Raw genomic sequence first — 56,775 nt, 5'->3', positions numbered from 1 at the left:
GTTGGAGTGGGCCAGCAGGATGCCGGTGAAGGGGATCGCCCCCAGCCCCTCGGTGCTGTTGTAGTTGCCTTCCTGGGTGGCGGTCAGCAATGGGTGCAGCACCTTGATGGGGGCCTTGAACATCTCGACGAATTCCATCAGGCCCTGGTTGGCCCGGCACAGTGCCCCGGAGTAGCTGTAGGCATCGGCATCGTTCTGCGGGAATTCTTCCAGCTTGCGGATATCCACCTTGCCGACCAGTGCCGAAATGTCCTGGTTGTTCTCGTCCCCGGGCTCGGTCTTGGCCACGGCGATCTGGTTGAGAATCGACGGGTACAGCTTCACCACGCGGAACTGGCTGATGTCACCGCCAAACTCCGACAGGCGCTTGGTGGCCCAGGGCGACATGATGGTGTTGAGATAGCGCCGGGGAATGCCGAAGTCTTCTTCGAGAATCGCGCCATCTTCCGTGGCGTTGAACAGCCCCAGTGGCGATTCGAAGACCGGGGAACCCTTGATGGCGTAGAAGGGCACTTTTTCGATCAGTTGCTTGAGCTTCTCGGCCAGGGACGATTTACCACCGCCCACCGGACCCAGGAGGTAGAGGATCTGCTTCTTCTCTTCCAGGCCCTGAGCGGCATGTCGGAAGTAGGAGACGATCTGGTCGATGCATTCTTCCATGCCATGGAAGTCTTCAAAGGCCGGATAACGCCGGATCACCTTGTTTGAAAAGATTCGTGACAGCCTCGAGTTGGTCGAAGTGTCCAGCAGTTCCGGCTCGCCGATGGCCAATAGCAGGCGTTCGGCGGCGGATGCGTAAGCGCTTCGGTCCTTCTTGCACAGCTCCAGGTATTCCTGCAGTGAGAACTCTTCCTGGCGTGTGGATTCGAAGCGCTGTTGGAAGTGGCTAAAAATACTCATGACGTCACCTCGCTCGATACGTTGAGCCGGCGTCGGATCAGTCAGTCAAGTGCTGGCGAGCAACTGAAAATCCAGTTGCCGTTTACCCCCCAGAACACTTCCAAAGCTATCGACCTTGAAAGCTAGTACCGATGACCCACTCGCCGGTGTACCGGCTCTCCCCTGATTTGGATGGCCTGAGGCTAAGGATAGTTCGGAATCCGGGAGGTCAAGGCGAGATGGGGAATTAGTTGCGCACTACCGTTCGTCCGGTGGCGCGTCAGCCCACGTAGTACGCGGGCTGGAGCTGAGGAAAAAAATTATTCGGCGCCGCCTTGGGCGGTTTCCGTCGGGTAGGTGCTGCGCCACAGTTCGAAGCCGCCGTCGAGGCTGTAGACATCGGAAAAACCCTGGCTCACCAGATACGCGGCGGCGCTCTGGCTGGAGTTTCCGTGATAGCAGACCACCACCAGCGGGGCGTCCAGGTCGGCGTTGCGAATGAAGTCGGAAATGGAGTGATTATCCAGATGCTGCGAGCCGCTGATATGGCTCAGGGCATAGGTTTGCGGGTCGCGGATGTCCACCACCACGGCACCTTGCTCGCGCAGCGCCTGGGCCTGTTCTGGGGGAATGCGTTTGAATTCGCTCATGGCGGGCTCCTGGAGCTTGATAGTCAGCGCCGACTAGCGCTTTGCCGAGACAGGCAAGGGGTTGGGGGAAGGGTGTGCGGCGTGTCCCTGAGCATCGCAATCACAGGTCAGGCGCACGCCGCTGTCGACATTCAGCAGGGTCATGGCGCCGCCCCAGACGCAGCCGCTGTCGAGGGCGAAAATGCCGGGTTGGTTGCTATGGCCTTCCAGGGCCGCCCAGTGGCCGAAGATGATCTTCAGGTCCCGGGTCTTGCGCTCCTTGTGACTGAACCAGGGGGCATAGCCCGCCGGGGCGGTATCCAGTCCTTCCTTGCTCTTGAGATCGAGCTTGCCCTCGCTGGTGCAGAAGCGCATGCGGGTGAAATAGTTGGTGATGACCCGCAGGCGGGTCACGCCTTTGAGGTCACTGTCCCATTTCGCCGGGTCGTTGCCGTACATGCCGTCCAGAAAGGGTTCGAAGAGATTGTCGTCGCGCAGCGCCTCTTCCACCTCGGCGGCGCATTTGAGGGCCTTTTTCAGCGACCACTGAGGGGCGATGCCGGCATGCACCAGGGCCACATGGCGGGCTTCGTCGTAGTGCATAAGTTTTTGCTGGCGCAACCACTGCAGCAGTTCTTCGCGGTCGGGGGCCTCGAGGATCTCGCGCAAGGTGTCGGACTTTTTCAAGCGCTCGATGTTGCGCCAGGCGGCCAGCAGGTGCAGGTCATGATTGCCCAGCACGCAGACCAGCGAATCGCGGATCGAGTACAGGTAGCGCAGGGTTTCCAGCGACTGCGGGCCACGGTTGACCAGGTCGCCCACCAGCCACAGGCGATCCCGGGCCGGGTCGAAGGCGACTTGTTCAAGCAGGCACTGCAGTGGCTCCAGGCAGCCTTGCAGGTCGCCGACAGCGTAAGTTGCCATCAGTGCAGGGCTCCGGGGACCGCCAGGCGGAAGGGCGCGATGATGGCGTCGAACTGTTTGCCGTCTTCGGCGAGCATCTGGTAGCTGCCCTGCATGTTGCCGACCCGGGTGGTCATCACGGTGCCGCTACTGTAGGTGTGGCTCTTGCCGGCGGCGATCAGCGGTTGCTGGCCAACCACGCCGGCGCCGCGCACTTCTTCCACGTGGCCGTCGCCGTCGGTGATCACCCAGTGCCGGGACAGCAGCTTGGCCGGGAGCGAGCCATTGTTATGAACGGTGATGGTGTAGGCGAATGCGAAGCGGTTCTGCTCGGGTTGCGATTGGTCTGCCAGAAAGCGGGTGACGACGCTGACATCGACCTGATAACGAGGATCGGACATGCAAGAGGCCTTTAAAGCAAAGCGGGGCGCGGGACAAAGCTGATGGAGGTCAGTCTAGGTCAAGTACCGGGTAGTAAACCAGACATCCTGTCCGGCGTCCTACCCGATCTCGGGCAGAGGTAACGCTCAGTCGGCAGCAGGCTTGGGCTGGTCGGCCAGCTGATCGGCCAGGCGCACGAAGGCGGCCAGGTCCAATTGCTCGGGGCGCAGGCTGCCGTCGACGCCGGCGGCTTCGATCTCGGCGCTGCTGAGGAGGGCCTTGAGGGTATTGCGCAGGGTCTTGCGGCGCTGGTTGAAGGCTTCGCGCACGATGCGTTCCAGCAGTCGGTGATCCTTGGCCGGGTGTGGCAGTACCGCATGAGGCACCAGGCGCACGATGGCCGAGTCGACTTTCGGTGGCGGGTTGAAGGCGCCGGGACCGACATTGAACAGGTGTTCCACGCGGCAGTGATACTGGACCATGATCGACAGGCGGCCCCAGTCACCGCCACCGGGTCCGGCTGCCAGACGCTCGACCACTTCCTTTTGCAGCATGAAGTGCATGTCGCGGATCAGTCCGGCGTTCTGCAGCAGGTGGAAGATCAGCGGAGTGGAGATGTTGTAGGGCAGGTTGCCGACCACCCGCAGGCTGCTTGGCGCCGCGCCCAGGGTGTTGAAGTCGAACTTCAGGGCATCGCCCTGATGCAGGTTGAAGTTGCTCTTGCCGGCGAACTGCTGGTTGAGGATCGGGATCAGGTCCTTGTCCAGCTCCACCACATCCAGCTGCGCGCCGCTGCCCAGCAGGCCTTCGGTCAGGGCGCCCTGGCCCGGGCCGATTTCCAGCATGCGGTCTTCGGGTTTGGCGTGGATGGCCCGCAGGATGCGGTCGATGACGCCGGCGTCGTGCAGGAAGTTCTGACCGAAGCGCTTGCGCGCCCGGTGTTGGTATTGCTCGCTCATAAACGGTTCTCGGCCATCTGGTAGGCGGTTTCCAGGGCGACCTGCAGGCTGCCGGTGTCGATCTTGCCGCTGCCGGCCAGGTCCAGGGCGGTGCCGTGGTCGACGGAGGTGCGGATGATCGGCAGGCCGAGCGTCACATTGACGGCCGCGCCGAAGCCTTTGTATTTCAGCACGGGCAAGCCCTGGTCGTGGTACATCGCCAGCACTGCGTCGCAGTGCTCCAGATATTTGGGGGTAAACAGAGTGTCGGCTGGCAATGGACCGCGCAGGTCCATGCCTTCATTGCGCAGGCGCTCTAGGGTGGGTTCGATGATGTCGATTTCTTCGCGGCCCAGGTGTCCGCCTTCACCGGCATGAGGGTTGAGCCCACACACCAGGATGCGTGGCTGGGGGATGCCGAACTTATGCTGCAGGTCGGCATGCAGGATCCGTGTGACCCGCTCCAGGCGCTCGACGGTGATGGCGTCGGCAATCTCCCGCAAGGGCAGGTGGGTGGTCACCAGGGCCACGCGCAGGCCACGGGTGGCCAGCATCATCACCACTTGTTCGGTGTGGGTCAGGTCCGCGAGAAATTCGGTATGCCCGGAAAAGGCGATTCCGGAGTCGTTGATCACGCCCTTGTGCACGGGGGCTGTGATCATGCCGGCAAAGTGCCCATCCAGGCAGCCCTGGCCAGCGCGGGTCAGGGTTTCCAGGACGAAGGCGGCATTGGCCTGGTCCAGCTGGCCGCTGACCACCGGTTTGCCCAGGGGGGTGTCCCAGACATACAGGCTGTTTGCGGGGGCGGGTTGATTCGGCAGTTGCTCCAGGGTCACCGGCAGCAGATTGACTGCCACACCCAGTTGCGCGGCCCGCTCAAGGAGCAGGTCGCGGCTGGTAATGGCAATCAGGGGGTAAGGCTGGGGTTGCGAGGCGAGCAGCAGGCATAGGTCAGGACCTATACCCGCCGGTTCGCCGGGTGTCAAAGCGAAACGTCTGGGTTTCACTGTGCCGCCTGTTCAGCGCCAGGCAGTTTGATTTCGACGTAGGCCTCGTCACGGATCTGTCGCAACCAGGTCTGCAGCTCTTCGTCGTACTTGCGGTTGCGCAGGACGGTCATGGCTTGTTGCTCACGGGCCTGGCTGGTGCTGTCGGTGGCGCGACGGCCAAGGACTTCCAGTACGTGCCAGCCATAAGGACTCTTGAACGGCTTGGACAGCTGACCTTGTGGGGTCTTGGCCATCACTTCGCGGAATTCCGGTACCAGGGCGTTCGGGTCGATCCAGTTCAGATCACCGCCGTTGAGTGCCGAGCCTGGGTCTTCGGAGTAGCTTTTCGCCAGTTCGGCGAAGTCTTCGCCGGCTTCGATGCGCTCATAGAGCTTCTGCGCTAGGCGCTTGGTCTCTTCTTCGCTGCGAATTTCGCTTGGCTTGATCAGGATGTGGCGTACATGCACTTCGTCACGCACCTGATTGCCGCCACCGCGCTTGTCCAGCAGCTTGAGGATGATGAAACCGCCTGGGGTGCGTGCTGGCTGGGTGATGTCGCCAACGGCCATTGCGCTCAGTTCGCGGTCGAACGGTGGAGGCAGTTGAGCGGCTTTACGCCAGCCCATGTCGCCGCCTTCCAGGGCGTTATCACTGCCGGAGCGGGCAATCGCCAGTTGGGCGAAGTCCGCACCTTGCTTGAGTTGCTGGTACACGTCCATGGCCTGGCGGGCGGCACTCTGAATCGCTTCGGAGTTGGCGCTTTCCGGGGTCGGGATCAGGATATTGGCCAGGTGCAGTTCTTCGGAGAGCTGCATCTTGCCCAGGTCCGAGGCCAGGAAGTTCTTCACCTCCTGCTCCGACACCTGAATGCGTTCGGCCACACGGCGTTGACGCACGCGGCTGATGATCATCTCGCGGCGAACCTGATCACGCGCGTCTTCATAAGACAGGCCATCGTGAGCCAGGGCGGCGCGGAACTGCTCGATGCTCATGCTGTTGCGCTGGGCAATGGTGCCGATGGCCTGGTTCAGCTCTTCATCGGTGATGCGGATGCCGGAACGCTCGCCAATCTGCAGTTGCAGGTTTTCAACGATCAGGCGCTCCAGAACTTGCTGTTCCAGAACGCTGGTAGGTGGCACGCCACCGCCACGCTTGGCGATGGTTTGCTGGACTTCGTGAACCCGCTGGTCCAACTGGCTCTGCATGACCACGTCGTTATCGACGATGGCCACGACCTTGTCGATGGACTGCACCGCGGCGCTGGCCGCGGTACTCAGGAACAGCGCGCCCAGCATCAGCGGGCGCAGACAATCAGAAAGCTTGGTCTTCACGTTCACGATAACCTTGGATGCCTTTGTCGAGGAAGCTCTCTACTTTGGTGCCCATGACGCCACCGAGACCCTTCAGAACAATTTGGAGGAAGATGCCGCGGTCGCCTTTCTCGTTTTCCGGAGCGTTCTGACTGAACTCGTCATACTTGACCCAGTAACGGCTGATCAGGCGCAGTTTCCAGCAGCAGTTGTCGTATTCGAAACCACCGAAGGCCTCGAGCGTGCGGTTACGGTTGTAGTCGTACTGCCAACGGCTGATGGCGTTCCATTGCGGCACGATCGGCCAGATCACCGAGAAGTCATGCTGCTGGATCTTGTAGTAGTCCTTCACGTAGCCAGGCTGGCCCGCAGTGCCGTAGTCGCCACCCATTTTCCAGGTGCCGCTGTTCTGGTCATAGCGGATCTGGTCGTTGCGGTAGCGATAGCCGGCGTTGATGACCTTGTTCGGGTTGTCTTCAGGCTGGTAGTGGAGCATCGCACTGCCGGAACGCGGGCTGTGGCTGTCCGGGTCCCAGTTGTAGTCGGCAGTGGTACGCCAGTCGCGGTTGTAGCGGTACTCGTATTCAAGCGCGTAAGGCGAGACGTTGGACTTGGCGTCGTCGCGGGTGCGGTAGTCGATACCCGGGAGCTGGACGGTGCGGTCCTTGAAGTACAGAGCCTGGCCGACGCTGATGCGTTGACGCTGGAAACCGTTGTCCTCGATCCAGCGGCTGGTTACGCCCAGGGACAACTTGTTCTCGTCGCCGACGCGGTCGGAGCCCGAGAAGCGGTTGTCGCGGAACAGCGAGGCGTAGTTGAAGGTGTATTCGCCGGTATCGAACACCGGGATGTCCTTCTGGTCTTCCTCGGGTACATAGAGGTAGAACGCGCGGGGTTCCAGGGTCTGGCGGTAGTTTTTACCAAACCATTGAGTGTCGCGGTCGAAGTACAGGCCACCGTCGAGGCTGGCGATTGGAACGCCACGATTCTGCGAGCTCTTGTATGACTCGCCAAGCGCTGCCGCTCGGTTGCGGTTAATCACCAGGTCATTTTTACCTTGGGCGTCCAAGTCAAGATTGTACTGGGTGTACATGTACTTGAGGGACGGTGTCAGGTAGCCATAACTCCAGTTCAGCGGCAGGCTGACACCGGGTTTGAGGTTCAGGCGGTCGCCGTTGGAACGTGCCAGACCAGCAACGTTGGTATCAAGGCGTGGGGTGCCCACTGTGCCGTTCGAGTTGAACGGGCCACCGTCTTTGTCCGTGTAGTTACCATTGAGCAGATCCCGCTCAAACCGCACCAACTCGGTTTCATAGGTGAAATCCAAACCTTGCGGATGGTACGGCAGAGCACCGTTGAAAGTGATCTGCGGCAGTTTGTTGTACGGCGTAATGTTGGATACGCTGGCCAGCTCGTACGCCTGTACGTTGAGGCGAGCGGTGTAGTCGTCGCCACGATAGGTCACGACGCCTTGCTGGTTAACATAGTCGGTGGACTTCACGCCAATCTGATCAGTCTGCAGATCCTGGAAGTAATAGGGATCGCTGATCTTGGTGTAGTCGACCTCGGTCATCAGACGCGAATCAAGCCCGCCCTTGTGCTGCCAGTTGAGCATGTAGCGGGTTTTTTCGTAGTCGGTCTGCTTGCTGCGATCAGTATCGTCGTCGTTGAGGTAAGCCGCGCCGAACTGACCTTCGCTGCTCTTGGTCAGGTAGCGGAATTCGCCTTCCATCAGCAGGCCGCGCTTGGCCATGTAGCGTGGGTACAACGTGGCGTCGTAGTTAGGTGCCAGGTTGAAGTAGTACGGCGTGACCAGCATGAAGCCGGTGTCGCTGCCAGTACTGATGCTCGGTGGCAGGAAGCCGGACTGGCGACGGTCGTCGATCGGGAAGTAGATATACGGGGTGTAGAGCACCGGAATATCTTTGACCCGCAAGGTCACGTTGGTCGCGGTACCGAAGCCGGTGGCCGGGTTCAAGGTGATGTTGTTGCCCTTGAGCTGCCAGGCGTTGCTGTTCGGTTCGCAGGTGGTGTACGTACCATCCTTGAGGCGGATGATGGCGTTTTCCGCACGCTTGGCGTACAGCGCACTGCCCCGTACCCGCGACTTGTGCATCACGTATTCGGCGTTGTCGACCTTGGCTTCACCGGTGTCGAGTTGCACGTCGGCGTGGTCGCCGACCATCAGCGTGCCGTTGTCGCGAATCCGTACGTTGCCGCTCAGTTCGCCACGGTTCTCGGCCTGGTACAGGTTGGCCTCGTCGGCCTCGACCTGCATGCTGCCCTGGCGCATGACCACGTCACCGGCCAGGGTCGCCACTTGTGCTTCCTGCTGATAACGCGAGGCCTTGGCGCCGATAAAGGTCGGGGCGTCACTTTTATTCGTCTTGTCATTCATGCCAGGACGAATCGGTTCGATATAGGAACCAGAGCAGTAAGGACCAGTCTCGGCCAATTGAGCGGCGGTGAGCTTCTCACGCGGCACCCAGTCGAGGTGGCTGTAGTCCGCACTGCGGGATTTCAGTCCACGGCCTTTGGCTTCGGTCACCAGCGTCGGCTTGTCGCCGCTGGCTGCTTCGCCCGCAGCGCCGGCATCAGCCGCTGTAGCAACGCTGGAGCTGACCGAGTTGGCGTCGTGAACCGGCCGTGGAGGCAGTTGGGCTGCGCTGGTTTTCGGCGCACAGGCCCAGCCACCCGAAGCAGAGACTGAGCAGTCATACTGTTCCGCAGCGACCACGAAGGAAGTGGCTAGAGGTTGCAGGGCCAGCAAACCGCCGGTAACCAGCAACGGGAATTTTTTACGAAACGCGGGGGATTTCAATGCCATCTTATTAGTCCGGGCTTCCTGCGTGCCATCTGCCCGCGGTGTGGGCCGCACGCCTCTCGATGGTCTGAAAAAGATGCTGGATAATAAAGCATGACCCGCTTGACGGCTAGCGCCGTCGGAGACCCTTGTAATGCCTGACCAAGATGTACGCTTGCAACACCTGAAAGTTTGGCTCGATGAGCAGTTGGCGATTGTTTACGCAGAGCAAGGCTGGGGCGAAGTGCCCCCGACGACATTGACCGCGGCCAGTAGCGACGCGAGTTTCCGCCGTTATTTCCGTTGGCAGGGTGCTGACCGCAGCTTTGTGGTCATGGATGCGCCGCCCCCTCAGGAAAATTGCAAACCCTTCGTGGATATCGCCCATTTGCTGGCGACTTCAGGCATCAACGTGCCGAAAATTTATGCACAGGATCTGGCGCGCGGCTTCCTGCTGCTCAATGACCTGGGCAACAAGACCTATCTCGACGTGATCGACGAGCACAACGCCGACGCGCTGTTTGACGACGCATTGCAGGCGTTGCTGGCGTTTCAGCAACTGCCGATGGAGGCGCCGCTGCCCAGCTACGATGTGGCTCTGCTGCGTCGTGAACTCGAGCTGTTTCCCGAGTGGTACGTCGGGCGCGAGCTGGGGATCACCTTCAGCGCGCAGCAACGTGAACAGTGGCAGCGGGTCAGCGATCTGTTGATCGACAGCGCGCTGGCGCAGCCCAAGGTGCTGGTGCACCGGGACTACATGCCGCGCAACCTGATGCTCAGTGAACCGAACCCGGGGGTTCTGGATTTTCAGGATGCGGTCTACGGTCCCGTGACCTATGACGTCACGTGCCTGTTCAAGGATGCTTTCCTCAGTTGGCCGGAGCCACGGGTCCATAGCTGGCTCAGCGACTATTGGAATCGCGCCCGGGCGCTGGGAATTCCCGTGCAGGACGATTTTGCAGCCTTTCTGCGTGCCAGCGACCTGATGGGCGTGCAGCGTCACCTCAAGGTGATCGGGATCTTCTCGCGGATCTGCCATCGCGACGGCAAGCCGCGTTACCTCACGGATGTGCCGCGCTTCATTGCTTATATAGAAGCGGTACTGGCCCGCCGTCCCGAGCTGGCCGAACTTGGGCAATTGCTGTGCAGCCTGCGCCAGTCCGCGGGGAGTGAGGCATGAAGGCGATGATTCTGGCGGCCGGCAAAGGCGAGCGCATGCGCCCCCTGACCCTGACCACCCCCAAGCCATTGTTGCCGGTGGCTGGCGTCCCACTGATCGAATACCACCTGCGGGCCCTGGCTCGGGCGGGCTTTCGCGACATCGTCATCAATCACGCCTGGCTCGGCCAGCAGATCGAGGATGCGTTGGGCGATGGCCAACGCTGGGGCCTGAACATCCGCTACTCGGCTGAAAGCGAGCCGCTGGAAACCGCAGGCGGAATCTTCCAGGCCCTGCCATTGCTGGGTGACCAACCGTTCCTGGTGGTCAATGGCGATATCTGGACCGATTACGACTTCGCCACATTACGCCGCCCGCTGACCGGGCTTGCTCACCTGATCATGGTGGACAACCCGGCTCATCACCCCAGCGGTGGTGATTTCTGCCTGGAGGACGGGATGTTGCACGACGCTCGCCCTGGAGTGGCGGCCCTGACCTTCAGCGGTATTTCGGTCCTGCATCCCGACTTGTTCCAAGACTGCGTGGCCGGTCCTTCCAAGCTCGCGCCACTGCTGCGCGAGGCCATGGCCCGGGACCAGGTCAGCGGCGAGCACATGCAGGGACAGTGGATCGACGTCGGCACGGTCGAGCGCCTGGCGCAGGTTGAGCGCCTGCTGCAAGCGAGTCGCTGAAATGTGGTGGCCAGGGACTCTGATCGGAGCCGGAGCGGGTTTTGCAATTGCCAGCATTCCGGGGGCCATGCTTGGGGCGTTGTTGGGGCAGGCGCTGGACCGGCGTCTGCAACTGCACAGCTGGGCACATGTGCGTGAGCGTCTGGGTGGACCCTCTGCGTTGCGCAACGATGAACTGTTGTTCGTGCTGTTGGGGCGCCTGGCGAAAAGTGACGGTCGGGTGGTGGATGGGCACATTCAGCAAGCACGCCAGGAAATGCGCTCGCTGGACATGAATGAAACAGCACAGCGCAGGGCCATAGCGGCGTTCAACCGGGGCAAGTCGGGCAATGATCGTCTGCGCGGCTATCTGCGGCGCCTCAAAGCCCAGCCCCACGCTGCGGAAGGGGTGCTGCGTGCCTGCTGGCGCATGGTCTGGGCCGATGGCCGGGTAGGGCCGGCGGAGCGTGAACTGATCCAGCTCTGGGGCAAGTGGCTGGGCTGGACGTCGGAGCAGATCCAGGCCCTGGCACAGGAGTATGGTCCGGCAAGACGCGCGCTGGCCGAAGCGCCGTTGACCTATCAGGAGGCGCTACGTCTGCTGGGGGTCGCCGCCACCAGCGAGCCATCGCAGATCAAGCGCGCCTATCGACGACTGCTCAGCCGCCATCACCCGGACAAGATTGCCGGCAGTGGCGCCAGTACGGAGCAGATACGTGAGGCCACGGAAAAGACCCGGGAGCTGCACAGTGCTTATGCCCTGATCCGCCAGCGCCGGGACTTTCGCTGAGATCGATAAGCCTGGGCCGCGCCGCCGTCGTCGTTACTCAGGCGATGGCGGCCGGTGTCTTCAGCTGTCGGTCGGTTGTGGGTTCAGCCAGCCGCGGACCCGGCGGAACAATTGCTCTTGCTGGGCGGCAGCATTGCCCGGCACGGCCTTGAGCGGGATCTGGCTGAAGTTCGAATGCTTCAGGCGCTTGCTGGCTTGCAGCCGCTCCAGCGCGGCTTTCTGTGCGGCGCTCTTGTCGGCGTAGAAAAAGTCCGCAGTGGCCAGTTTCAGGGTCGGTGTCAGTTCCGCCAGTTGGGGCTTGCCGTTGGCCGGCGCTTGAGCGGCCACCATCACCAGTTTTTGCACTTGCGAGGGCTGCTTCTCGCTCAGGTAACGGGCAGCCCAGTAGGCGCCCGTGCCGTGGCCCAGAAGCACGATGCTGCGCGCATTCTGTTGTTCGGCGAAGGCCAGGGCCGCGTCGATCCGGGTAAAGATACGCTCGGCATCGGCCTTGACCTGTTCCTCGGTACTTTCCGCGACGACACGGTCGGCCACGTCGGTTTCGCCGCCGGCCACCTGTTCGATGGGCTTGGCTTCAGTGCTGGCGTCCTTGGCGGTGTTGCTCTTGTCGGTGGGGGCTGGAGCCGCCTCGACTACCCGCGGCTGGGCCGCTTCGCTGAGCATGTCCGGCAGGGTCAGGCTCAGGCTGCCCCAGTCGGTGTCCGGCAATTTGTTGCGCAGTGGCGCCACGGCTTGCGGCCAGTCAGCGGTTTCACCGGCGCCGGGGAGGATAATCACCACGCCCTTGGGGTCGCTGGTGTTGGCCGGCTTCCACAGGGCCAGGAAGGTGTCACCGCCGGCTTGCAGTTGTTGCTGCTCCTGGGCCGGCAACTGGCGTGCCAGGGCGCTGGCGTCTTCCTGGCTGCGCTCGGGCAGGGGTTGGCGTTGCGCCGGTTGTTCCTCGGGAGCCTTGGTTTCCGGAGCCGGATCGGCGGCTTGTGCAGAAAAGGTCCAGGGCAGGATCAGCGACAGGCACAATGCAGGCAGTGCCGAGCGGTGGACAAGGGGCATCGGATATTCCAGGCCAGAAGTAATTCCGGCAGCCTAATGGGTTGGTCAGTATTTGTCAGGGTGTGAGACTTCAGATGATGCTTTTTCGCTGCCTTTTGCTTATCGGCTGTGTCTGCCTTCCCTTGATAGGCTGGGCGGCGCCCACGTCTCCCGGGCCCATGGCGGCCTTGAGCCAGGAGCAGCGGCAATGGCTTGAGCAGCACCCGGAATTGCGCGTGGGGCTGGTGCTGCAGGCGCCCTTCGCTCAGTACGACCGGCGCCTGCAGCGTTTATCCGGCGCCAACGTCGAACTGATGCAGGCGTTGGCCCAGGCGCTGAAGATCGAGCTCAGCTGGCGCAACTTCCCTGATCAGGCACAACTGGAAAGAGCCTTGCGCGACGGCGAAGTGGACATGGCTCCGGGCCTGACCCAGACACCTGCCGGCCTGCGCCTGTGGCTGTTCAGCGACCCTTACATGCGCGTGCCGCAACTGGTGGTGGGGGAGCGCAAGGGGGCGGGCGCAGTCGAGCTGGAAAAGCTCGACAGCCAGGCCCGGGTCGCGGTGCGGATGCCCAGCGCGGTGGCCGACTACCTGCGTCAGACCTATCCCAATCTGAACCTGCAAGGGGTGCCCCTGGAGCGCCAGGCCCTGCAGTTGCTGCTGAGCCAACAGGCCCGTTATGCGGTTGTGGACGAGGCCCAGCTCAGTCGCCTGTCGGGGGAGGCGGAGTTCGCCGGGCTGGCGGTGGTGGGCGACATTGGCCTGCCGCAGCTGTTGCGGGTAGCGACCCGGCGCGACTGGCCGGAGCTGGCCAGCATCGTCGAAAGAGCTCTGCATGCGATTCCGGCCAAGGATCTGGAACAACTCCACAGTCGCTGGCTGCAGCCCAAGTACCCGCGGCTGGGGCAGTCCCCCGGCGTCTGGCAGAACCTCAGCCTGCTGTTGGTGATCCTGCTGTTGGCCAGCCTGGCGATCGTCTTCTGGCAGCGCCGTCAGCAACGCACCCTGGAGCAGCGGCTGTTGGCGGCTCGCGAGGACATCGCCCTGCGCGCCGCCAGCGAGGAAGCCCTGCGCCTGACGCAGTTTTCCATCGACCAGAGCACCGTGGGCATTCTCTGGGTCAACTGGGACAGCCACGTGCGCTACGCCAACCGCGCCGCCGAGGAGATGCTCGGCTATCCGGCGGGCGGGGTGATTGACCGGCCGTTGATCGATTTCGAACCCAACCTGCACATGGATCGTTGGCTCAACCTGTGGAAACGGGCCCGGGCCAGCGAGGAGGGGGTGCAAAGCTTCGAGACGGAGTGTGTGCGCGCTGATGGCAGTATTCTGCCGGCGGACGTGTCATTGAGCTTCCTGCGCTTTCGCGACAGCGAGTACCTGGTGGTCTATCTCAACGATGTCACCGAGCGCCGGCGGGCCCTGGCGGCCCTGCGTGAAAGCGAAGCGCGCCTGCAGGGCATTGCCGCCAACGTTCCGGGCCTGGTGTTTCGCCTGGAACGGGCGCCGGTCACCGGGCAGATCGACTTTGCCTACATCAGCGAAGGCAGCGAAACCCTGGTGGGCTACCCACCGGCGGTATTGGCTCACCGGGACACCGGCCTGCGCAGCCTGGTGCACCCGGACGACAAGGCCAGCTACCACCAGACCCAGGACCAGGCCCTGGATACCGACAGCGACTGGTCCTGGCAGGGCCGCATCCTGACCCGTCAGGGCCAGCAGCGCTGGGCCGAGATCAAGGCCATTACCCGGCGCCTGGATGACGGCGCCTTCGTTTGGGACGGTATCGTCTGGGACATCAGCGAAAGCAAGCGCATCGAGCTGGAACTGGCCAGCTCCCGGGAGCAATTGCGCGAGCTGTCGGCGCACCTGGAGAGCGTGCGCGAGGAAGAAAAGGCCCGCATTGCCCGGGAAGTCCATGACGAACTGGGGCAGATGCTTACCGTGCTCAAGCTGGAAACGTCCATGTGCGAGCTGGCCTATGCCCAGCTCGACCCGGGCCTGCATGAGCGCCTCAACAGCATGAAGCGCCTGATTGCCCAGTTGTTCCAGCTGGTGCGAGACGTGGCCACCGCCCTGCGGCCGCCGATCCTCGATGCGGGCATTGCTTCGGCCATCGAATGGCAGGCCCGGCGGTTCGAGGCACGGACCCAGATTCCCTGCCTGGTGCAGGTGCCGGACAACCTGCCGCGTTTGAGCGACGCCAAGGCCATCGGCCTGTTCCGCATCCTCCAGGAGGCCCTGACCAATGTCATGCGTCATGCCCAGGCGCATACTGTGGAACTGTCCCTGACCCTGGAAGGCGCGGAACTGTGCATGAGCATCAGCGATGACGGTCTTGGTTTCGACACCGCTTCGGCACGGCCAACCTCCTTTGGGCTGGTGGGCATGCGCGAGCGGGTGCTGATCATGGGCGGCAGCCTGGTGCTGCAAAGCGAGCAGGGCGAAGGCACCACCTTGAGCGTCCGGGTGCCCCTGGATCCAGAACAATAACGAGGAGAAGCGCGTGATCCGTGTACTGGTAGCCGAAGACCACACCATTGTCCGCGAGGGCATCAAGCAGCTGATCGGGTTGGCCAAGGATCTCACCGTGGTGGGGGAGGCGAGCAACGGCGAGCAACTGCTGGAAACCCTGCGCCAGGTGAGCTGCGAGGTGGTGCTGCTGGACATCTCCATGCCCGGGGTGAACGGTCTGGAGGCGATTCCGCGGATTCGCGCGCTGAACAACCCGCCGGCGATTCTGGTGCTGTCGATGCACGATGAGGCGCAGATGGCCGCCCGGGCGTTGAAGATCGGCGCTGCCGGCTACGCCACCAAGGACAGCGACCCGTCGCTGCTGCTGACCGCGATCCGCAAGGTGGCCTCGGGCGGGCGCTACATCGATCCGGATCTGGCGGACCGCATGGTCTTCGAAGTCGGTCTGACCGACGCCCGCCCCTTGCATTCGCTGCTGTCCGAGCGCGAATTCTCGGTCTTCGAACGCCTGGCCCAAGGGGCCAATGTCAACGACATCGCCCAGCAACTGGCGCTGAGCAGCAAGACCATCAGCACCCACAAGGCGCGGTTGATGCAAAAGCTCAACGTCACGTCCCTCGCTGAGCTGGTGAAGTACGCCATGGAGCACAAGCTGCTCTGACACCTGCTCCAGTGCTCTCTTCACCTCCCGGGGAGGGCACTTATCCATTTGCGACATCCTCGCCCTCAGGCTTTTGCCGTTTCTTGCCGCTTGCAGCGTGTCGCTGGCCACTGCCCTTACCCAATCCCGCCATCCTTGTAGGGCAATCCCTACAGACAACCTTCCAGGCGGCTGAGGCGAATCTCTCCTGAGCCCCGATTTGCGTGACCTGCGCGCTCCACTAGGCTTGCTCCACAGCCGTCTAAAACAAAAGGTGTGGGTATGAGCGAGGTCGTTTCAAGCGCTGGGGCCAACGATGTTCTGGTCAGTTTTCGTGGTGTGCAGAAGAGCTACGACGGCGAGAACCTGATCGTCAAAGACCTCAACCTGGAAATTCGCAAAGGCGAGTTCCTCACCCTGCTGGGGCCGTCCGGCTCCGGCAAGACCACCAGCCTGATGATGCTGGCCGGTTTCGAAACCCCGACCGCCGGCGAGATCCAGCTGGCCGGCCGCGCCATCAACAATGTGCCGCCGCACAAGCGCGACATCGGCATGGTGTTCCAGAACTACGCCCTGTTTCCGCACATGACCGTGGCCGAGAACCTCGGCTTTCCGCTGTCGGTGCGGGGCCTGGGCAAGACCGACATCAGCGAGCGGGTCAAGCGCGTGCTGAGCATGGTCCAGCTCGATGCCTTCGCCCAGCGCTATCCGGCGCAACTGTCCGGCGGCCAACAGCAGCGGGTGGCCCTGGCCCGCGCCCTGGTGTTCGAGCCGCAGCTGGTGCTGATGGACGAACCCCTCGGCGCCCTCGACAAGCAGTTGCGCGAACACATGCAGATGGAGATCAAGCACCTGCACCAGCGCCTGGGCGTGACCGTGGTCTACGTGACCCACGACCAGGGCGAAGCCCTGACCATGTCCGACCGGGTGGCGGTGTTCCATCAGGGCGAGATCCAGCAGATCGCTCCGCCGCGGACCCTCTACGAAGAACCGAAGAACACCTTCGTCGCCAACTTCATTGGCGAGAACAACCGTCTCAACGGCCGCCTGCACAGCCATAACGGCGAGCGCTGCGTGGTGGAGCTGGGGCGTGGCGAGAAAGTCGAAGCGCTGGCGGTGAACGTCGGCCGCATCGGCGAGCCTGTGACCCTGTCCATCCGGCCGGAGCGCGTGAGCCTCAACGGCTCCAGCGAAAGCTGCGTCAACCGCTTCTCCGGGAGGGTGGCGGAATTCATCTATCTGGGCGACCACGTCCGGGTGCGCCTGGAAGTCTGCGGCAAGAGCGACTTCTTCGTGAAACAGCCGATTGCCGAGCTCGATCCTGCGCTGGCAGTGGGTGACGTGGTGCCGCTTGGCTGGCAAGTCGAGCACGTTCGCGCGCTTGACCCGCTTCTAGAGGCGAATTGATCGCCCCCCTGCAACACCAACCTGCACGTGGAGAACACAATAAATGTTGAGATCCCTGAAATTCACCGCCCTGGCATTGGGCATGATGGGTGCGGCGCACGCCATGGCGGCGGGCCCGGACCTGACCGTGGTGTCCTTTGGCGGGGCGAACAAGGCGGCTCAGGTCAAAGCCTTCTACGCACCGTGGGAAGCAGCGGGCAACGGCAAGATCGTCGCTGGTGAATACAACGGCGAGATGGCCAAGATCAAGGCCATGGTCGATACCAAGAGCGTGTCCTGGGACCTGGTGGAAGTGGAATCCCCTGAACTGTCCCGTGGTTGCGACGAGGACATGTTCGAGCAACTGGACCCGGCGCTGTTCGGCAAGAGCGAGGATTACGTCAAGGGCGCTATCCAGCCGTGCGGCGTGGGCTTCTTCGTCTGGTCCACAGTGCTGGCCTACAACGCCGACAAGCTGAAAGCAGCCCCCAGCAGCTGGGCCGACTTCTGGGACACCAAGAAATTCCCGGGTAAACGCGGCCTGCGCAAGGGCGCCAAGTACACCCTGGAATTCGCCCTGATGGCCGACGGCGTCGCGCCCAAGGATGTGTACAAGGTGCTGGCCGGCAAGGACGGTCAGGATCGTGCCTTCAAGAAACTCGATGAGCTCAAGCCCAACATCCAGTGGTGGGAAGCTGGCGCCCAGCCGCCGCAGTACCTGGCTTCCGGCGACGTGGTCATGAGTTCGGCCTACAACGGCCGAATCGCCGCAGTGCAGAAGGAAAGCAACCTGAAAGTGGTGTGGAACGGCGGCATCTACGACTTCGACGCCTGGGCCATTCCAAAAGGCCTGGACAAGGCTCGCGCCGAAGCGGCGAAGAAGTTCATCGCCTACTCGGTCCAGCCGCAACAGCAGAAAACCTATTCGGAAAACATCGCCTACGGTCCTGCCAACACCCAGGCCGTGCCGCTGCTGGCCAAGGACATCCTCAAGGACATGCCGACCACCCCGGAAAACATCGCCAACCAGGTGCAGATCGACGTCAGCTTCTGGGCTGACAACGGCGAGCAGCTGGAACAGCGCTTCAACGCCTGGGCAGCCAAGTAACCACCCCCTGCCGTTGTAGGAGCGAGCTTGCTCGCGAAGGCGTCATCAGCATCAACCCTGATGTTGAAGGATGCCCTTCGATTTGCGGCCAAGCCCGCTCCTGCCGCCTGGTGGCTTGTATTCGAAAGATCGATTCGCGGAGTTTGTCATGACCATCACCGTTCCCCTGAACGCGGTCACCGGCCCGACCTTGAAGCAGCGGCTGGCCCGTGCCGAGCGGGTCAACCGCTGGAAGGCGCAGGCCTTGATCGCGCCCCTGGTGCTGTTTCTGTTGCTGGTGTTCCTGGTACCGATCGTGGCGCTGCTGTACAAGAGCGTCGGCAACCCGGAAGTGGTCGGCGGCATGCCGCGCACGGTGGCGGCCGTGAGTGCCTGGGACGGTCGTGGCCTGCCCGGCGAAGGGGCCTACAAGGCCTTGAGCGAAGACCTGGCGGACGCCCGCAAGAATCAGACCCTGGGCGACCTGTCCAAGCGCCTGAACATGGAACTGGCCGGCTACCGCAGCCTGCTGACCAAGACCGCCCGCGCCTTGCCGTTCAAGGCCGAGCCCGAATCCTATAAAGAAGCCATGGAAAGCCTGGACGAGCGCTGGGGCGACCCGGCCTATTGGCAGGCGATCCGTCGCAACACCAGCAGCCTGACCCCTTACTACCTGCTGGCGGCGGTGGACCATCGCATTGATGATCTGGGCGAACTGGCCCCGGCCACCCCGGACCAGGCCATCTACCTGGACATCTTCGCCCGGACCTTCTGGATGGGCCTGGTGATCACCGCCATCTGCCTGGCCCTGGCCTATCCCCTGGCGTACCTGCTGGCCAACCTGCCGGCACGCAAGAGCAACCTCTTGATGATCCTGGTACTGCTGCCGTTCTGGACCTCGATCCTGGTGCGGGTCGCGGCCTGGATCGTGCTGCTGCAATCCGGTGGCCTGATCAACAGCGCGCTGCTGGCCATGGGGGTGATCGACAAGCCCCTGGAGCTGGTGTTCAACCGCACCGGGGTCTACATCTCCATGGTGCACATCCTGCTGCCGTTCATGATCCTGCCGATCTACAGCGTGATGAAAGGCATCTCGCCCACCTACATGCGTGCGGCGATTTCCCTGGGTTGCCATCCGTTCGCCAGCTTCTGGCGGGTGTACTTCCCGCAGACTTACGCCGGGGTCGGCGCCGGTTGCCTGCTGGTGTTCATCCTGGCCATCGGCTACTACATCACCCCGGCATTGCTGGGCAGCCCGAACGATCAGATGGTCAGTTACTTCGTCGCCTTCTACACCAACACCAGCATCAACTGGGGCATGGCCACGGCCCTGGGCGGCCTGCTGTTGCTGGCGACCGTCGTGCTCTATCTGATCTACAGCTGGCTTGTGGGCGCCAGCCGCCTGCGCCTGAGCTAAGGAGAGAATCGAAATGCTGAGCCCCTACATGTCTCCCGTCGAACGGGTCTGGTTCTACAGCTTGCGGATTCTCTGCGGCTTGATCCTGTTGTTCCTGGTGTTGCCGGTGCTGGTGATCATCCCGCTGTCGTTCAACTCGGGCAGCTTCCTGGTGTACCCGTTGCAGGGGTTCTCGCTGCACTGGTATCAGGACTTCTTCGCCTCCGCCGAATGGATGCGGGCCTTGAAGAACAGCATCATCGTGGCCCCGGCCGCCACGCTGCTGGCCATGGTCTTCGGCACGCTCGCGGCCATCGGCCTGACCCGTGGCGACTTTCCCGGCAAGGCGCTGGTCATGGCCCTGGTGATTTCGCCGATGGTGGTGCCGGTGGTGATCATCGGTGTCGCCAGCTACCTGTTCTTCGCGCCGCTGGGCATGGGCAACAGTTTCTTCTCGCTGATCATCGTGCATGCGGTGCTCGGGGTGCCTTTCGTGATCATCACCGTGTCGGCGACCCTGCAGGGCTTCAACCATAACCTGGTGCGCGCCGCGGCGAGCCTCGGGGCTTCGCCCTTGACCACCTTCCGCCGGGTGACCTTGCCGTTGATCGCGCCCGGGGTCATCAGTGGCGCGCTGTTCGCCTTTGCCACCTCGTTCGACGAGGTGGTGGTGACCCTGTTTCTGGCCGGCCCGGAGCAAGCGACCCTGCCACGGCAGATGTTCAGCGGCATCCGTGAAAACCTCAGCCCGACCATTGCCGCGGCGGCGACGCTGCTGATTGCCTTTTCGGTGATTCTGCTGCTGACCCTGGAATGGCTGCGCGGACGCAGCGAGAAGCTGCGCACCGCCCAGGTGTAAACCCTTCGCTTTCCCCGCCCGGGCTACTGACTGTGCTCCCGGGCGAGGGGCGGCAGGGCATTCGTCCGCTGAATAGGCGACAACCGATAATCCACGTCTACGCTTGTGCCAGCTTCCACCTTCTATATAAGAGGCTGCGCACATGAGTATTTCCTCTTTCAAGATCGCTCATAAGCTGCTCACCGGCAGTACCGCCATCGAGCAACTGGCTGCTGAGCTGACCCGCCTGGATGTCGACAACCCGCTGATCGTCACTGATGCCGCGCTGCTCGAGTCGGGCACGGTGGCGCTGGCGTTGGCCCATCTGGGGGAGCGCGATTACGAGATCTTCGACCGGGTGCTGCCCGATCCGGAAATCGCCATCGTCGAAGACTGCATGCAGGTTTACCGCGAAGGCGGGCATGACGGTCTGATCGGGCTGGGGGGCGGCAGCGCCATCGATATTGCCAAGAGTGTCGCGGCCTATGCCGGCTATCACGGCGCCCTGGAAGACCTGTTCGGCATCGATCAGGTGCCGCGCAAGGGGCCGCCGCTGATCGCCATCCCCACCACCGCCGGCACCGGTTCGGAAGTCACCAACGTGGCGATACTGTCCGACAGGGCCGCGCAACTGAAGAAGGGCATTGTCAGCGACTACCTGTTGCCGGACGTGGCCCTGGTCAGTCCGCAGATGACCCTGACCTGCCCCCGCAGCGTGACCGCCGCCAGTGGCGTCGATGCCCTGGTGCACGCGATTGAAGCCTATCTGTCGCTGAGTGCCTCCGCGATCACGGATGCCCTGGCCATAGGCGCCATCAAGCTGATCGTCAAGGCGCTGCCCAAGGCCTTTGCCAATCCGGCCAACCTGCAGGCCCGGGAGGATATGGCCACCGCCAGCCTGATGGCGGGCATGGCCTTCGGCAATGCCGGGGTGGGGGCGGTGCATGCGATGGCCTATCCCCTGGGTGGCCGTTTCCATATGTCCCACGGGGTCAGCAATGCCTTGCTGCTGCCCTATGTCATGACCTGGAACAAGATGGCCTGTGTCGAGCGTATGCAGGATATCGCCGACGCCATGGGGGTGCAGACCGCGCACTTGAGTGCCGGCGAGGCCGCCGATCGGGCCGTGGAGGCGATGACCGCCCTGTGCGCCGCGGTGGAGATTCCCAGTGGCTTGCGCAGCTTTGGCGTGCCCGAAGAGGCAATTCCCGCCATGGCCGTGGAGGCCGCGGGGATCGAGCGTCTGATGCGCAACAATCCGCGCAAGCTGAGCTCCGCCGATATCGAGAAGATCTATCGCGCGGCTTACTGAACATCGCGGTTACGGTGTGCGCCCCAAAGCATGAGGTATACAATGCGCGCCATCGTGATTCCGCTCAAAAAAGGTGCGTCATGCAGCCCTTCGCTATTGCTCCGTCGATTCTCTCCGCCGACTTCGCCCGTCTGGGCGAGGAAGTGGACAATGTCCTGGCCGCCGGTGCCGATATCGTCCACTTCGATGTCATGGACAACCACTATGTGCCGAACCTGACCATCGGCCCGATGGTCTGCTCGGCGCTGCGCAAGTACGGGATCACCGCGCCGATCGATGCGCACCTGATGGTGACCCCGGTGGACCGCATCATCGGCGACTTCATCGAGGCGGGCGCGACCTACATCACCTTTCACCCGGAAGCCACCCTGCACGTGGATCGCTCCCTGCAGATGATCCGCGAAGGCGGTTGCAAGGCGGGCCTGGTGTTCAACCCGGCAACCCCGCTGGACGTGCTCAAGTACGTGATGGACAAGGTCGACATGGTGCTGCTGATGAGCGTCAACCCGGGTTTCGGCGGGCAGAAGTTCATTCCTGGGACCCTCGACAAGCTGCGTGAGGCACGGGCCCTGATCGATGCCTCCGGCCGTGATATCCGCCTGGAGATCGACGGTGGGGTGAACGTCGGCAACATCCGTGAGATCGCCGCAGCAGGCGCTGACACCTTTGTTGCCGGCTCGGCGATCTTCAATGCGCCGAACTACCGGGAAGTCATCGAGAAGATGCGCGCCGAACTGGCGCTGGCGCGCTCATGAGCGCATTTGAGCAGCTGTTCCCGGGGCGTCTGCCGCGGCTGGTGATGTTCGACCTGGATGGCACTCTGGTCGATTCGGTGCCGGACCTCGCGGCCGCCGTGGATCAGATGCTGCTCAAGCTGGGGCGCAAGCCTGCGGGTATCGACGCGGTGCGCGAGTGGGTCGGCAATGGCGCGCCGATGCTGGTGCGCCGGGCCCTGGCCAACAGCCTGGAGGCCCAGGACGTCGACGATGTCGAGGCCGAGCACGCTCTTGAGCTGTTCAATGCGGCCTATGAGGACAGTCATGAGCTGACCGTGGTCTATCCCGGCGTGCGCGAAACCCTCAAGTGGCTGCACAAGCAGGGCGTGGAAATGGCCCTGATCACCAACAAGCCCGAGCGTTTCGTCGCCCCCTTGCTGGATCAGATGAAGATCGGCCGGTATTTCCGCTGGATCATCGGTGGCGACACCCTGCCGCAGAAGAAGCCGGACCCGGCGGCGCTGTTCTTCGTGATGAAGATGGCCAGCGTGCCGGCCTCGCAGTCGCTGTTCGTCGGCGACTCGCGCAGTGACGTGCTGGCGGCCAAGGCCGCGGGGGTCAAGTGCGTGGCGCTGAGCTACGGCTATAACCATGGTCGGCCGATTGCCGAGGAATCCCCGGCGCTGGTGATCGACAATCTGCGGGCGCTGATCCCCGGTTGCTTAGAACCTGCCGCTGAGATAACGTTGCCCGACGCTGTTCCATCCCCTTCTGGAAACTCCATCGTGGTGGTCACTCGCAAACTCTGGATGAAAGTCATCAAGGCCTTGGCCCGTTGGCGTTGGCGCGCCTGATTTTTGTCTGGCCGGCCCTGCCGGCGTGTTTGCATACCTGACTGTTAGACCCTCAAGCCACGAGGCATCCCATGATTCGCGAAGAATTCCTGCGTTTGGCCGCAGCCGGTTACAACCGTATCCCGCTGGCCTGCGAAACCCTTGCCGATTTCGACACGCCGCTGTCGATCTACCTGAAACTGGCCGATCAGCCCAACTCCTACTTGCTGGAGTCGGTGCAGGGCGGCGAGAAGTGGGGGCGCTATTCGATCATTGGCCTGCCGTGCCGCACCGTATTGCGTGTGCAGGGGCACCGAGTCAGCGTGACCCATGACGGGATCGAGATCGAAAGCCATGAAGTGGCCGATCCACTGGCCTTCGTCGAGGAATTCAAAGCCCGCTACAACGTACCGACCATCGCCGGCCTGCCGCGTTTCAACGGCGGCCTGGTGGGGTACTTCGGTTATGACTGCGTGCGTTATGTCGAGCCGCGCCTGGGCCAGTGCCCGAATCCGGATCCGATCGGCGTGCCGGATATCCTGCTGATGGTTTCCGATGCAGTGGTGGTGTTCGACAACCTGGCGGGCAAGATGCACGCCATCGTGCTGGCCGATCCGAGCCAGGACAATGCGTTCGAAGCCGGCCAGGCGCGTTTGCAGGAGTTGCTGGCACAGCTGCGTCAGCCGATCACGCCACGCCCCGGGCTGGATTTCAGCAAGCAGTCGGCGGCGGAGCCGGTGTTCCGCTCCAGCTTCACCCAGGGCGACTATGAGCGCGCGGTGGACACTATCAAGGAGTACATCCTGGCCGGTGACTGCATGCAGGTGGTGCCGTCCCAGCGCATGTCCATCGATTTTTCGGCCGCGCCCATCGACCTGTACCGGGCGCTGCGCTGCTTCAACCCGACGCCTTACATGTACTTCTTCAACTTCGGTGACTTCCATGTCGTGGGCAGTTCGCCGGAGGTGCTGGTGCGGGTCGAGGACAACCTGATTACCGTGCGGCCGATTGCCGGCACCCGTCCGCGGGGCGCAACCGAGGAAGCCGACCTGGCCCTGGAACAGGACCTGCTGTCGGACGACAAGGAAATTGCCGAGCACCTGATGCTGATCGACCTGGGGCGCAACGACACCGGTCGCGTATCCGAAATCGGTAGCGTGAAGCTCACCGAGAAGATGGTCATCGAGCGTTATTCCAACGTGATGCACATCGTCTCCAACGTCACCGGTCAATTGAAGGCCGGGCTGACAGCGATGGATGCCCTGCGGGCGATCCTGCCGGCGGGGACGTTGTCCGGGGCGCCGAAGATCCGGGCCATGGAAATCATCGACGAGCTGGAACCGGTCAAGCGCGGCATCTACGGCGGCGCCGTGGGTTATTTCGCCTGGAACGGCAACATGGACACCGCGATTGCCATTCGCACCGCGGTGATCAAGAACGGTGAGCTGCATGTACAGGCCGGCGGCGGGATTGTTGCCGACTCGGTGCCGACCCTGGAGTGGGAAGAGACGCTGAACAAGCGTCGCGCAATGTTCCGTGCCGTGGCACTGGCTGAACAAACCCCCGCATCCAAGGCTTGAGGAGTTTCCACTATGTTGCTGATGATCGATAACTACGACTCCTTCACCTATAACGTCGTCCAGTACCTGGGCGAGTTGGGTGCCGAGGTCAAGGTGGTGCGCAATGACGAGCTGACCGTGGCTGAAATCGAGGCGCTCAAGCCTGAGCGCATCGTGGTTTCGCCCGGTCCTTGCACACCCACCGAAGCCGGTATCTCCATCGAGGCGATCAAGCATTTCGCCGGCAAGCTGCCGATTCTCGGCGTGTGCCTGGGTCACCAGTCCATCGGCCAGGCCTTTGGCGGCCAGGTGGTACGTGCCCGGCAAGTGATGCACGGCAAGACCAGCCCGGTGTTCCATCGTGACCTGGGGGTATTCAGCGGCCTGAACCTGCCGCTGACGGTGACCCGCTACCACTCGCTGGTGGTCAAGCGGGACAGCCTGCCCGACTGCCTCGAAGTCACTGCCTGGACTCAACTGGAAGACGGTTCCGTCGACGAGATCATGGGGCTGCGCCACAAGACATTGAATATCGAGGGTGTGCAATTTCACCCCGAGTCTATTCTCACCGAGCAGGGCCACGAGCTGTTCGCCAACTTCCTCAAACAGAGCGGCGGCACGCGCTAAGGACTTTTCATGGATATCAAGACTGCCCTGAGCCGTATTGTCGGCCATCTGGACCTGAGCACCGACGAGATGCGCGATGTGATGCGCGAGATCATGACCGGTCAATGCACCGATGCGCAGATTGGTGCCTTCATGATGGCCATGCGCATGAAAAGCGAAAGCATCGACGAAATCGTCGGCGCGGTGTCGGTGATGCGCGAGTTGGCGGACAAGGTCGAGCTCAAGACCCTCGACGGTGTGGTGGATGTGGTAGGCACCGGCGGTGACGGTGCGAACATCTTCAACGTGTCCACGGCTTCTTCTTTTGTGGTGGCGGCGGCCGGCTGCACGGTCGCCAAGCATGGCAATCGCGCGGTGTCCGGCAAGAGCGGCAGTGCCGACTTGCTGGAGTCGGCCGGGGTCTACCTGAACCTGACGCCGGTCCAGGTGGCCCGCTGCATCGACAACGTCGGTATCGGCTTCATGTTTGCCCAGTCTCATCACGGCGCCATGAAATATGCCGCTGGCCCGCGTCGCGACCTTGGTCTGCGCACCCTGTTCAACATGCTTGGCCCGCTTACGAATCCGGCCGGCGTGAAACATCAGGTGGTGGGCGTGTTCACCCAGGCGCTGTGCCGGCCATTGGCCGAGGTTTTGCAGCGCCTGGGCAGCAAGCATGTGCTGGTGGTGCACTCCCAGGATGGCCTGGACGAGTTCAGCCTGGCTGCACCGACCTATGTGGCCGAGCTGAAGAATGACCAGATTACCGAGTACTGGGTGCAGCCCGAGGACCTGGGCATGAAGAGCCAGAGCCTGTTTGGCCTGGTGGTGGAGAGCCCGGCGGCGTCCCTGGAGCTGATTCGCGATGCCCTGGGACGACGCAAGACCGAGCATGGGCAGAAGGCCGCCGAAATGATTGTGCTCAATGCCGGTGCGGCGCTGTATGCCGCGGATCATGCCAGCAGCCTGAAAGAGGGCGTGGCCCTGGCTCACGATGCCTTGCACACGGGCCTGGCCCGGGAAAAGCTTGAGGAACTGGGCGCCTTTACCGCGGTGTTCAAGCAGGAGAATGAAGGATGAGTGTGCCGACTGTTCTGGAAAAGATCCTCGCCCGCAAGGTGCAGGAGGTTGCCGAGCGTAGCGCGCGTGTCAGCCTGGCCGAGCTGGAAACCCTGGCGCGAGCCGCCGATGCCCCGCGCGGCTTCGCCAAGGCTCTGCAGGAGCAGGCCAAGCTCAAGCAACCGGCGGTGATCGCCGAGATCAAGAAGGCATCCCCCAGCAAAGGTGTGATCCGCGAGAACTTTGTGCCGGCGGACATTGCCAGGAGTTATGAGAAGGGCGGCGCCACCTGCCTGTCGGTGCTCACCGACGTCGACTTTTTCCAGGGCGCCGATGCTTACCTGCAACAGGCTCGGGCTGCCAGCAAGTTGCCGGTTATCCGCAAGGATTTCATGATCGATCCCTATCAGATCGTCGAAGCCCGTGCCCTGGGGGCCGACTGTGTGCTGCTGATCGTCGCCGCGCTGGATGACGCGCGAATGGCCGAGCTGGCCGCGGTGGCCAAGGGCGTTGGCCTGGATGTGCTGGTGGAAGTGCACGATGGCGATGAGCTGGAGCGGGCACTGAAAACCCTCGACACGCCGTTGGTGGGGATCAACAACCGCAACCTGCACACCTTCGATGTCGACCTGGAAACCACCCTCGACCTGCTGCCGCGGATTCCCCGCGACCGCCTGGTGATTACCGAGAGTGGCATTCTCAATCGTGCCGATGTTGAGCTGATGGAAATCAGCAACGTCTATTCGTTCCTGGTGGGCGAGGCGTTCATGCGTGCCGAGAGTCCGGGCAGCGAGCTGCAACGCCTGTTCTTCCCTGAACGCGGCGTCCCGGTCAGCGGTTCGACCCTGGACTGAACCTGAAACACTGAACAAGCCGGCGATGCCGGCTTTTTCATATCCACTGCCAAGGACTTTCCCTGTCATGACTCAACCCCTTGCCTTGACCGTCGAAGCCGGCCTGCAGGCCGAGCAGGATCTGCTGGCTCAGGTGTGTGCCACAGAGCAGGAGTTTGGCCTGCTGTTCTGGCAACCCAGTGACCGGGCGCTGGTGATGCCGCGGCGCCTGAGCCGCCTGCCCGGATTCGAGCAGGCTTGCCAGGTGTCGGCTGCCAATGGCTGGCCGGTGTTGCTGCGGGAAACCGGTGGCGAGCCGGTGCCGCAGTCGGCGGCCACGGTGAACATTGCGCTGGTCTACGCGCCGCCGCGTAGCGAGGGGGATCAGGGGCGGATTGAAACGGCCTATCGACGCTTGTGCCAGCCGATTTGCGACCTGCTCACTGAGCTGGGAGGCAATCCGTCGTTGGGAGAGGTGGACGGTGCCTTTTGCGATGGGCGCTTCAACGTCAATCTGGACGGTCGCAAACTGGTCGGCACTGCCCAGCGCTGGCGCCAGAGCAAGGGCGGGCAGCGGCCGGTGGGGCTGGTACACGGAGCCTTGTTGCTGGATAACGAGCGCGCCTCGATGGTGGAAGCGGTCAATAGCTTCAATCAGGCCTGTGGACTGGAGCAGCGTTGCCGGGCCGAAAGCCATATCGCCTTGCATGAGGCTTTTGCCGCCCCCGATGCCATCGACCGGCTGGACAGTCTCTACCGCGAGATGCTCAAGGGCTTTCTGCCGGGCTAGCGGGTGCCGAACACCACCATGGTCTTGCCTTTGACGTGAACCAGATTGCGTTCTTCCAGGTCCTTGAGGACGCGGCCGACCATCTCCCGTGAACAGCCGACGATCCGGCCGATCTCCTGGCGGGTGATCTTGATCTGCATGCCGTCCGGATGGGTCATGGCATCCGGTTGCTTGCACAGCTCCAGCAAGCAGCGGGCAACCCGTCCGGTCACATCGAAGAACGCCAGATCGCCGACCTTGCGCGTGGTGTTGCGCAGGCGCTGGGCGATCTGCCCGCTCAGCACGTACAGAATGTCCGGATCGATCTGCGACAGCTCTCGGAACTTGGCATAGCTGATTTCCGCCACTTCACATTCCACCTTGGCGCGCACCCAGGCGCTGCGTTGCTGCTCCTGCCCGGCCTCTTCGAACAGCCCCAGCTCGCCGAAGAAGTCCCCAGCGTTGAGGTAGGCAATGATCATCTCCCGGCCGTCGTCGTCTTCGATGAGGATGGTCACCGAACCCTTGATGATGAAGTACAGGCTGTCGGACACGTCGCCGGCGCAGATGATGTTGCTCTTGGCCTGGTACCGGCGGCGTTGACAGTGCATCAGCAACTTGTCGAGATTTTTGATCCTGGAGGTGGGGGCAATAGCAACCATGGTTGTATCCCGAAAAGACTGCACGGTATGAGGTGTTTGTTATGGGGCGAACAGCGAAGCTGTTTGACGCTGGCGATGCGCCATTCATTTGGCGTCAGCTTAACAGACACATCCTAAGCGGATTTAAGATTTTTCTTGGTAAGGATCGGCAATAGGCCTACAGCGGGCAAAGCGCGGCCCGGGCAAAACCCTGTGCTAAGCTGGCGACCCTTTTTTAGCAGTGGAGTCTTGGCGATGAAGGCACGCATCCAATGGGCTGGCGAAGCCATGTTCCTCGGTGAGTCGGGCAGCGGTCATGTCGTGGTGATGGACGGCCCACCAGAAGCCGGTGGACGTAATCTGGGTGTTCGCCCCATGGAAATGCTCCTGTTGGGCGTGGGCGGTTGCAGCAACTTCGATGTGGTCAGCATTCTGAAGAAGTCGCGCCAGGCCGTGGAAAGTTGCGAGGCCTTCCTCGACGCCGAACGCGCGACCGAAGATCCCAAGGTCTTCACCAAGATTCACATGCACTTCGTGGTCAAGGGGCGGGGCTTGAAGGAAGCCCAGGTCAAGCGCGCTATCGAGCTGTCGGCCGAGAAATACTGCTCCGCCTCGATCATGCTCGGCGCCGCTGGCGTGGCCATCACTCACGATTACGAAATCGTCGAGCTCGGCTGATTGGCGTCGATTGTTTCGGGCAAAGCAAAGGGCGCTCATGGAGCGCCCTTTTTTGTCAGCGGCAGTAGCGGGGTCAGATCCGGTAGGTGCTTTTGGTCATGACCTTGGCCAACAGGCTCATGCCGAACTTGACCGGTGCCGGGAAGCGAAAGCCGCCGGCTTCAAGGGCAGTTTCGGCGTGGTGTTCTTCGTCGATCCGCATCTGCTCGAGAATGGCTCGGGACTTTTCGTCCTCGGCCGGGAGCTGTTCCAGGTGCTCGTTCAGGTGTTTGCAGACCTGATCTTCGGTGGCGGCGACGAAACCCAGGCTGACCTTGTCGCTGATCAGGCCGGCCGCTGCGCCGATGCCGAACGACAGGCCGTAGAACAATGGATTGAGCACACTGGGATGGCTGCCCAGCTGACGGATGCGCTGTTCGCACCAGGCCAGGTGGTCGATCTCTTCTTCGGCGGCATGCTCCATGGCCTGGCGTACCTGGGGCAGCTTGGCGGTCAGCGCCTGGCCCTGGTACAGCGCCTGGGCACAGACTTCCCCGGTGTGGTTGATGCGCATCAGGCCGGCAACATGCCGGGTGTCCTCGTCACTCATCTGCGCTTCCGGCTGCACGATGGCCGGCGACGGGCGATAAGGTTGGCCACTGAACGGCAACAGCGTGCGCATGGCCATATCGGCCTGCAGCAGCAGGCGGTCAATCGGCGAGTAGTGACGTTGGGTAGTCATGCTTATCTCCGGGAAGAATCACGGCGGCCAGTTTACTCCAATCGATGGGGCGAAAACTGCGCTGGATCAGCGCACCCTCGTCGCAGACCGGACGAGAGGGCGCCGTGCAGGGGGGGAGTGGGTGGGGCAATCAGCCCGGAGGCCAGTTCATCTGACGTTGACCCAGCACATGCATGTGAATGTGGTAGACGGTCTGTCCGCCCAGCTCATTGCAGTTCATCACCACCCGGAAGCCGTCTTCACAGCCTTGTTCCTTGGCCAGTCGCTGGGCGGTGAACAGAATATGCCCGGCCAGGGCCTTGTCGTCCTCGGTGAGGTCGTTGAGGGTGCGGATGGGCTTTTTCGGAATCACCAGGAAGTGCACCGGCGCTTGCGGGGCGATGTCGTGGAAGGCCAGAACCTGGTCGTCCTCGTAGATGATCTTCGCGGGTATTTCTCTGTTGATGATCTTGGTGAACAGAGTATCCACAGCTGTTTCTCCATTGGGTTGGTCCGGGCTGAGTGTACTCAGGCTCATCCTGTGCGCCCAGCCCGGCATCTAACGTGGGCAATAGGCCCGATTGACGTAACCGACGATCTTGCGGGTCAGCCAGCGCGAGCCGAGGCGGCTGCTGAAAGCCATCCAGCGGTTCAGGCGGCCGGGAATGATGAGGGCGCGGTTCTTCTCCAGCGCGCGGACCGCGTACAGGGCCACTTCCTCGGGGCTCATGAGCAGTTTGCTGTCGTTGAGCCTTTGAGTGTCCATTTGTGCCGTGCGGAAAAAGTCCGTGCGAGTCGGGCCGGGGCACAGCACCGAGACCTTGACGGCGCATTTCTTCAGTTCTTCGCGCAGGCCTTCGGAGAAGTGCAGGACATAGGCCTTGCTGGCGTAGTAGGTGCTCATCCACGGGCCCGGATAGAAGGCGGCTACCGAGGCGACGTTGAGAATCTGTCCGCCGCCCAGCAGCGCCATGCTGTTGCCCAGGGCATGACACAGGCGGGTCAGGGCGAGGATGTTGACCTCGATCAGGTCCTGTTCGGTCATCCAGTCCTGGGCCAGGAAGGGGCCGCAGGTGCCGATGCCGGCGCAGTTGACCAGCAGATCGATCTGACGCTCGCCTTCCTCCAGTTCCAACAGGAAGCCGGACAGGCGCAAGGGCTCCCCCAGGTCGCAGGCGCGAAACAGCACTTCGACACCAAAACGTTGGGTCAACTCCAGGGCGATGCTTTCCAGCTGATCACGCTGGCGGGCCACCAGAAGCAGGTTGCGCCCACGCCGGGCCAGTGCTTCGGCCAGGGCCAGGCCTATGCCGCTGGAAGCGCCGGTGATCAGAGCGTAACGGGTCATGCATTTCTCCATCGCAACGGCCGGTCGCCTGCGACAGGAAGGGTCGCAGGCTCGGACGCGTTTATTCTTGCTCGGATTCTACAGGGGCCGCGGCGCTGTCGGCGGGTTCAGCATCTTCGTCAACGCTGCCGGAGTCGACGCTTTCGCTGTAGCTGGTCTCGCTGTAGCGATCTTCCAGGGAGCTCAGGCCACCGGCCACCATGCCAACGATCAATGCCACGATCAGTACCACCCACATCCACGACAGGACCTTGACCGCAGTGGTATTGGGCGGTGGTGGGGCGCCGTAGCGGTTGGCGACGTTGCTGCCCGGGCTGACCATCAGCACCAGGGGGAAGATGCTGCCGACGATTGGCACGAAGTTCAGCAGCCACAGCCAGCCGGACCAGCCCAGGTCATGCAGGCGCTGCACGCTGATCTGGATGCTGACGACGATGAAACCGATGAACACCACGATGCCGCCGACGATCCCTACTCCAGTGAGGAGCGTGGAGTTGAGCACGGCAGCGGAAAGAATGCCGAAGAATGCACCGACTCCGACCACGGCCAGCATCGCGACCGTCAGGACCAGGGTCCAGGCCAGGTAGCGCAGGCGACCGATGCGGCCTTCGAAGCTGAAGACATTGAGTGTGGCGTATTGCGGCAGAGCTTCGCCGACCGTGGCTTGTGGGGGCGCGTAGGGCGACTCGCTGATCGGCGCCGGGCTCGGGGCATGGGTGACCGCGTCCAGGTTCAGGTCCAGTGCCTGTTCAGCTTCGATACGGGCATCGATCCCGGCGTTTTTCAGGGCTTCCAGGTAGCGCTGGGCATCCGCTTGGGTCAGATCGCGTTTGAGCTCTACCCGTTGGCCGCTGAACAGACGCTCCACTGCGGCAGCATCGCTTTTGAACAGTTCGGCCAGGTTCAGTTGGGCGGTGGACTTCTCGACGCCGGGCAGCAGCGCGCCGTCGAAAACAATCTTGTAGCGAGTTTCGCTCATGGGGGGCATCCCTGTCTTTTGAAAAGAAGGCTTACATAAAAGGCGGCTAGTTTAAGGCCAGCGCCCCCCCGCTGGCCAAAAAACAATGAGAACGGGTTAACGTGGCCAGCGATTGCCCAACTGCGCGGCGCGTGCCTGGGCGGCTTGGTATTCGCTATCCAGGCGGGCGATCAATTGATCGACGCTGGGCAGGTCGTCGATTTCGCCTACGCCTTGGCCGGCCGACCAAACGGTTTTCCAGGCCTTGGCCTCGTCGCTGATGGGCTTGAGCTTGGAACCGAAGTTGATTTCACCCTTGCCCTGCAGGGCAGCCAGGTCGAAACCGGCATTCTCCAGGCTTTGGCGCATGAAGCTGGCGGGCACCCCGGACACGGCGGCGGTGTGCACGATGTCCGCAGCGCGGGAGCTGAGCAGCATCTCCTTGTAGGCGTCCGGTGCATGACTTTCGCGGGTGCCGATAAAGCGTGTACCCAGGTACGCCAGGTCGGCACCGAGCAATTGAGCGGCGAGAATCTCGTGGCCGCGGTTCAGGCAGCCGGCCAGCAGCAGGGTCTTGTCGAAGAACTGGCGGATTTCGGCGATGAGGGCGAAGGGGCTCCAGGTGCCAGCATGGCCGCCGGCCCCTGCGGCGACGGCGATCAGTCCATCGACTCCGGCTTCTGCGGCTTTCTCCGCGTGCCGGCGCGTGGTCACGTCATGGAACACCAGGCCGCCGTAGCTGTGTACGGCGTCCACGACCTCCTTGACCGCTCCCAGGCTGGTGATGACGATCGGCACCTGGTGTTCGATGCAGATCTGCAGGTCCGCCTGCAGGCGCGGATTGCTGTTGTGCACGATCAGGTTCACCGCGTAGGGGGCAGGGTTCTCCAATTTGTCCAGCCCCGCCTCGATCTCTTCGAGCCAGGCCTTGAAGCCACTGCTTTCGCGCTGGTTCAGGGCCGGGAAGCTGCCGACCACGCCATTGCGACAGCAGGCCAGGACCAGTTCGGGGTTGGAGATCAGGAACATCGGCGCCGCCACCAGGGGCAGGCGCAGGTGTTGCTCGAGCAGAACGGGCAGTGACATTGGAGTACCCCCAGGCAAGTGACTAGTCAGTGTTAGAACGGCCTGACAACGACCAAAATTACGATAGCCAGCAATAGCAGAACCGGTACTTCATTGAACCAGCGATAAAAGACATGGCTGCGGGTGTTCTCGCCACGGGCGAAGCGTTTCACTTGAGCGCCGCACATGTGGTGATAGCCGATCAGGATCACCACCAGGGTCAGCTTGGCGTGCATCCAGCCGCCCTGGCCGAAGTAGGCGCTGGGGTTGAGACTGATCAGCCAGATGCCGAAGATCAGCGCCGCGATCATCGCCGGGCCCATGATGAAGCGGTACAGCTTGCGCTCCATCAGGCAGAAGCGCTCGCGGCTGACGCTGTCTTCGCTTTGGGCGTGATAGACGAACAGGCGTGGCAGGTAGAACAGGCCGGCAAACCAGCAGACCACGCTGACGATATGAAAGGCTTTGAGCCATAGATAGAGCATTTTTAGTTATTCCCAGATTCACGTTGGCGAAGATAGTAGAGGGTAGAGCGGCCGCACGTCACCTTGACGGTTGTCGCAGGGGCGCGCCGCCCCTATTATCGGCAGCTTTCCAGTGGGTTCGTTGAGGGCAGGTTTATGGTCAAGGTCGGTATCGTCGGCGGCACGGGTTACACCGGTGTCGAACTGCTGCGTCTGTTGGCACAGCATCCGCAAGCGCGAGTGGAGGTCATCACTTCGCGATCCGAAGCCGGCCTGGCCGTCGCCGACATGTATCCGAACCTGCGCGGTCACTATGACGGCCTGGCCTTCAGCGTGCCGGACATCAAGACCCTGGGGGCTTGCGATGTGGTGTTCTTCGCCACGCCTCACGGGGTAGCCCATGCCCTGGCCGGGGAGTTGCTGGCGGCGGGAACCAAGGTCATCGACCTGTCGGCGGACTTCCGTTTGCAGGATGCCGATGAGTGGGCCAAGTGGTACGGCCAGCCACACGGCGCTCCCGAACTGCTGGATGAGGCGGTCTACGGCTTGCCGGAAGTCAACCGCGAGCAGATCAAGAAGGCTCGGCTGATCGCTGTTCCGGGCTGCTATCCAACCGCTACCCAGCTGGGCTTCCTGCCGCTGCTTGAAGCGGGGCTGGCTGATGCGTCGCGTCTGATCGCCGACTGCAAGTCGGGTGTCAGCGGCGCCGGCCGTGGTGCCAGCGTGGGTTCGCTGTACTCGGAAACCTCTGAGAGCATGAAGGCCTACGCGGTCAAAGGGCATCGTCATTTGCCGGAAATCCGCCAGGGCTTGCGTCGGGCGGCGGGCAAGGATGTAGGTCTTACCTTCGTTCCGCATTTGACGCCGATGATTCGCGGTATTCACTCCACGCTCTACTCGACGGTGGTGGAGCGTTCGGTTGATTTGCAGGCGTTGTTCGAGAAGCGCTATGCCAACGAACCCTTTGTCGATGTGATGCCAGCGGGCAGTCATCCTGAAACCCGTAGCGTGCGTGGCGCCAACGTGTGCCGGATCGCGGTGCATCGTCCGCAGGACGGTGATCTGGTGGTGGTGCTGTCGGTCATCGACAACCTGGTCAAGGGCGCTTCGGGCCAGGCAGTGCAAAACCTCAACATCCTCTTTGGCCTGGATGAGCGTCTGGGACTGTCCCACGCGGGCATGCTGCCTTAAGGCCGTTTTAGCGTTGAACACAAAGGCCCGTCTGACGGGCCTTTGTGCGTTATGCGGGTAGCTGTACGACTATTGATATACCGTAACAATAGTTGACCGCTTTTCTAGGAGAAGCGGATAATGCGCGTCATTACGCAGTATGGCGGCTTAACGCCGGGAGATAGTCAGCATGAGCGTTGAATCCTTCACCCCCACGGCTTTGCAATTCACTCAAGGTGCAGCGCACAAGGTGAAGACCCTGGTCGACGAAGAGGGTAATGATCGCTTGAAGCTGCGCGTATTCGTTACGGGCGGCGGTTGTTCGGGGTTTCAGTACGGTTTCACTTTTGATGAGGAAGTGGCCGAGGATGACACCATCGTTGAGCGCGAGGGTGTGAGCCTGGTGGTGGACCCCATGAGTTTCCAGTACCTGGCCGGTGCTGAGGTGGACTATCAGGAAGGCCTGGAAGGTTCGCGTTTCGTGATCAAAAACCCCAATGCCACCACTACCTGTGGTTGCGGGTCATCGTTTTCGATCTGATCGATCGCTCAAAGCCATTCGCCTAGCGCCGCAAGGTCTGACGATCCTGCGGCGTTTTGCTGTCTGGTGTTCAAGCGGGGTAGATAGCGCCCAGTATCCGCAGGCCGCGGGCGCCGGTAACGCTGGGGCGGTTGGCGGCAATGCCTTCCATGCAGCAATGGGCCAGCCAGGCGAAGGCCATGGCCTCGACCCAGTCGGGATCCACGCCATATACAGCGGTGCTGCTCACCCGTGTCCCGGGCAGTAGGGCCGCGAGGCGCTGCATCAGGGCGTTGTTGTGGGCGCCACCGCCACAGACCAGAAGCTCCTGGGTGTCGCTCTGTGCCGCCTGCAGCGAGTGAACGATGGTCAGTGCGGTCAGTTCCAGCAGGGTGGCTTGCACATCTTCGGCGGGAAGCGGAGGGTGCTGTGCCAGCTGCCGTTGCAGCCACTGCAGATTGAATACTTCGCGCCCTGTGCTCTTCGGCCCCTGGGTAGCGAAGAACGGGTCGCTGAGCAGGGTTGTCAATAAGGACTGGTCGAGCTGGCCGCTGGCTGCCCACTGGCCGTTGCGGTCAAAGGTTTCTGCGCGTTGATCCTGTATCCAGGTGTCGAGCAGTACATTGCCTGGGCCGCAATCGAAGCCGGTCACCGGTTTGTCCGTCTCGATCAGACTCAGGTTGCTGAAGCCGCCAATGTTCAGAACTGCACGGTTTCCTGTACGCCGTTCGAACAGGGCTTCGTGGAAGGCCGGGACTAGTGGTGCCCCTTGGCCGCCGGCGGCTACATCGCGGCTGCGAAAGTCACTGACGACGCTAATGCCGGTGAGCTCTGCAAGCAGTGCCGGGTTGCCAATCTGCACAGTAAAACCGCGGCTCGGTTCATGACGTACTGTCTGGCCGTGACTGCCAATGGCGCGAATGTCCACAGCTTGCAGTTGTTGCTGTTGCAGAAGGCTATGGATGCCCTGGGCAGCCAGCTTGACCCAATGCTGCTGGGCCATGGCGGAGCGGGCGATCTCGTCTGGGCCGCTGGCGCACAAGCTCAACAGTTCGGCGCGCAGGGACTCTGGCATGGGGATGTAGTGGGTGGCGATCAGTCTGATCGCCGGATCCTGTTCGATCAGGGCGATGTCCAGGCCATCAAGGCTGGTTCCGGACATGACTCCTATATAGCGCGCCATGGTTCAGCGCTTGCTCGAGGCCAGCATCGTGGCCTTTTCCTGCTCCATTCGAGCCATCAGAGGCTGGCTCTGTTGGAGGAAACGAGCGCGTTCTGCCTTGGCGATCGGGTCGGCCATTGGCAGTTTTTGGCCCAGCGGGTCTACGTGGACGCCATTGACCTGAAACTCGTAATGCAAGTGTGGGCCGGTGGACAGGCCTGTGGTGCCGATATAGCCAATGACCTGACCCTGCTTCACCGAGCCGCCGGTCTTGACGCCTTTGGCGAAGCCTTGCATGTGGCCATACAGCGTGCGGTAGGTATTGCCGTGCTGGATGATCACGGTGTTGCCGTAACCGCCGCGGCGACCTGCCAGCAGGACCTTGCCGTCGCCGGCGGCCTTGATGGGGGTACCCCGCGGAGCGGCATAGTCGACGCCCTTGTGAGCGCGGATCTTGTTCAGGATTGGATGCTTGCGCCCCATGGAGAAGCGTGAGCTGATGCGGGCAAAGTCCACTGGCGTGCGGATGAACGCCTTGCGCATGCTGTTGCCGTCTGCGGTGTAGTAGCTGCTTGAGCCTTGTTTGTTGGTGTAGCGCACTGCGGTGTAGGTTTTGCCACGGTTGGTGAAACGCGCGGAGAGGATATTGCCGGTCCCGACCACTTTGCCGTTGGCCACCCTCTGCTCATAGATCACGTCAAACTCGTCACCCTGGCGAATGTCCTGAGCGAAGTCGATGTCGTAGCCGAAAATGCTCGCCATATCCATGGTCAGGCTATGGGACAGGCCAGCACGGGCCGCGGACTGTGAAAGCGAACTGTTGATCACGCCGTGAACGTAGGCTGAGCGCACTACTGGCTTGGTGATCACTCGGTTGAAGGTAAAGCCTTTGGGGCCTTTGGTCAGCGTGATGGTTTCCAGATCGCTGACTTTTGTGTGCAGGTTGTTCAGTTGGCCGTCTGGAGTCAGTTCGAACTCCAGCTTCTGGCCATGTTTGAGCTGAGAAAACTGTTTGGCTTGCTTGTCGCTAGCCAGTATTTCGTGCACCGAGGTGGCGGGCAGGCCAACCTTCTCGAACAGCGTGGACAGGGTGTCGCCCTTGGTGACTGTTACTTCTCTGTGGCCTGGAGCTTTTGCTTCTTCCACTACGGCGGGCGCAGGCTTGCTTTCTGCGGTTTCCGTGGTGTCTTCCGGGGTGTTTTCGATCTGTGCGAAAGGGGAGGCTACTGCTTCAGTTGTGGCTTGTTCCGTAGATGCAGCGTCTTGATCTTGTGTGAGTTGCTCAATCGGGCTTTCCAGATCAAGGCTCAAGGTGGTTTTTTTGGCTTCAACATCACTGGAAGGGAATACCAGCAGAGCCAGACTTAGAAGGGCTGCTATGCCGCTTGCGGCGAGCAGGTGGCTCTTCGGATAAAGCGGTGGCGCTTTAGACGGTTCGGTGGTCATAGGTAATTTGACTTTGAAAAGATGAAATGGAAAAGATGAATGACATGATGACGATGAAATAACTGTATAAAATATAACCAAATCATCTGTGACGCAAGCGCGCGGACACTCTGTTCTCTGAATGCACCCGTACGCCGGGCAAAACTTGTAATTAGTCCGTGATCTTGTATGGTTGGTTCCCTTTTGAATCTGAGCCTTGCGGGTCTGTTATGAAGTCGGTTGAAGAGCAGCTAGCGCTGATCAAGCGTGGTGCGGAAGAGTTGTTGGTCGAGTCCGAGTTGATCGAGAAGCTCAAGCGTGGCGTGCCGCTGCGTATCAAGGCCGGCTTCGATCCGACTGCGCCGGATTTGCACCTTGGGCATACCGTGCTTATCAATAAGCTGCGTCAATTTCAGGATCTGGGTCATCAAGTGATCTTCCTGATTGGCGACTTTACCGGGATGATCGGTGATCCAAGCGGCAAGAGTGCCACTCGTCCGCCGTTGACTCGCGAGCAGGTTCTGGAAAATGCCGAGACCTATAAAAGCCAGGTCTTCAAGATTCTTGATCCAGCCAAGACTGAGGTGGCTTTCAACTCGACTTGGATGGACAAGATGGGGCCGGCGGACTTCATTCGTCTGACTTCTCAATACACGGTTGCGCGCATGCTCGAGCGCGATGACTTCGATAAGCGCTACTCGACCAATCAGCCGATTGCTATCCATGAGTTTTTGTATCCGCTGGTTCAGGGGTACGACTCGGTTGCGCTGCGTGCTGATGTCGAGCTGGGTGGTACCGATCAGAAGTTCAACCTGTTGATGGGGCGTGAGCTGCAGCGCGGTTATGGTCAAGAGGCGCAATGCATCCTGACCATGCCGTTGCTTGAAGGGTTGGATGGGGTCAAGAAGATGTCCAAGTCCTTGGGCAACTACGTGGGTATCCAGGAAGCGCCAGGGGTTATGTATGGCAAGTTGGTTTCCATTCCTGATGCGTTGATGTGGCGTTATTTCGAGCTGCTCAGCTTCCGTTCGATGGAAGAAATCGATGCATTCCGCGCTGATGTCGAGGCGGGTGCGAATCCGCGTGACATCAAGATCAAACTGGCTGAGGAAGTTGTTGCGCGCTTCCATGGTGAGGAGGCGGCTGCAAGTGCTCATCGTGCTGCGGGCAACCGCATGAAGGATGGCGAACTGCCAGAGGATTTGCCGGAGATCGAGCTGACGGCCACTGAGGATATGCCGATTGCTGCCGTCCTTAATAAAGCTGGGCTGGTTAAGAACGCTGCAGTGGCGCGCGACCTTCTGGGTTCTGGTGGTGTGCGCGTGGATGGCGAAGTTGTTGATCGCACCTTTATATATGCATTGGGCGCGACGCATGTTTGTCAGGCCGGCAAGAAGGCATTTGCGCGCATTACGCTCAAATCCGAATAAAGCAGAAAATAGGTGTTGACGGCGAGTTATATGTCTCTATAATTCGCCCCACTTCCGGCGCAGTCGAAACGGAAAACTCCTTGATATTCAACGAGTTACGCAGTTTTCGGCGGCGGTTACGCTTCAGTTCATCGAAGCCAGAAGCAGTTAGTAAGGCAGTGTGTTTTCGCCTTATTAACGATTCGATCGTCTCGGTCGAAAGCGGTTGAAAAGAGGTGTTGACAGCAGCGTGTAACGCTGTAGAATTCGCCTCCCGCTAACGAGAGATCGAAAGCGCAAGTGGTTGAAGTTGTTGAGGAAATCTTCAAAAACTTCTTAAAAAATCGCTTGACAGTAAATGAGGCTGCTGTAGAATGCGCGCCTCGGTTGAGACGAAAGATCTTAACCAACCGCTCTTTAACAACTGAATCAAGCAATTCGTGTGGGTGCTTGTGGAGTCAGACTGATAGTCAAAAAGATTATCAGCATCACAAGTTACTCCGCGAGAAATCAAAGATGTAACCAACGATTGCTGAGCCAAGTTTAGGGTTTTCTCAAAACCCAAAGATGTTTGAACTGAAGAGTTTGATCATGGCTCAGATTGAACGCTGGCGGCAGGCCTAACACATGCAAGTCGAGCGGCAGCACGGGTACTTGTACCTGGTGGCGAGCGGCGGACGGGTGAGTAATGCCTAGGAATCTGCCTGGTAGTGGGGGATAACGTCCGGAAACGGGCGCTAATACCGCATACGTCCTACGGGAGAAAGTGGGGGATCTTCGGACCTCACGCTATCAGATGAGCCTAGGTCGGATTAGCTAGTTGGTGAGGTAATGGCTCACCAAGGCTGCGATCCGTAACTGGTCTGAGAGGATGATCAGTCACACTGGAACTGAGACACGGTCCAGACTCCTACGGGAGGCAGCAGTGGGGAATATTGGACAATGGGCGAAAGCCTGATCCAGCCATGCCGCGTGTGTGAAGAAGGTCTTCGGATTGTAAAGCACTTTAAGTTGGGAGGAAGGGTACTTACCTAATACGTGAGTATTTTGACGTTACCGACAGAATAAGCACCGGCTAACTCTGTGCCAGCAGCCGCGGTAATACAGAGGGTGCAAGCGTTAATCGGAATTACTGGGCGTAAAGCGCGCGTAGGTGGTTTGTTAAGTTGGATGTGAAAGCCCCGGGCTCAACCTGGGAACTGCATCCAAAACTGGCAAGCTAGAGTATGGTAGAGGGTGGTGGAATTTCCTGTGTAGCGGTGAAATGCGTAGATATAGGAAGGAACACCAGTGGCGAAGGCGACCACCTGGACTGATACTGACACTGAGGTGCGAAAGCGTGGGGAGCAAACAGGATTAGATACCCTGGTAGTCCACGCCGTAAACGATGTCAACTAGCCGTTGGGAGCCTTGAGCTCTTAGTGGCGCAGCTAACGCATTAAGTTGACCGCCTGGGGAGTACGGCCGCAAGGTTAAAACTCAAATGAATTGACGGGGGCCCGCACAAGCGGTGGAGCATGTGGTTTAATTCGAAGCAACGCGAAGAACCTTACCAGGCCTTGACATCCAATGAACTTTCCAGAGATGGATTGGTGCCTTCGGGAACATTGAGACAGGTGCTGCATGGCTGTCGTCAGCTCGTGTCGTGAGATGTTGGGTTAAGTCCCGTAACGAGCGCAACCCTTGTCCTTAGTTACCAGCACATTATGGTGGGCACTCTAAGGAGACTGCCGGTGACAAACCGGAGGAAGGTGGGGATGACGTCAAGTCATCATGGCCCTTACGGCCTGGGCTACACACGTGCTACAATGGTCGGTACAAAGGGTTGCCAAGCCGCGAGGTGGAGCTAATCCCATAAAACCGATCGTAGTCCGGATCGCAGTCTGCAACTCGACTGCGTGAAGTCGGAATCGCTAGTAATCGCGAATCAGAATGTCGCGGTGAATACGTTCCCGGGCCTTGTACACACCGCCCGTCACACCATGGGAGTGGGTTGCACCAGAAGTAGCTAGTCTAACCTTCGGGGGGACGGTTACCACGGTGTGATTCATGACTGGGGTGAAGTCGTAACAAGGTAGCCGTAGGGGAACCTGCGGCTGGATCACCTCCTTAATCGACGACATCAGCTGCTTCATAAGCTCCCACACGAATTGCTTGATTCATTGAAGAAGACGATAGAAGCAGCTTTAAGCTCCAAGCTGATAGCTCCAAGCTAACAGTTACAAGCTCGAAATTGGGTCTGTAGCTCAGTTGGTTAGAGCGCACCCCTGATAAGGGTGAGGTCGGCAGTTCGAATCTGCCCAGACCCACCAATTTTGTTATGGGGCCATAGCTCAGCTGGGAGAGCGCCTGCCTTGCACGCAGGAGGTCAGCGGTTCGATCCCGCTTGGCTCCACCATAAACTGCTTCTGAAAGCTTAGAAATGAGCATTCACATTGAATGTTGATTTCTAGTCTTTTGATTAGATCGTTCTTTAAAAATTTGGGTATGTGATAGAAAGATAGACTGAACGTTACTTTCACTGGTAACGGATCAGGCTAAGGTAAAATTTGTGAGTTAAATTGCAAATTTTCGGCGAATGATCTCTTCATAGTATAAACCAGATTGCTTGGGGGTTATATGGTCAAAGTGAAGAAGCGCATACGGTTGGATGCCTTGGCAGTCAGAGGCGATGAAAGACGTGGTAGCCTGCGATAAGCTTCGGGGAGTCGGCAAACAGACTTTGATCCGGAGATCTCTGAATGGGGGAACCCAGCCATCATAAGATGGTTATCTTGTACTGAATACATAGGTGCAAGAGGCGAACCAGGGGAACTGAAACATCTAAGTACCCTGAGGAAAAGAAATCAACCGAGATTCCCTTAGTAGTGGCGAGCGAACGGGGACTAGCCCTTAAGTGGCTTTGAGATTAGCGGAACGCTCTGGAAAGTGCGGCCATAGTGGGTGATAGCCCTGTACGCGAAAATCTCTTAGTCATGAAATCGAGTAGGACGGGGCACGAGAAACCTTGTCTGAATATGGGGGGACCATCCTCCAAGGCTAAATACTACTGACTGACCGATAGTGAACTAGTACCGTGAGGGAAAGGCGAAAAGAACCCCGGAGAGGGGAGTGAAATAGATCCTGAAACCGTATGCGTACAAGCAGTGGGAGCAGACTTTGTTCTGTGACTGCGTACCTTTTGTATAATGGGTCAGCGACTTATTTTCAGTGGCGAGCTTAACCGAATAGGGGAGGCGTAGCGAAAGCGAGTCTTAATAGGGCGTCTAGTCGCTGGGAATAGACCCGAAACCGGGCGATCTATCCATGGGCAGGTTGAAGGTTAGGTAACACTGACTGGAGGACCGAACCGACTACCGTTGAAAAGTTAGCGGATGACCTGTGGATCGGAGTGAAAGGCTAATCAAGCTCGGAGATAGCTGGTTCTCCTCGAAAGCTATTTAGGTAGCGCCTCATGTATCACTGTAGGGGGTAGAGCACTGTTTCGGCTAGGGGGTCATCCCGACTTACCAAACCGATGCAAACTCCGAATACCTACAAGTGCCGAGCATGGGAGACACACGGCGGGTGCTAACGTCCGTCGTGAAAAGGGAAACAACCCAGACCGTCAGCTAAGGTCCCAAAGTTATGGTTAAGTGGGAAACGATGTGGGAAGGCTTAGACAGCTAGGAGGTTGGCTTAGAAGCAGCCACCCTTTAAAGAAAGCGTAATAGCTCACTAGTCGAGTCGGCCTGCGCGGAAGATGTAACGGGGCTCAAACCATACACCGAAGCTACGGGTATCACGTAAGTGATGCGGTAGAGGAGCGTTCTGTAAGCCTGTGAAGGTGAGTTGAGAAGCTTGCTGGAGGTATCAGAAGTGCGAATGCTGACATGAGTAACGACAATGGGTGTGAAAAACACCCACGCCGAAAGACCAAGGTTTCCTGCGCAACGTTAATCGACGCAGGGTTAGTCGGTCCCTAAGGCGAGGCTGAAAAGCGTAGTCGATGGAAAACAGGTTAATATTCCTGTACTTCTAGTTATTGCGATGGAGGGACGGAGAAGGCTAGGCCAGCTTGGCGTTGGTTGTCCAAGTTTAAGGTGGTAGGCTGGAATCTTAGGTAAATCCGGGGTTCTAAGGCCGAGAGCTGATGACGAGTTACCTTTTAGGTGACGAAGTGGTTGATGCCATGCTTCCAAGAAAAGCTTCTAAGCTTCAGATAACTAGGAACCGTACCCCAAACCGACACAGGTGGTTGGGTAGAGAATACCAAGGCGCTTGAGAGAACTCGGGTGAAGGAACTAGGCAAAATGGCACCGTAACTTCGGGAGAAGGTGCGCCGGTGAGGGTGAAGGACTTGCTCCGTAAGCTCATGCCGGTCGAAGATACCAGGCCGCTGCGACTGTTTATTAAAAACACAGCACTCTGCAAACACGAAAGTGGACGTATAGGGTGTGACGCCTGCCCGGTGCCGGAAGGTTAATTGATGGGGTTAGCTAACGCGAAGCTCTTGATCGAAGCCCCGGTAAACGGCGGCCGTAACTATAACGGTCCTAAGGTAGCGAAATTCCTTGTCGGGTAAGTTCCGACCTGCACGAATGGCGTAACGATGGCGGCGCTGTCTCCACCCGAGACTCAGTGAAATTGAAATCGCTGTGAAGATGCAGTGTATCCGCGGCTAGACGGAAAGACCCCGTGAACCTTTACTATAGCTTTGCACTGGACTTTGAATTTGCTTGTGTAGGATAGGTGGGAGGCTTTGAAGCGTGAACGCCAGTTTGCGTGGAGCCATCCTTGAAATACCACCCTGGCAACTTTGAGGTTCTAACTCAGGTCCGTTATCCGGATCGAGGACAGTGTATGGTGGGTAGTTTGACTGGGGCGGTCTCCTCCTAAAGAGTAACGGAGGAGTACGAAGGTGCGCTCAGACCGGTCGGAAATCGGTCGTAGAGTATAAAGGCAAAAGCGCGCTTGACTGCGAGACAGACACGTCGAGCAGGTACGAAAGTAGGTCTTAGTGATCCGGTGGTTCTGTATGGAAGGGCCATCGCTCAACGGATAAAAGGTACTCCGGGGATAACAGGCTGATACCGCCCAAGAGTTCATATCGACGGCGGTGTTTGGCACCTCGATGTCGGCTCATCACATCCTGGGGCTGAAGCCGGTCCCAAGGGTATGGCTGTTCGCCATTTAAAGTGGTACGCGAGCTGGGTTTAGAACGTCGTGAGACAGTTCGGTCCCTATCTGCCGTGGACGTTTGAGATTTGAGAGGGGCTGCTCCTAGTACGAGAGGACCGGAGTGGACGAACCTCTGGTGTTCCGGTTGTCACGCCAGTGGCATTGCCGGGTAGCTATGTTCGGAAAAGATAACCGCTGAAAGCATCTAAGCGGGAAACTTGCCTCAAGATGAGATCTCACTGGGATCTTGAATCCCCTAAAGGGCCGTCGAAGACTACGACGTTGATAGGTTGGGTGTGTAAGCGCTGTGAGGCGTTGAGCTAACCAATACTAATTGCCCGTGAGGCTTGACCATATAACACCCAAGCAATTTGCTTAAGAAGCGAGTTGCGGTGTGTGAAGACGAAATGAACCGAAAGTTTGCAAACACACAAACCTATTACATACCCATTCGCTGGCACGTTGCACAAGCAACGGACTGGCTACCGAATTTCTTGACGACCATAGAGCGTTGGAACCACCTGATCCCATCCCGAACTCAGAAGTGAAACGATGCATCGCCGATGGTAGTGTGGGGTTTCCCCATGTGAGAGTAGGTCATCGTCAAGATTAAATTCCGAAACCCCAATTGCGAAAGCAGTTGGGGTTTTGTTTTTGCGCTGCAGAAAAGTTGCGCTGCTGCGGCCGGCCATGACCGCTCGGCTGCGGCTGCCAGTGCTTCGATCTCCCTCTGATGCCCTTTGCCTACGGTGATTTCTATGCAATGGCTTGGGGCATAGCTATCATTCCAGCCTCATTGTAAGGCGGAGCTTGCATGTCGACGTTGTTAGAGCTTCTTAAGGATGGGCAATTTCACTCAGGGCAAGCCCTTGGGTGTGCGTTGGGTGTTACTCGTAGTGCTATATGGAAGCAATTACAGCTTCTTGAGGCGGAGTTGGGGCTCGATATTCATAAGGTGCGAGGTCGTGGTTACCGACTGGCCTCCCCAATTACTTTGTTAAGCGCAGAGAAAATTAATCGTCTTTCTCCCGATGCTCCCTGGGCGGTCCAGGTTTTTGATTTTCTGGACTCGACAAACGCCGAGGCGCTGCGCTCGATCGAGCGTGGATGTGTTGCTCCCTTCCTGGTTCTAGCTGAGCGACAAACAGCGGGGCGCGGTCGGCGCGGTCGTAAGTGGGTCAGTCCCTTCGCTGAGAACATTTACTACAGCCTTGTGTTGCGAGTTGATGGTGGTATGCGGCAGTTGGAGGGGCTCAGTCTGGTTGTGGGCCTGGCTGTGATGCAGGCTCTTCGAGGCTGTGGCGTTCCAGGTGCGGGGCTGAAATGGCCAAATGATGTCTTGGTCGGTCAGAAAAAGATTGCTGGAATACTTCTTGAGTTGGTGGGTGATCCTGCAGATGTATGTCATGTCGTCATTGGTGTTGGGATCAATGTGAACATGCAAGGTTCTGAGGAGGTCGATCAGGAATGGACTTCGGTAAGGCTCGAGTCTGGCAAGATCATGGATCGAAATCAGCTTGTCGCTCGTCTGGGCGAGGTTCTGGCCGCTTATCTGGAGCGTCATCGCTTGCAGGGGTTTTCAGCTATCCAGCATGAGTGGGAGCAAAACCACCTATGGCAGGGGCGCGCAGTGTCTCTGATAGCGGGTGTAACTAAAGTTGATGGGGTCGTTCTGGGAGTTGATCGCCAGGGAGGGCTGCGCCTTAAGGTGGGGGGCGAGGAAAAGGTATATAGCGGTGGAGAGCTTAGTTTGAGGTTGTGCGACGACTCTTGAGCTCTGGCTAGCGCTAATTAGATTGGCTGTGGCGCGTCCGCTGTCGTGAGGTGTTTATGCGTTGGTTGTTTCTGCTGTTATTGGTACTCAATGTTTTCTACTACGTCTGGCATCAGCAGGAGGCCCCGCTTCGGGCAAAAGAAGTGATGCCGCTCTCACTTTATCGAGGATCTCAGCAGGATATTCGACTGCTGAGCGAGTCTACTGACGCGGTCGAGCGACGTGATAAGGGGCGGGTGGCAGATGCGGAGGCAGGTTGTCTGTATCTGGGGGGCTTTGTGCGTCGAGAGTCGGCTCAGGGGCTTGAGCGGCGTCTCGGTGAGTTGGGTGTCGAGGTCAAATTGCAGGCTTTGAATGCCCCTGGTTCATCAGGTTTTTGGTTGCGCATATCTCCTGAAAGCAAGCATCTAGTGGATGATCCTCAGTTGCTGAGCCTTGCTAAGGAATTCAATGAGTTAAAACATAAAATAATGCCGTGTGAGGGGGTTGCAACTGTCGAATAGGTTGCATAGAATGGCGCCCGCTCCGCAGTGAAGACCTCTTGAGGTTGAAGCTAAAGAGTTAGGTCAATGCAGCTAACCTCAAGATTTAATTGAGAAAATGCTTGACAGAAGGGTGGCATAGTATAGAATGCTGCCTCGCTTAGGAGGGGTTCCCGAGCGGCCAAAGGGATCAGACTGTAAATCTGACGTCTACGACTTCGAAGGTTCGAATCCTTCCCCCTCCACCAGATTTAGCGAGAGCTGCAGGCTCCGCGGGTATAGTTTAGTGGTAGAACCTCAGCCTTCCAAGCTGATGATGCGGGTTCGATTCCCGCTACCCGCTCCAAGTTTGCGGATTTTGCAAAGTGTTTTGCTCTTGTAGCTCAGTTGGTAGAGCACACCCTTGGTAAGGGTGAGGTCAGCGGTTCAAATCCGCTCAAGAGCTCCATATAACAAGGCAGATATGAAAATATCTGCCTTTGTTTTAATGGCTTGTGTGAGTTGCTTAATTCTTCTCCTAGGGGTGATTTCGATGGCTAAGGAAAAGTTCGAACGTAATAAGCCGCACGTTAACGTGGGTACTATCGGTCACGTTGACCACGGTAAAACCACTCTGACTGCTGCTCTGACTCGCGTTTGCTCCGAAGTTTTCGGTTCGGCTCGTGTTGACTTCGACAAGATCGACAGCGCCCCAGAAGAAAAGGCTCGTGGTATCACCATCAACACTGCTCACGTAGAGTACGATTCGCACATTCGTCACTACGCGCACGTTGACTGCCCAGGTCACGCCGACTACGTCAAAAACATGATCACCGGTGCTGCTCAGATGGACGGCGCGATCCTGGTTTGCTCGGCTGCCGATGGTCCGATGCCACAAACTCGTGAGCACATCCTGCTGTCCCGTCAGGTAGGCGTTCCGTACATCGTTGTCTTCCTGAACAAGGCTGACATGGTTGACGACGCTGAGCTGCTGGAACTGGTTGAGATGGAAGTGCGCGATCTGCTGAGCACTTACGACTTCCCAGGTGACGACACTCCGATCATCATCGGTTCGGCTCTGATGGCTCTGAACGGCCAAGACGACAACGAAATGGGTACCACCGCTGTTAAGCGTCTGGTAGAAACTCTGGATACCTACATCCCAGAGCCAGAGCGTGCTATCGACAAGCCGTTCCTGATGCCAATCGAAGACGTATTCTCGATCTCCGGTCGTGGCACCGTGGTAACTGGCCGTGTTGAGCGTGGTATCGTTCGCATCCAGGAAGAAGTTGAGATCGTTGGTCTGCGCGACACTCAGAAAACTACCTGCACCGGCGTTGAAATGTTCCGCAAACTGCTCGACGAAGGTCGTGCTGGCGAGAACTGCGGCGTTCTGCTGCGTGGTACTAAGCGTGATGACGTTGAGCGTGGTCAGGTTCTGGTTAAGCCAGGCACCGTTAAGCCTCACACCAAGTTCACCGCTGAAGTTTACGTTCTGAGCAAAGAAGAAGGCGGCCGTCATACTCCGTTCTTCAAAGGCTACCGTCCACAGTTCTACTTCCGTACTACTGACGTGACTGGTAACTGCGAGCTGCCAGAAGGCGTTGAAATGGTAATGCCAGGTGACAACATCCAGATGACTGTCACTCTGATCAAAACCATCGCGATGGAAGATGGTCTGCGTTTCGCTATCCGTGAAGGCGGTCGTACCGTCGGCGCCGGCGTCGTAGCCAAAGTCATCGAATAAGCTCTTGAAATATCTCCATCGGGCCGACATAATGGTCGGCCTGATTTTGTTTTTAGGTCAGTAGCTCAATTGGCAGAGCGACGGTCTCCAAAACCGTAGGTTGGGGGTTCGATTCCCTCCTGACCTGCCAGATTCACTCAATGTGTCTGGCTTTCTTTTCACAGGATCTTCACAGATGACTCCTAAAGCTGAAGCTCAAGGCTCTCGCTTCGATCTGCTCAAGTGGCTCGTCGTGGTCGCTTTGGTGATTGTTGGTGTTGTTGGCAATCAGTACTACTCTGCTTCGCCGATCCTGTACCGTGTCCTAGCGCTGCTTGCTATTGCTGCTGTTGCTGCCTTTGTTGGTCTGCAAACTGCTAAGGGCAAGTCGTTCTTTGTGCTGGTTAAGGAAGCGCGCACTGAGATTCGTAAAGTCGTATGGCCTACTCGCCAAGAAACCACGCAAACCACTTTGATTGTTGTGGCTGTGGTTCTGGTTATGGCGTTGCTGTTGTGGGGGTTAGATTCCCTGCTCGGCTGGCTTGTTTCCTTGATTGTTGGCTAAGGGTGTCCCGTGGCTAAGCGTTGGTACGTTGTGCATGCTTACTCGGGTTACGAGAAGCATGTAATGCGCTCGTTGATCGAGCGCGTGAAGCTGGCTGGCATGGAAGATGGCTTCGGCGAAATTCTGGTTCCCACTGAAGAAGTGGTTGAGATGCGTAACGGCCAGAAGCGCAAAAGCGAGCGTAAATTCTTTCCAGGCTATGTGCTGGTTCAGATGGATATGAATGAGGGTACTTGGCACTTGGTCAAGGACACTCCTCGTGTGATGGGCTTTATCGGTGGTACTGCCGATAAGCCGGCTCCTATTACTGATAAAGAAGCGGAGGCGATTCTGCGTCGCGTCGCTGATGGTAGTGATAAGCCTAAGCCCAAGACCCTGTTTGAGCCGGGTGAAGTGGTTCGTGTTACTGACGGTCCATTCGCTGACTTTAATGGCACGGTCGAAGAAGTTAACTACGAAAAGAGCCGTATTCAGGTGGCTGTGCTCATTTTCGGTCGCTCTACTCCGGTAGAGCTAGAGTTCAGTCAGGTCGAGAAGGCATAACTGGACGAGAATCCCATACCCCGCAGCCTTAGGCTGTGGGGTTTTGTCGTCACTGGGATAAACGCGCAAGTAACCGGGGAGCCTTTCTAGGCGTCTGAACCCGTAATTGGAGTGCCTCATGGCTAAGAAGATTACTGCTTACATCAAGCTGCAAGTTAAGGCCGCTCAGGCCAACCCAAGCCCGCCCGTTGGTCCAGCTCTGGGTCAGCACGGCGTGAACATCATGGAATTCTGCAAGGCTTTCAACGCCCGTACTCAGGGTCTTGAGCCAGGTCTGCCGACTCCTGTGATCATCACTGTTTACAGTGACCGCAGCTTCACTTTCGAAACTAAGAGCACCCCTGCTTCGGTTCTGCTGAAGAAAGCTGCTGGTCTGACCAGCGGTTCCGCTCGTCCGAACACCGTTAAGGTTGGCACCGTTACCCGTGCTCAGCTGGAAGAGATCGCGAAAACCAAAAACGCGGATCTGACTGCAGCTGATATGGATGCAGCCGTGCGTACTATCGCCGGTTCTGCTCGTAGCATGGGCCTTAACGTGGAGGGTGTGTAATGGCTAAGCTGACCAAGCGCCAAAAGGCTATCGCCGGCAAGATTGAAGCAGGCAAGGCCTACAACTTCGTAGAAGCCGCCGCTCTCCTGACCGAGCTGTCGACCGTTAAGTTCAGCGAGTCCGTAGACGTTGCTGTGAACCTGGGCGTAGACCCACGTAAATCTGACCAGGTTGTTCGTAGCGCTACTGTGCTGCCGCACGGCACTGGCAAGACTGTACGTGTAGCTGTGTTCACCCAGGGTCCAGCTGCTGAAGCTGCTCTGGCTGCCGGTGCAGACCGCGTAGGTATGGATGATCTGGCTGCCGAAATGAAAGGCGGCGACCTGAACTATGACGTAGTTATTGCTTCCCCGGATGCAATGCGCGTTGTAGGTCAGCTGGGTCAGGTTCTGGGTCCTCGTGGCCTGATGCCTAACCCGAAAGTCGGTACCGTTACTCCAGACGTAGCTTCGGCAGTCAAGAACGCCAAGGCTGGTCAGGTTCGTTACCGCACCGACAAAAACGGCATCATCCACACTTCCGTTGGCAAGGTCGGCTTCGACGCGGTCAAGCTGAAGGAAAACGTTGAAGCCCTGATCGCTGACCTGAAGCGTATCAAGCCAGCTTCTTCGAAAGGCATCTACGTTAAGCGCGTTACCCTGAGCACCACTATGGGCCCAGGTCTGGTCATCGACCAGGGTTCGCTGGACGTATAAGACACAAGCGGATGCAAGTGATTGCATCCGCTGAAAAATTGGGGTCCCTGCCTGGCGGGGGCTATCCAAGACCGTAGGCGACGCAAGTCTTAAACCTCAAGCCTACGCAGATGGTGCTCCCGGTTCCTTACCGAATCAGACACCAAAACGACATCCAGCTCCGGTTGGATGAAACGGTAACAAGCAGGAGTTAAACCCGTGGCAATTAAACTCGAAGACAAGAAGGCCATCGTCGCTGAAGTCAACGAGGCTGCCAAAGTCGCTCTGTCTGCTGTTGTGGCTGATGCCCGCGGCGTGACAGTAGGCGCAATGACCGGACTCCGTAAAGAGGCCCGCGAAGCTGGTGTTTACGTACGTGTTGTACGTAACACCCTGCTCAAGCGCGCTGTTGAAGGCACTCAATATGACGTGCTCAACGACGCGTTCGTCGGCCCTACCCTGATTGCATTCTCCAAGGAACATCCGGGCGCTGCCGCTCGTATTTTCAAAGAGTTCGCAAAGGGTCAGGACAAGTTCGAGATCAAGGCAGCTGCGTTCGAGGGCAAGTACCTCGCAGCAAACGAGATCGACGTGTTGGCTTCGCTGCCAACTCGCGACGAAGCTATTGCGAAGCTGATGAGCGTGATTCAAGGCGCTACCAGCAAGCTGGCTCGTACTCTGGCGGCTATTCGCGACCAGAAAGAAGCTGCTGCTGCCTAAGGCACCGCAAGCCCTTTCAAAATCATATGTTTAATTTGATGGCTGCGTAGGCTGTCACCCCAATACAGGAATTTATAGTCATGTCTCTGACTAACGAGCAAATCATCGAAGCAATCGGCCAGAAAACCGTTCTGGAAGTTGTTGAGCTGATCAAGGCAATGGAAGAAACCTTCGGCGTTACCGCTGCTGTTGCCGCCGCTGGCCCAGCTGCTGCTGCCGCTGTTGTTGAAGAGCAAACTGAATTCAACGTCATGCTGACCGAAGCTGGCGAGAAGAAAGTTAACGTGATCAAGGCTGTACGTGAACTGACCGGTCTGGGCCTGAAAGAAGCCAAGGCTGTAGTTGACGGCGCTCCTGCCATGGTTCTGGAAGCTGTTGCTAAAGAAGCAGCTGAAAAAGCCAAAGCAGCTCTGGAAGAAGCAGGCGCTAAAGTCGAGCTCAAGTAAGCATCGACTTTGTGTCTCCAGCCCAAGCGTTAAGCGAACGGCTGATGGCTGGTGGCTTTTGCCACCGGCCTTTTTCCGTTATTGGCGACCGACTGGGTCGGTGCCTTTAACGTGCTGTAACCCACCCTGTGCGGTGGCGCAAACCAAAGGGTTTGCACGATTTTCTGGCTGCTCCCGTCGGGAGAAGCCGAATAAGCAGGTGACCAAGCTGGGGAACGCTGATGGCTTACTCATATACTGAGAAAAAACGTATCCGCAAGGACTTTAGCAAGTTGCCGGACGTCATGGATGTGCCGTACCTCCTGGCCATCCAGCTGGATTCGTATCGTGAATTCTTGCAAGCGGGAGCGACTAAAGATCAGTTCCGCGACGTGGGCCTGCATGCGGCCTTCAAATCCGTTTTCCCGATCATCAGCTACTCCGGCAATGCTGCGTTGGAGTATGTCGGTTATCGCCTGGGCGAACCGGCGTTTGATGTTAAAGAATGCGTGTTGCGTGGTGTGACTTACGCCGTACCTTTGCGGGTAAAAGTCCGTCTGATCATTTTCGACAAAGAATCGTCGAACAAAGCGATCAAGGACATCAAAGAGCAAGAAGTCTACATGGGTGAAATCCCCCTGATGACTGAGAACGGTACCTTCGTAATCAACGGTACCGAGCGTGTAATCGTTTCCCAGCTGCACCGTTCCCCTGGCGTATTCTTCGACCACGACCGTGGCAAGACGCACAGCTCCGGTAAGCTGCTTTACTCTGCGCGGATCATTCCGTACCGCGGTTCGTGGCTGGACTTCGAGTTCGACCCGAAAGACTGCGTGTTCGTCCGTATTGACCGTCGCCGCAAGCTGCCTGCGTCGGTTCTGCTGCGCGCGCTGGGTTACACCACTGAAGAAGTGCTGGACGCTTTCTACACCACCAACGTATTCCATGTGAAAGGCGAGAGCCTGAGCCTGGAGCTGGTGCCTCAGCGCCTGCGTGGTGAAATTGCCGTTCTGGACATCCAGGATGACAAGGGCAAGGTTATTGTCGAGCAGGGTCGTCGTATCACCGCTCGTCACATCAACCAGCTGGAAAAAGCCGGTATCAAGGAGCTGGATGTACCTCTGGACTATGTCCTGGGTCGTACCACCGCCAAGGCTATCGTGCACCCGGCTACCGGCGAAATCCTGGCAGAGTGCAACACCGAGCTGAACACTGAAATTCTGGCAAAAATCGCCAAGGCTCAGGTTGTTCGCATCGAAACTCTGTACACCAACGACATCGACTGCGGTCCGTTCGTTTCCGACACTCTGAAGATCGACTCCACCAGCAACCAATTGGAAGCGCTGGTCGAGATCTATCGCATGATGCGTCCTGGCGAGCCGCCGACCAAAGATGCAGCCGAGACGCTGTTCAACAACCTGTTCTTCAGCCCTGAGCGCTATGACTTGTCCGCCGTTGGCCGGATGAAGTTCAACCGTCGGATCGGTCGTACCGAGATCGAAGGTTCTGGCGTGCTGTGCAAAGAAGACATCGTTGCCGTACTGAAGACTCTGGTCGACATCCGTAACGGTAAAGGCATCGTCGATGACATCGACCACCTGGGTAACCGTCGTGTTCGCTGCGTAGGCGAAATGGCCGAGAACCAGTTCCGCGTTGGCCTGGTGCGTGTAGAGCGTGCGGTCAAAGAGCGTCTGTCGATGGCCGAAAGCGAAGGCCTGATGCCGCAAGACCTGATCAATGCCAAGCCAGTGGCGGCGGCAGTGAAAGAGTTCTTCGGTTCCAGCCAGCTGTCGCAGTTCATGGACCAGAACAACCCGCTCTCCGAGATCACCCACAAGCGTCGTGTCTCTGCACTCGGCCCAGGTGGTCTGACCCGCGAGCGCGCAGGCTTTGAGGTTCGTGACGTACACCCGACTCACTACGGTCGTGTATGCCCGATCGAAACGCCGGAAGGTCCGAACATCGGTCTGATCAACTCCCTGGCGGCCTATGCGCGCACCAACCAGTACGGCTTCCTTGAGAGCCCGTACCGTGTAGTGAAAGACGCTCTGGTTACCGACGAGATTGTGTTCCTGTCCGCCATCGAAGAGGCCGATCACGTGATCGCCCAGGCTTCGGCGACCATGAACGACAAAGGTCAGCTGATCGATGAGCTGGTAGCTGTTCGTCACTTGAACGAATTCACTGTCAAGGCGCCGGAAGACGTCACCTTGATGGACGTTTCGCCGAAGCAGGTAGTTTCGGTTGCAGCGTCGCTGATCCCGTTCCTCGAGCACGACGACGCCAACCGTGCATTGATGGGTTCCAACATGCAGCGCCAGGCTGTACCGACACTGCGTGCCGACAAGCCGCTAGTAGGTACCGGCATGGAGCGCAACGTTGCCCGTGACTCCGGTGTTTGCGTTGTGGCTCGCCGTGGCGGCGTGATCGACTCGGTCGATGCCAGCCGTATCGTGGTTCGTGTTGCGGATGACGAAGTTGAGACTGGCGAAGCCGGTGTTGATATCTACAACCTGACCAAGTACACCCGCTCCAACCAGAACACCTGCATCAACCAGCGTCCGCTGGTGAGAAAGGGTGATCGGGTACAGCGCAGCGACATCATGGCCGATGGTCCGTCCACCGACATGGGTGAGCTGGCACTGGGTCAGAACATGCGTATCGCCTTCATGGCATGGAACGGCTTCAACTTCGAAGACTCCATCTGCCTGTCCGAGCGTGTGGTTCAGGAAGACCGCTTCACCACGATCCACATCCAGGAACTGACCTGCGTGGCTCGTGACACCAAGCTTGGCCCAGAGGAAATCACTGCAGACATCCCGAACGTGGGTGAGGCTGCACTGAACAAGCTGGACGAAGCCGGTATCGTTTATGTAGGTGCTGAAGTTGGCGCAGGCGACATCCTGGTCGGTAAGGTCACTCCGAAAGGCGAGACTCAACTGACTCCGGAAGAGAAGCTGCTGCGTGCGATCTTCGGTGAGAAAGCCAGCGACGTTAAAGACACCTCCCTGCGTGTGCCTACCGGTACCAAGGGTACTGTCATTGACGTACAGGTCTTCACTCGTGACGGCGTTGAGCGTGACGCTCGTGCTCTGTCCATCGAGAAGAGCCAGCTCGACGAGATCCGCAAGGATCTGAACGAAGAGTTCCGCATCGTGGAAGGCGCGACCTTCGAACGTCTGCGCTCCGCTCTGGTCGGCCATAAAGCCGAAGGCGGCGCCGGTCTGAAGAAAGGCCAGGAAATCACCGACGAAGTTCTCGACGGTCTTGAGCACGGCCAGTGGTTCAAACTGCGCATGGCTGAAGATGCTCTGAACGAGCAGCTCGAGAAGGCTCAGGCCTACATCGTTGACCGCCGCCGTCTGCTGGACGACAAGTTCGAAGACAAGAAGCGCAAACTGCAGCAGGGCGATGACCTGGCTCCAGGCGTGCTGAAAATCGTCAAGGTCTACCTGGCAATCCGTCGTCGCATCCAGCCGGGCGACAAGATGGCCGGTCGTCACGGTAACAAGGGTGTGGTCTCCGTGATCATGCCGGTTGAAGACATGCCGCACGATGCCAATGGCACCCCGGTCGACGTCGTCCTCAACCCGCTGGGCGTACCTTCGCGTATGAACGTTGGTCAGATTCTCGAAACTCACCTGGGCCTCGCGGCCAAAGGTCTGGGCGAGAAGATCAACCGCATGGTTGAAGAGCAGCGTAAGGTGGCGGAGCTGCGCACCTTCCTGGACGAAATCTACAACCAGATCGGTGGTCGCAACGAAGACCTGGACAGCTTCTCCGATCAGGAGATTCTGGATCTGGCGAACAACCTGCGCGGCGGTGTGCCAATGGCCACTCCGGTGTTCGACGGCGCCAAGGAAAGCGAAATCAAGGCCATGCTGAAACTGGCGGACCTGCCAGAGAGCGGCCAGATGCAGCTGACCGACGGCCGTACCGGCAACAAGTTCGAGCGTCCAGTTACCGTTGGCTACATGTACATGCTGAAACTGAACCACTTGGTAGACGACAAGATGCACGCTCGTTCTACCGGTTCGTACAGCCTGGTTACCCAGCAGCCGCTGGGTGGTAAGGCGCAGTTCGGTGGTCAGCGTTTCGGGGAGATGGAGGTCTGGGCACTGGAAGCATACGGTGCTGCATACACTCTGCAAGAAATGCTCACAGTGAAGTCGGACGATGTGAACGGTCGTACCAAGATGTACAAAAACATCGTGGACGGCGATCACCGTATGGAGCCGGGCATGCCCGAGTCCTTCAACGTGTTGATCAAAGAAATTCGTTCCCTCGGCATCGATATCGATCTGGAAACCGAATAACACGTGACGCGAATCGAGAGCGGGGCAGGATTGCCCGCTCTCTGCTCCGCCAGGAGGAAAGGCCTTGAAAGACCTACTGAATTTGCTGAAAAACCAGGGTCAAGTCGAAGAGTTCGACGCCATCCGTATCGGATTGGCCTCGCCTGAGATGATCCGTTCGTGGTCGTTCGGTGAAGTTAAAAAGCCGGAAACCATCAACTACCGTACGTTCAAGCCTGAGCGTGACGGCCTGTTCTGCGCCAAGATCTTTGGCCCGGTAAAGGATTACGAGTGCCTGTGCGGTAAGTACAAGCGCTTGAAGCATCGCGGCGTGATCTGCGAGAAGTGCG

Annotated in this window: 50 protein-coding genes, 6 tRNA genes and 3 rRNA genes (2 of these 59 running past the window's edge); 41 read left to right on the top strand and 18 right to left on the bottom strand. The window is 59.3% G+C overall.

The annotated features are described in order from the left end of the window. From POS17_RS27625 to POS17_RS27590, 8 genes are all read right to left on the bottom strand, one after another. A protein-coding gene (locus POS17_RS27625) for a PrkA family serine protein kinase (protein ID WP_011063831.1) crosses the window boundary here: on the bottom strand, positions 1 to 900 show its beginning. 1,023 nt of this gene lie to the left of the window's left edge; 900 of the gene's 1,923 nt are visible here — the first part of the coding sequence; its start codon is at positions 898 to 900; its stop codon lies beyond the left edge, outside the window. Between the two features lie 299 nt (positions 901 to 1,199). Then, complete coding sequence (gene glpE, locus POS17_RS27620; RefSeq protein WP_060841375.1) at positions 1,200 to 1,529, bottom strand: thiosulfate sulfurtransferase GlpE; 330 nt, start codon at positions 1,527 to 1,529, stop codon at positions 1,200 to 1,202. Between the two features lie 33 nt (positions 1,530 to 1,562). Further along, on the bottom strand, positions 1,563 to 2,432 hold the full coding sequence (locus POS17_RS27615; RefSeq protein ID WP_060841374.1) for a symmetrical bis(5'-nucleosyl)-tetraphosphatase: 870 nt from the start codon (positions 2,430 to 2,432) through the stop codon (positions 1,563 to 1,565). Beyond that, positions 2,432 to 2,812 carry a Co2+/Mg2+ efflux protein ApaG gene (gene apaG, locus POS17_RS27610; RefSeq protein WP_060841373.1) on the bottom strand — a complete coding sequence of 127 codons (381 nt, stop codon included), beginning with the start codon at positions 2,810 to 2,812 and terminating at the stop codon, positions 2,432 to 2,434. Before apaG ends, POS17_RS27615 begins: the two co-directional genes overlap by 1 nt. Positions 2,813 to 2,938: 126 nt before the next feature. After that, on the bottom strand, positions 2,939 to 3,751 hold the full coding sequence (gene rsmA / locus POS17_RS27605) for a 16S rRNA (adenine(1518)-N(6)/adenine(1519)-N(6))-dimethyltransferase RsmA (RefSeq protein WP_016967935.1): 813 nt from the start codon (positions 3,749 to 3,751) through the stop codon (positions 2,939 to 2,941). Next, complete coding sequence (pdxA, locus tag POS17_RS27600; RefSeq protein ID WP_060841372.1) at positions 3,748 to 4,737, bottom strand: 4-hydroxythreonine-4-phosphate dehydrogenase PdxA; 990 nt, start codon at positions 4,735 to 4,737, stop codon at positions 3,748 to 3,750. Before pdxA ends, rsmA begins: the two co-directional genes overlap by 4 nt. Further along, positions 4,734 to 6,050 (bottom strand): peptidylprolyl isomerase SurA, encoded by a 1,317-nt coding sequence (gene surA, locus POS17_RS27595; RefSeq protein ID WP_042942111.1) that lies wholly within the window; start codon positions 6,048 to 6,050, stop codon positions 4,734 to 4,736. Before surA ends, pdxA begins: the two co-directional genes overlap by 4 nt. Continuing rightward, positions 6,031 to 8,856: an LPS-assembly protein LptD gene (locus POS17_RS27590; protein ID WP_060841371.1), complete on the bottom strand. Its 2,826-nt coding sequence runs from the start codon at positions 8,854 to 8,856 to the stop codon at positions 6,031 to 6,033. The genes surA and POS17_RS27590 overlap by 20 nt, the downstream gene beginning before the upstream one ends. A 130-nt stretch (positions 8,857 to 8,986) precedes the next feature. On the opposite strand from POS17_RS27590, the gene POS17_RS27585 reads away from it, so the two are divergent. From POS17_RS27585 to POS17_RS27575, 3 genes are read left to right on the top strand one after another with little or no spacing between them, the layout of a single operon-like run. Further along, on the top strand, positions 8,987 to 10,012 hold the full coding sequence (locus tag POS17_RS27585; RefSeq protein ID WP_060841370.1) for an aminoglycoside phosphotransferase family protein: 1,026 nt from the start codon (positions 8,987 to 8,989) through the stop codon (positions 10,010 to 10,012). Next, complete coding sequence (gene murU, locus POS17_RS27580; protein ID WP_060841369.1) at positions 10,009 to 10,683, top strand: N-acetylmuramate alpha-1-phosphate uridylyltransferase MurU; 675 nt, start codon at positions 10,009 to 10,011, stop codon at positions 10,681 to 10,683. Before POS17_RS27585 ends, murU begins: the two co-directional genes overlap by 4 nt. 1 nt (position 10,684) lies before the next feature. Beyond that, entirely contained in the window at positions 10,685 to 11,452 is a 768-nt protein-coding gene (locus POS17_RS27575) for a TerB family tellurite resistance protein (RefSeq protein ID WP_060841368.1), read from the top strand. A gap of 60 nt (positions 11,453 to 11,512) precedes the next feature. Here the strand turns inward: POS17_RS27575 and POS17_RS27570 are convergent, their stop codons facing one another. Then, entirely contained in the window at positions 11,513 to 12,502 is a 990-nt protein-coding gene (locus POS17_RS27570) for an alpha/beta hydrolase family protein (protein ID WP_060841367.1), read from the bottom strand. A gap of 74 nt (positions 12,503 to 12,576) precedes the next feature. Between POS17_RS27570 and POS17_RS27565 the strand changes: the two genes are divergently transcribed. From POS17_RS27565 to POS17_RS27500, 14 genes are all read left to right on the top strand, one after another. Continuing rightward, positions 12,577 to 14,976 (top strand): PAS domain-containing sensor histidine kinase, encoded by a 2,400-nt coding sequence (locus POS17_RS27565; protein ID WP_060841366.1) that lies wholly within the window; start codon positions 12,577 to 12,579, stop codon positions 14,974 to 14,976. Between the two features lie 13 nt (positions 14,977 to 14,989). Next, on the top strand, positions 14,990 to 15,619 hold the full coding sequence (locus POS17_RS27560; RefSeq protein WP_060841365.1) for a response regulator: 630 nt from the start codon (positions 14,990 to 14,992) through the stop codon (positions 15,617 to 15,619). Positions 15,620 to 15,880: 261 nt separating this feature from the next. After that, positions 15,881 to 17,005: an ABC transporter ATP-binding protein gene (locus tag POS17_RS27555; protein WP_060841364.1), complete on the top strand. Its 1,125-nt coding sequence runs from the start codon at positions 15,881 to 15,883 to the stop codon at positions 17,003 to 17,005. Between the two features lie 43 nt (positions 17,006 to 17,048). After that, entirely contained in the window at positions 17,049 to 18,092 is a 1,044-nt protein-coding gene (locus POS17_RS27550) for an ABC transporter substrate-binding protein (RefSeq protein WP_060841363.1), read from the top strand. Positions 18,093 to 18,240: 148 nt separating this feature from the next. After that, positions 18,241 to 19,488: an ABC transporter permease gene (locus POS17_RS27545; protein WP_060841362.1), complete on the top strand. Its 1,248-nt coding sequence runs from the start codon at positions 18,241 to 18,243 to the stop codon at positions 19,486 to 19,488. A gap of 13 nt (positions 19,489 to 19,501) precedes the next feature. Then, positions 19,502 to 20,326, top strand: a complete 825-nt coding sequence (locus POS17_RS27540; RefSeq protein WP_016963813.1) for an ABC transporter permease — start codon at positions 19,502 to 19,504, stop codon at positions 20,324 to 20,326. 142 nt (positions 20,327 to 20,468) lie between these two features. Next, on the top strand, positions 20,469 to 21,617 hold the full coding sequence (locus POS17_RS27535; RefSeq protein ID WP_060841361.1) for an iron-containing alcohol dehydrogenase: 1,149 nt from the start codon (positions 20,469 to 20,471) through the stop codon (positions 21,615 to 21,617). A gap of 80 nt (positions 21,618 to 21,697) precedes the next feature. Beyond that, positions 21,698 to 22,372, top strand: coding sequence for a ribulose-phosphate 3-epimerase (gene rpe, locus POS17_RS27530; RefSeq protein WP_060841360.1), 675 nt, complete (start codon positions 21,698 to 21,700; stop codon positions 22,370 to 22,372). Continuing rightward, positions 22,369 to 23,187, top strand: a complete 819-nt coding sequence (locus POS17_RS27525) for a phosphoglycolate phosphatase (protein ID WP_060841359.1) — start codon at positions 22,369 to 22,371, stop codon at positions 23,185 to 23,187. Before rpe ends, POS17_RS27525 begins: the two co-directional genes overlap by 4 nt. A gap of 71 nt (positions 23,188 to 23,258) precedes the next feature. Continuing rightward, on the top strand, positions 23,259 to 24,746 hold the full coding sequence (trpE, locus tag POS17_RS27520; protein ID WP_060841358.1) for an anthranilate synthase component I: 1,488 nt from the start codon (positions 23,259 to 23,261) through the stop codon (positions 24,744 to 24,746). Positions 24,747 to 24,758: 12 nt separating this feature from the next. Beyond that, positions 24,759 to 25,352 carry an aminodeoxychorismate/anthranilate synthase component II gene (locus POS17_RS27515; protein ID WP_060841357.1) on the top strand — a complete coding sequence of 198 codons (594 nt, stop codon included), beginning with the start codon at positions 24,759 to 24,761 and terminating at the stop codon, positions 25,350 to 25,352. 9 nt (positions 25,353 to 25,361) lie between these two features. Further along, positions 25,362 to 26,411, top strand: a complete 1,050-nt coding sequence (trpD, locus tag POS17_RS27510) for an anthranilate phosphoribosyltransferase (RefSeq protein WP_016963746.1) — start codon at positions 25,362 to 25,364, stop codon at positions 26,409 to 26,411. Then, positions 26,408 to 27,244 (top strand): indole-3-glycerol phosphate synthase TrpC, encoded by an 837-nt coding sequence (trpC, locus tag POS17_RS27505; RefSeq protein ID WP_060841356.1) that lies wholly within the window; start codon positions 26,408 to 26,410, stop codon positions 27,242 to 27,244. The genes trpD and trpC overlap by 4 nt, the downstream gene beginning before the upstream one ends. A gap of 67 nt (positions 27,245 to 27,311) precedes the next feature. Then, complete coding sequence (locus tag POS17_RS27500; protein ID WP_060841355.1) at positions 27,312 to 28,013, top strand: lipoate--protein ligase family protein; 702 nt, start codon at positions 27,312 to 27,314, stop codon at positions 28,011 to 28,013. On the opposite strand, the gene crp is transcribed toward POS17_RS27500, so the two are convergent. Further along, positions 28,010 to 28,654: a cAMP-activated global transcriptional regulator CRP gene (crp, locus tag POS17_RS27495; RefSeq protein ID WP_060841354.1), complete on the bottom strand. Its 645-nt coding sequence runs from the start codon at positions 28,652 to 28,654 to the stop codon at positions 28,010 to 28,012. The genes POS17_RS27500 and crp overlap by 4 nt on opposite strands. A gap of 234 nt (positions 28,655 to 28,888) precedes the next feature. Between crp and POS17_RS27490 the strand changes: the two genes are divergently transcribed. Beyond that, complete coding sequence (locus POS17_RS27490; protein WP_009045862.1) at positions 28,889 to 29,311, top strand: OsmC family protein; 423 nt, start codon at positions 28,889 to 28,891, stop codon at positions 29,309 to 29,311. 73 nt (positions 29,312 to 29,384) lie between these two features. Here the strand turns inward: POS17_RS27490 and coq7 are convergent, their stop codons facing one another. From coq7 to hemJ, 6 genes are all read right to left on the bottom strand, one after another. Continuing rightward, complete coding sequence (coq7, locus tag POS17_RS27485) at positions 29,385 to 30,032, bottom strand: 2-polyprenyl-3-methyl-6-methoxy-1,4-benzoquinone monooxygenase (protein WP_011063796.1); 648 nt, start codon at positions 30,030 to 30,032, stop codon at positions 29,385 to 29,387. 130 nt (positions 30,033 to 30,162) lie between these two features. Beyond that, positions 30,163 to 30,501: a histidine triad nucleotide-binding protein gene (locus POS17_RS27480; RefSeq protein WP_016963742.1), complete on the bottom strand. Its 339-nt coding sequence runs from the start codon at positions 30,499 to 30,501 to the stop codon at positions 30,163 to 30,165. Between the two features lie 69 nt (positions 30,502 to 30,570). After that, a complete protein-coding gene (locus POS17_RS27475; RefSeq protein WP_060841353.1) occupies positions 30,571 to 31,359 on the bottom strand; it encodes an SDR family NAD(P)-dependent oxidoreductase in 789 nt (262 codons plus the stop codon). Between the two features lie 61 nt (positions 31,360 to 31,420). Beyond that, entirely contained in the window at positions 31,421 to 32,338 is a 918-nt protein-coding gene (locus tag POS17_RS27470; protein WP_060841352.1) for a DUF805 domain-containing protein, read from the bottom strand. A gap of 96 nt (positions 32,339 to 32,434) precedes the next feature. Continuing rightward, the gene (locus tag POS17_RS27465; RefSeq protein WP_060841351.1) at positions 32,435 to 33,403 is read right to left on the bottom strand and encodes an NAD(P)H-dependent flavin oxidoreductase; all 969 of its coding nucleotides are present in this window, start codon (positions 33,401 to 33,403) and stop codon (positions 32,435 to 32,437) included. A 32-nt stretch (positions 33,404 to 33,435) separates the two neighbouring features. Next, a complete protein-coding gene (gene hemJ / locus POS17_RS27460) occupies positions 33,436 to 33,867 on the bottom strand; it encodes a protoporphyrinogen oxidase HemJ (protein ID WP_060841350.1) in 432 nt (143 codons plus the stop codon). A gap of 135 nt (positions 33,868 to 34,002) precedes the next feature. Between hemJ and argC the strand changes: the two genes are divergently transcribed. Beyond that, positions 34,003 to 35,037, top strand: a complete 1,035-nt coding sequence (gene argC / locus POS17_RS27455) for an N-acetyl-gamma-glutamyl-phosphate reductase (RefSeq protein WP_060841349.1) — start codon at positions 34,003 to 34,005, stop codon at positions 35,035 to 35,037. 169 nt (positions 35,038 to 35,206) lie between these two features. Continuing rightward, a complete protein-coding gene (erpA, locus tag POS17_RS27450; protein ID WP_011063789.1) occupies positions 35,207 to 35,557 on the top strand; it encodes an iron-sulfur cluster insertion protein ErpA in 351 nt (116 codons plus the stop codon). A 70-nt stretch (positions 35,558 to 35,627) separates the two neighbouring features. Here the strand turns inward: erpA and POS17_RS27445 are convergent, their stop codons facing one another. Both POS17_RS27445 and POS17_RS27440 read right to left on the bottom strand, forming a co-directional pair. Continuing rightward, on the bottom strand, positions 35,628 to 36,719 hold the full coding sequence (locus tag POS17_RS27445) for an anhydro-N-acetylmuramic acid kinase (RefSeq protein ID WP_060841348.1): 1,092 nt from the start codon (positions 36,717 to 36,719) through the stop codon (positions 35,628 to 35,630). A gap of 3 nt (positions 36,720 to 36,722) precedes the next feature. Continuing rightward, the gene (locus tag POS17_RS27440; protein WP_060841347.1) at positions 36,723 to 38,144 is read right to left on the bottom strand and encodes a peptidoglycan DD-metalloendopeptidase family protein; all 1,422 of its coding nucleotides are present in this window, start codon (positions 38,142 to 38,144) and stop codon (positions 36,723 to 36,725) included. Between the two features lie 209 nt (positions 38,145 to 38,353). Between POS17_RS27440 and tyrS the strand changes: the two genes are divergently transcribed. From tyrS to rpoC, 21 genes are all read left to right on the top strand, one after another. Next, a complete protein-coding gene (gene tyrS / locus POS17_RS27435) occupies positions 38,354 to 39,553 on the top strand; it encodes a tyrosine--tRNA ligase (protein ID WP_060841346.1) in 1,200 nt (399 codons plus the stop codon). Between the two features lie 552 nt (positions 39,554 to 40,105). Then, positions 40,106 to 41,644: ribosomal RNA gene (locus POS17_RS27430) — 16S ribosomal RNA — on the top strand. Positions 41,645 to 41,767: 123 nt separating this feature from the next. Then, positions 41,768 to 41,844, top strand: a tRNA-Ile gene (locus tag POS17_RS27425). 10 nt (positions 41,845 to 41,854) lie between these two features. Next, positions 41,855 to 41,930, top strand: a tRNA-Ala gene (locus POS17_RS27420). A gap of 223 nt (positions 41,931 to 42,153) precedes the next feature. Then, a 23S ribosomal RNA gene (locus POS17_RS27415) occupies positions 42,154 to 45,047 on the top strand. Positions 45,048 to 45,185: 138 nt separating this feature from the next. Further along, positions 45,186 to 45,301 (top strand): 5S ribosomal RNA (gene rrf / locus POS17_RS27410). The 16S, 23S and 5S rRNA genes sit together here with 2 tRNA genes alongside, the layout of an rRNA operon. A gap of 205 nt (positions 45,302 to 45,506) precedes the next feature. Then, positions 45,507 to 46,466, top strand: coding sequence for a bifunctional biotin--[acetyl-CoA-carboxylase] ligase/biotin operon repressor BirA (gene birA, locus POS17_RS31335; protein WP_082729938.1), 960 nt, complete (start codon positions 45,507 to 45,509; stop codon positions 46,464 to 46,466). A 56-nt stretch (positions 46,467 to 46,522) separates the two neighbouring features. Beyond that, positions 46,523 to 46,969 (top strand): hypothetical protein, encoded by a 447-nt coding sequence (locus POS17_RS27400; RefSeq protein ID WP_060841344.1) that lies wholly within the window; start codon positions 46,523 to 46,525, stop codon positions 46,967 to 46,969. A gap of 142 nt (positions 46,970 to 47,111) precedes the next feature. After that, positions 47,112 to 47,196: transfer RNA gene (locus POS17_RS27395), tRNA-Tyr, on the top strand. A 24-nt stretch (positions 47,197 to 47,220) separates the two neighbouring features. Beyond that, positions 47,221 to 47,294: transfer RNA gene (locus POS17_RS27390), tRNA-Gly, on the top strand. Between the two features lie 26 nt (positions 47,295 to 47,320). Further along, a tRNA-Thr gene (locus tag POS17_RS27385) sits at positions 47,321 to 47,396 on the top strand. 84 nt (positions 47,397 to 47,480) lie between these two features. After that, complete coding sequence (gene tuf / locus POS17_RS31330; protein ID WP_060841339.1) at positions 47,481 to 48,674, top strand: elongation factor Tu; 1,194 nt, start codon at positions 47,481 to 47,483, stop codon at positions 48,672 to 48,674. Positions 48,675 to 48,728: 54 nt separating this feature from the next. After that, positions 48,729 to 48,804 (top strand) — tRNA-Trp (locus tag POS17_RS27375). A 45-nt stretch (positions 48,805 to 48,849) separates the two neighbouring features. Further along, on the top strand, positions 48,850 to 49,218 hold the full coding sequence (gene secE, locus POS17_RS27370) for a preprotein translocase subunit SecE (RefSeq protein ID WP_016968680.1): 369 nt from the start codon (positions 48,850 to 48,852) through the stop codon (positions 49,216 to 49,218). A gap of 9 nt (positions 49,219 to 49,227) precedes the next feature. Next, positions 49,228 to 49,761, top strand: coding sequence for a transcription termination/antitermination protein NusG (gene nusG / locus POS17_RS27365; protein WP_002555501.1), 534 nt, complete (start codon positions 49,228 to 49,230; stop codon positions 49,759 to 49,761). A 118-nt stretch (positions 49,762 to 49,879) separates the two neighbouring features. Beyond that, positions 49,880 to 50,311, top strand: coding sequence for a 50S ribosomal protein L11 (rplK, locus tag POS17_RS27360; RefSeq protein WP_003176435.1), 432 nt, complete (start codon positions 49,880 to 49,882; stop codon positions 50,309 to 50,311). Further along, a complete protein-coding gene (rplA, locus tag POS17_RS27355; RefSeq protein WP_011063782.1) occupies positions 50,311 to 51,006 on the top strand; it encodes a 50S ribosomal protein L1 in 696 nt (231 codons plus the stop codon). Before rplK ends, rplA begins: the two co-directional genes overlap by 1 nt. Positions 51,007 to 51,204: 198 nt before the next feature. Further along, positions 51,205 to 51,705 (top strand): 50S ribosomal protein L10, encoded by a 501-nt coding sequence (gene rplJ, locus POS17_RS27350; RefSeq protein ID WP_016968679.1) that lies wholly within the window; start codon positions 51,205 to 51,207, stop codon positions 51,703 to 51,705. A gap of 80 nt (positions 51,706 to 51,785) precedes the next feature. Further along, entirely contained in the window at positions 51,786 to 52,151 is a 366-nt protein-coding gene (gene rplL, locus POS17_RS27345; RefSeq protein WP_060841342.1) for a 50S ribosomal protein L7/L12, read from the top strand. Between the two features lie 221 nt (positions 52,152 to 52,372). Further along, positions 52,373 to 56,446 (top strand): DNA-directed RNA polymerase subunit beta, encoded by a 4,074-nt coding sequence (gene rpoB, locus POS17_RS27340; protein WP_016968678.1) that lies wholly within the window; start codon positions 52,373 to 52,375, stop codon positions 56,444 to 56,446. A 64-nt stretch (positions 56,447 to 56,510) separates the two neighbouring features. Next, a protein-coding gene (rpoC, locus tag POS17_RS27335) for a DNA-directed RNA polymerase subunit beta' (RefSeq protein ID WP_060841341.1) crosses the window boundary here: on the top strand, positions 56,511 to 56,775 show its start. The gene runs 3,935 nt beyond the window's last position; the window shows 265 of its 4,200 coding nt (coding positions 1-265); the start codon lies at positions 56,511 to 56,513; the stop codon falls past the right edge of the window.

The organism is Pseudomonas sp. Os17 (assembly GCF_001547895.1).
Lineage (GTDB): Bacteria > Pseudomonadota > Gammaproteobacteria > Pseudomonadales > Pseudomonadaceae > Aquipseudomonas.
The sequence above is the reverse complement of the archived record's forward strand: the minus strand, read 5'-3'. Positions and strand labels throughout refer to the sequence as shown.

Bases quoted from the DNA above. Each gene is read 5' to 3' on its own strand.
- POS17_RS27575 (WP_060841368.1), top strand. From the start codon at position 10,685: ATGTGGTGGCCAGGGACTCTGATCGGAGCCGGAGCGGGTTTTGCAATT.
- POS17_RS27565 (WP_060841366.1), top strand. From the start codon at position 12,577: ATGATGCTTTTTCGCTGCCTTTTGCTTATCGGCTGTGTCTGCCTTCCC.
- POS17_RS27475 (WP_060841353.1), bottom strand. From the start codon at position 31,359: ATGACCCGTTACGCTCTGATCACCGGCGCTTCCAGCGGCATAGGCCTG.
- POS17_RS27440 (WP_060841347.1), bottom strand. From the start codon at position 38,144: ATGACCACCGAACCGTCTAAAGCGCCACCGCTTTATCCGAAGAGCCAC.
- rsmA (WP_016967935.1), bottom strand. From the start codon at position 3,751: ATGAGCGAGCAATACCAACACCGGGCGCGCAAGCGCTTCGGTCAGAAC.
- crp (WP_060841354.1), bottom strand. From the start codon at position 28,654: ATGGTTGCTATTGCCCCCACCTCCAGGATCAAAAATCTCGACAAGTTG.
- argC (WP_060841349.1), top strand. From the start codon at position 34,003: ATGGTCAAGGTCGGTATCGTCGGCGGCACGGGTTACACCGGTGTCGAA.
- POS17_RS27615 (WP_060841374.1), bottom strand. From the start codon at position 2,432: ATGGCAACTTACGCTGTCGGCGACCTGCAAGGCTGCCTGGAGCCACTG.
- trpD (WP_016963746.1), top strand. From the start codon at position 25,362: ATGGATATCAAGACTGCCCTGAGCCGTATTGTCGGCCATCTGGACCTG.
- trpE (WP_060841358.1), top strand. From the start codon at position 23,259: ATGATTCGCGAAGAATTCCTGCGTTTGGCCGCAGCCGGTTACAACCGT.
- POS17_RS27570 (WP_060841367.1), bottom strand. From the start codon at position 12,502: ATGCCCCTTGTCCACCGCTCGGCACTGCCTGCATTGTGCCTGTCGCTG.
- POS17_RS27525 (WP_060841359.1), top strand. From the start codon at position 22,369: ATGAGCGCATTTGAGCAGCTGTTCCCGGGGCGTCTGCCGCGGCTGGTG.
- tyrS (WP_060841346.1), top strand. From the start codon at position 38,354: ATGAAGTCGGTTGAAGAGCAGCTAGCGCTGATCAAGCGTGGTGCGGAA.
- trpC (WP_060841356.1), top strand. From the start codon at position 26,408: ATGAGTGTGCCGACTGTTCTGGAAAAGATCCTCGCCCGCAAGGTGCAG.
- murU (WP_060841369.1), top strand. From the start codon at position 10,009: ATGAAGGCGATGATTCTGGCGGCCGGCAAAGGCGAGCGCATGCGCCCC.
- apaG (WP_060841373.1), bottom strand. From the start codon at position 2,812: ATGTCCGATCCTCGTTATCAGGTCGATGTCAGCGTCGTCACCCGCTTT.
- POS17_RS27400 (WP_060841344.1), top strand. From the start codon at position 46,523: ATGCGTTGGTTGTTTCTGCTGTTATTGGTACTCAATGTTTTCTACTAC.
- POS17_RS27535 (WP_060841361.1), top strand. From the start codon at position 20,469: ATGAGTATTTCCTCTTTCAAGATCGCTCATAAGCTGCTCACCGGCAGT.
- POS17_RS27515 (WP_060841357.1), top strand. From the start codon at position 24,759: ATGTTGCTGATGATCGATAACTACGACTCCTTCACCTATAACGTCGTC.
- POS17_RS27550 (WP_060841363.1), top strand. From the start codon at position 17,049: ATGTTGAGATCCCTGAAATTCACCGCCCTGGCATTGGGCATGATGGGT.
- rpe (WP_060841360.1), top strand. From the start codon at position 21,698: ATGCAGCCCTTCGCTATTGCTCCGTCGATTCTCTCCGCCGACTTCGCC.
- POS17_RS27555 (WP_060841364.1), top strand. From the start codon at position 15,881: ATGAGCGAGGTCGTTTCAAGCGCTGGGGCCAACGATGTTCTGGTCAGT.
- POS17_RS27490 (WP_009045862.1), top strand. From the start codon at position 28,889: ATGAAGGCACGCATCCAATGGGCTGGCGAAGCCATGTTCCTCGGTGAG.
- POS17_RS27465 (WP_060841351.1), bottom strand. From the start codon at position 33,403: ATGTCACTGCCCGTTCTGCTCGAGCAACACCTGCGCCTGCCCCTGGTG.
- rplK (WP_003176435.1), top strand. From the start codon at position 49,880: ATGGCTAAGAAGATTACTGCTTACATCAAGCTGCAAGTTAAGGCCGCT.
- rplL (WP_060841342.1), top strand. From the start codon at position 51,786: ATGTCTCTGACTAACGAGCAAATCATCGAAGCAATCGGCCAGAAAACC.
- hemJ (WP_060841350.1), bottom strand. From the start codon at position 33,867: ATGCTCTATCTATGGCTCAAAGCCTTTCATATCGTCAGCGTGGTCTGC.
- POS17_RS27545 (WP_060841362.1), top strand. From the start codon at position 18,241: ATGACCATCACCGTTCCCCTGAACGCGGTCACCGGCCCGACCTTGAAG.
- secE (WP_016968680.1), top strand. From the start codon at position 48,850: ATGACTCCTAAAGCTGAAGCTCAAGGCTCTCGCTTCGATCTGCTCAAG.
- birA (WP_082729938.1), top strand. From the start codon at position 45,507: ATGTCGACGTTGTTAGAGCTTCTTAAGGATGGGCAATTTCACTCAGGG.
- POS17_RS27590 (WP_060841371.1), bottom strand. From the start codon at position 8,856: ATGGCATTGAAATCCCCCGCGTTTCGTAAAAAATTCCCGTTGCTGGTT.
- POS17_RS27445 (WP_060841348.1), bottom strand. From the start codon at position 36,719: ATGGCGCGCTATATAGGAGTCATGTCCGGAACCAGCCTTGATGGCCTG.
- glpE (WP_060841375.1), bottom strand. From the start codon at position 1,529: ATGAGCGAATTCAAACGCATTCCCCCAGAACAGGCCCAGGCGCTGCGC.
- POS17_RS27470 (WP_060841352.1), bottom strand. From the start codon at position 32,338: ATGAGCGAAACTCGCTACAAGATTGTTTTCGACGGCGCGCTGCTGCCC.
- tuf (WP_060841339.1), top strand. From the start codon at position 47,481: ATGGCTAAGGAAAAGTTCGAACGTAATAAGCCGCACGTTAACGTGGGT.
- coq7 (WP_011063796.1), bottom strand. From the start codon at position 30,032: ATGACTACCCAACGTCACTACTCGCCGATTGACCGCCTGCTGCTGCAG.
- POS17_RS27585 (WP_060841370.1), top strand. From the start codon at position 8,987: ATGCCTGACCAAGATGTACGCTTGCAACACCTGAAAGTTTGGCTCGAT.
- POS17_RS27540 (WP_016963813.1), top strand. From the start codon at position 19,502: ATGCTGAGCCCCTACATGTCTCCCGTCGAACGGGTCTGGTTCTACAGC.
- POS17_RS27500 (WP_060841355.1), top strand. From the start codon at position 27,312: ATGACTCAACCCCTTGCCTTGACCGTCGAAGCCGGCCTGCAGGCCGAG.
- rpoB (WP_016968678.1), top strand. From the start codon at position 52,373: ATGGCTTACTCATATACTGAGAAAAAACGTATCCGCAAGGACTTTAGC.
- rplA (WP_011063782.1), top strand. From the start codon at position 50,311: ATGGCTAAGCTGACCAAGCGCCAAAAGGCTATCGCCGGCAAGATTGAA.
- erpA (WP_011063789.1), top strand. From the start codon at position 35,207: ATGAGCGTTGAATCCTTCACCCCCACGGCTTTGCAATTCACTCAAGGT.